Here is a 57,671-nt window from a genome sequence, read left to right on the forward strand (position 1 = left end):
TTTTACCTGAAACAAAACATCTCTACTTATTCGTCACCGATCTGATACTAACGATTGTGATGACAGCATCGCAATGCTCACATACTTTTTAAGAGCCGCGGATTATTATCCGGCTATTTTTTTACCTGAAACAAAACATCTCTACTTATTCGTCACCGATCTGATACTAACGATTGTGATGACAGCATCGCAATGCTCACATACTTTTTAAGAGCCGCGGATTATTATCCCGGCTATTTTTTACCTGAAACAAAACATCTCTACTTATTCGTCACCGATCTGATACTAACGATTGTGATGACAGCATCGCAATGCTCACATACTTTTTAAGAGCCGGGCTTAATTTGCTTCAAATAAGGCGAATCCAGTAAAATTCACTAATCGCTAATGTAAAGACTGCCAATGTATTTGTCACGTAAGCCACTGCTTGTATTTGATTAAATTTTATTTACTCAAATATTAATCACTTTTTTACATTTTGAGCTTGCAAGACCAAATGATAATGATTATTATTTACATGCGTTCCAAGAACTCGGAAATAACTTAAAGGCATCTCATCTCCTGCAAGTTAGAGTTTAATTAAGCACGACATTGCTCACACACTCTTTGTGGCCGGGATTATTATCTCGGCTATTTTTTTGCCTAAAACAAAATAACGATTAGCCTCAACGATTGATGTGGCTGCACCACATTGCCCACATACTTTTTCTTCATAGCCAGAATTATTATCTCGGCATTTTATTGCCTAAAACAAAATAACGATTAGCCTCAACGGTTGATGTGGCTGCACCACATTGCTCACATACTTTTTCTTCATAGCCAGAATTATTATCTCGGCATTTTATTGCCTAAAACAAAATAACGATTAACCTCAATGATTGATGTGGCTGCACCACATTGCTCACATACTTTTTCTTCATAGCCAGAATTATTATCTCGGCATTTTATTGCCTAAAACAAAATAACGATTAGCCTCAATGATTGATGTGGCTGCACCACATTGCTCACATACTTTTTCTTCATAGCCAGAATTATTATCTCGGCTATTTTTTTGCCTAAAACAAAATAACGATTAGCCTCAACGATTGATGTGCCTGCACCACATTGCTCACATACTATTTCTTCATAGCCAGAATTATTATCTCGGCATTTTATTGCCTAAAACAAAATAACGATTAGCCTCAACGGTTGATGTGGCGGCATCACATTGCTCACATACTTTTTCTTCATAGCCAGAATTATTATCTCGGCTATTTTTTTGCCTAAAACAAAATAACGATTAGCCTCAACGGTTGATGTGGCGGCATCACATTGCTCACATACTTTTTCTTCATAGCCAGAATTATTATCTCGGCATTTTTTGCATGAAACAAGGTGTGATAAACAAGGAAAAATAGCCGGGACGAATGCCCAGCTAATGATGAAAAACTTTATTCTCTAGACATGCCCGAGTGCTTGCCATTGAACTGTAGCCCCTCGTATGGCGCGTTGCTCTGGTCTTCAATTGCTTTATGGTACAAACCAATCGTAAATAAGCTGCCCTTACCTACCGTCGAGCTAACTTCAATGGTGCCACCAATACGTTTAATAATACCGTAACTAAGCGATAGGCCTAAGCCGGTACCATCTTTGCGTGTGGTATAAAATGGGTCAAAAATACGGTTAAGTTCCTCTTCAGGAATACCTTTACCTTCATCTTCAACTTCAATTTTTACTCCAACCGGTTCACCCTGCTGTACCCAATCATAAGTACGGATCCAGATTTGGCCCTTACCGTTCATTGCGTGAGCCGCGTTTACTACCAAGTTAATCAATACCTGCAATAACTGCGGACGGTTAACTTGAATAGGATAGCTAGCGTTAAGCTCTTGATTAAGTACTACTTGCTGCTTTTGAATTGAATGACGTACCAACACCAACATCTCTTCGATAATTGGCGTGATCTGGTGCATTTCAAGTGGCGCGTTAAACTCACCAGGACGGCTATATTGCAATAAGCTACGGATAATCGTACTAATACGACCAACCTGCTGAATAACCAGCTCAATCTCTTCTTCTACATCGTCTGCTCGATCGCCTAACTCGTACTTAAGCAGCTCCATATTGCCCAAAATCACCGCCGTTGGGTTATTTATTTCATGGGCAATACCCGCTGTTAACTCACCCAGCGCGGTTAGCTTTTCATTGATCACCAACTGCTGACGGGTCTCGTTAAGCAGTGCTACGTTAGCTTGTAGCTCCTCAGTTTTCTCTTGTAAGCTGCGAGTACGCTCTTCTACTTTAACTTCTAGTTGTTCTGCCGCCGCTTGAATTTGGCTATTGCGACGCTGCAATAGATCTAGCATTCGGTCAAACTGCTCGGCCAAGTTAGATAGTTCATTATCGCTATCTAAACCTAATGAACCGATACGTAAGTTACGTCCAGATTGCACCGCTTTCACTACATGGTGAATACGTTCAATGGGCTGTAATAAGCTGTAAGCACCACGATAAACTAACCAACCCGATACCAGTAGTACCAACATCAAAATGGTGCCAAGCTCGATAATGTTCAGCAGGTAGTTATGGATAAATGGTGACTCAGAAAAGCCAGTGTAGATCATACCAATACGCTTGCCGTTGATATCTTCAAGCGGGGAATAAGCTGAAATAAACCAATCGTTAAATACAAACGCACGATCGACCCAAAGCAGGCCTTGATTAAGTACTTTTTCACGCACCTCTGATGACACTAAGCTACCCAAGGCACGGCCTTGCTGGTCATCACCTTTAGGAAAAAAGTGCAGCGGCACGTTAGTACTAATACGGATATTATCGAGGAAAATAGTCACAGTACCGATAGAGCGTTCAGGTAATGTGCCTTTGTCGTAAACCAAGTCACGAATATGGTCAACAATACGGGTATCGCGGTTTAGCATGATCCCACCGTCGAGATACCAAGCCACATGACCATCTACACCGACGACAGGTAGTAAACTACGGCTAAGTAAACCGCGCTTCTCTTCATGTTTAATCGGCTCTTGCGCCCGCTGAGTTTTCATCACGGTCACTTTAGCTCTGTCGGCAAGTTCAGGATCAATCCGTGCCAAGCGACTAGGCTCAAGTACCATAAGTCCAGAAAAAGGCTCGGTTCCTTCAATATGCGGTAGCATCTGGCGTAAATCAGGATCGGCAGCAGCATCAGATACGTTGATAAGACGTAAGAAGTCTAAATTAAGATCTTTCTTCGCTTTATCTAATACCTGCTGCAGATTAGCCTGCTGCACACTCGAGTCTTTATTTATCTGTCTAAAGTCATTTTGAAATGGCCAAGACTCCATTACCAGCTCAAGCTGCTTTTCTTGGTTGTCTTGTACTGTTATTAGGGTGCTATTTGCCACGGTCAAATCGGCTTTGACCTTCATAAACAGCTGTTTGCCTGTGTAGCTAATATTCCAATAGATAGTAATAAAAACCAAACTCACCAGTGTTAGCAAAATAGGCAACAGGGTTAAAATCAAGATTCGATAGCGCACCTTAGCCTGCATTTGTTGCCAGCTAACACCAAACATATTGGAAAAAAACGACACCTAGACTCCCCTTAGAGTGACTTTGTAATAACTATTCTTCTTTGTCGGCGTCACCGCCAAACCACTCTTTATATTTACGATCCAACGTCTTACGTGAAACCCCTAGGTCTCGTGCTGCCGCAGATTTATTACCACCGTGCAGATCAACGACTCGGGTTACATGGTCACGCTCAACATCTTTAAGCGCCCATTGTAATGGATAACCTGACTCGACTGCCATTTCCGCTTTAGGTTGAACCTTCCAGTACTCTGCAGGCGGCTTACCTAACAAGATGCAACGTTCGATCATATTGCGTAGTTCGCGAATATTACCCGGCCATTCGTGCTGTTGCAGCTTTAATAAATCTTCATGGCTCCAAACAACTTCTTTTACGCCTAACTCTGCCGCTAATTGGCAGGTAAAGTGATGCGTTAGCTCAACAATATCTTCAGGACGTTCGCGCAGTGGCGGAATCACAATGTCGAGTACGTTCAAGCGATAATATAGATCACGTCTAAAGTTACCCGCTTCCACTTCTTCAGATAACTTGCGGTTAGTTGCCGCTAGAACGCGCACATCAATATTGATCTCTTTCTCGCTACCGACAGGGCGAATGGTACGTTGCTCCAGCACACGTAATAATGCCGTTTGCATCTTCAGCGGCATTTCACCGATTTCATCAAGGAAGATTGTACCGCCAGAAGCAAAACTAAATAGACCTTCACGATTACCCTTAGCACCAGTAAACGCACCGGCTGAGTGGCCAAATAGCTCGCTTTCGAGTAACTCTGGGGCAATCGCGCCACAGTTAACCGGTACAAACGGTCCTTGGCGACCACTAAGGATATGCAGCTGGCGAGCCACTAACTCTTTACCTGTACCCGATTCACCTTCTATCAGTACCACAGCATTGGTTGGCGCGACACGTTCAATAACGTGCTTAACCTCGGTCATGGCATCGCTTTGACCGATAATGGTTGAAGATTGATTGAATGACACTTCGCGGCGTAACATCAGGTTTTCACGCTTTAACAGACGGCGTTCAATACAGCGGTCAACCGCTTTCATCATCTGCTCAAGGTGGAATGGTTTCATAATAAAGTCTGACGCACCGGCGCGCAGCGCTTTAATAGCCACATCCATATCAGCGTAACCTGTCATAAAGATGATGTCTGAACGTCTTTCTTGATCGTTCAATGCCTCATGCCATTCAATACCAGAACGGCCTGGCAGACGAATATCGACAATTAGCAGATCAAAATGGCAACGCGAACGTAGCTGCTCAGCATCTTCAACACTCGATGCCGTTTCAACTAAGGCAAACTTCTTGGCTAACGCTTTTTTCAAAAAGCTGCGCATGCCTGGCTCATCATCAACAATCAATACAGATACAGCAGAAGGAAGTGGCTTCATATTATTCATTCTCTGTCCCACCTTGTCTGTCAGGCGGACATTTTGACTCATTATATACAGAGTCTATCATCGAACTCGTCTAAATTGGTCACTATGAACCATGTAATCGCGATCTTGGGACATAATGTCTGTGACTTTTCTGCCACCTACGGGATCTGGATCACACAAGTGATACAAGTGTGAACTCAAATAATGCAATCTAAGTATGGCATCAAACTTGCTTTTAATGGGGGTATTCGATTTTGTTCAGACCCTCAGGTATCGAGAGGTCTATTTTATTTTCCATAGGAGCTAAAATGTTAAACCTTAAACGCGCTATTGGTCTTGCGGTTACCGCAGCACTATTTGTTGGTATGCCAGTTCAAGCTAATGAAGTGATTAAGCTTGCTACAACTACCAGTACTGAAAATTCAGGCCTACTAAAGAACCTATTACCAAAGTTTGAAGCTGAATCAGGCTACAAAGTGCAAGTTATTGCAACAGGTACAGGTAAGGCGCTAAAACTTGCTCGCCAAGGCGACGTTGATGTGGTTATGACTCACGCTCCAGGCGCTGAAGCAAAATTCGTTGAAGAAGGTTACGGCCGTCTACCACGTGGCATTATGGAAAATGACTTCGTAGTTCTTGGTCCTAAGAGCGACCCAGCTAAAATTCGTTCAAGCAAAACTGCTGAAGAAGCCTTTGCTAAAATCGCTAAATCAGGTGTGCCTTTCATTTCACGTGGTGACAATTCAGGCACCAACATGAAAGAACTACTAGTATGGAAGAATGCTAAAATCACTCCTGACTTCAAAGGCTACACTTCAGTTGGTCAAGGTATGGGCAAAACGCTATTAATGGCCAGCGAATTAGAGGCTTATACGCTATCTGACCGTGGTACTTTCGTTGCTTATTCAGGTAAAATAGACCTAGCAGTTGATTTTGATGGCGGCCCAGCACTCGCTAACCCGTACCAAATCATCCTAATCAGCAAAACTAAGTACCCAACGCTAAATCACAAAGGTGCTCAAGCACTAAGTGACTGGCTGATCGGCGCTGAAGCGCAAGGCATGATCAACAATTACAAGGTTCAGGGAGAACAATTGTTCAAGGCAACATATAGCGAATGAATGAAGGCTGGTTAGCCCTTATACAGCAGGCATTAAGCCTGCTGTTTTCATTGGACCCCGAAGTGTGGTCCATTATTTCCGTTTCTTTTGCGGTATCTTTTGCGGCTTTGGCGATTACGCTTCTGCCCTCTATGGTGCTGGGCTTTCTATTGGCCTTTACCCGTTTTCCTGGCCGCTGGTTAGTCACCAACCTTATCCAAACTCTGCAGTCTATCCCCACAGTTGTTATTGGCCTTTTGGTCTACCTTCTACTGACGCGCATGGGTCCGCTAGGCGATTTAAAATGGCTATTTACCCAGCAAGGTATGATATTGGGGCAGATGATGATCTGCGCACCAGTGCTTGTTGCTATGAGCCAAGCCGCCTTTACCAGTGTTGACCGCAGAGCCTGGGAAACCTCTCGCACCCTAGGCGCACCAGCACTCAGCGCTATATGGGCTGTCTGCAGAGAGCTGAAAGTTCCACTATTATTAGCTATTGTTGCTGCCTTTAGTCGTATTCTGACTGAAATTGGTTGTTCTATGATGGTTGGTGGCAACATTGCAGGGGTGACACGAAACATTCCAACAGCTATCGCATTGGAAACCAGTAAAGGTGACTTTGCCCAAGCTATTGCACTCGGGCTAGTACTACTGGTACTTGCACTTATTTTAAACTTTGCTTTAGGTACACTAAGAGGCAAAGCTGAGCCGAGGAGTCATTAACCAATGACGACTATAATGGCAGCGAAAAAAGCCACAAACACAGCAAGAATCATTGCAAAGAATATTGATATGCGCTTTGAAGATAAGCATCTTTTTAGCGCAGAGAAATTAGTGTTTGAACAAAACCGCGTGATCCACCTGCAAGGTGATAATGGCTGCGGCAAAACCACGTTAATGAAGTTACTAGCTGGCTTTAATCAGCCCTCTAAAGGCACAATTTACGCCGAAGGTTTTGCGATGGCTCCTTGGTGGCGCAGTAAGTCTATTACAGGTAAAGCGCTGTATTTGCACCAGCACCCTTACCTGTTTGAAGGCAGTGTGTTGTATAACCTAACGTATCCACTGAGGTTTTTAACCGCAGATAAAGAGCAACTAAAAGCCCGCACAGAGCTAGCAATTGATAAAGCGCAGTTGCGCCATCTATTAAGCCAAGCCGCATCAAGCTTGTCTGGCGGTGAAAAGCAGCGTTTAGCCATTGCTAGAGCTTGGATCATCCAGCCTAAGCTATTAATGCTTGATGAACCCACCTCCAATATGGACAAGCATTCTCAGCATTTAGTGCTGCAAATGATCACCGACTTAAAACAACAAGGCACTGGTATGCTAATTAGTAGCCATCAGACTTGTATGTTAACTAAAGTATGCGATCATGCTTGGCTTGTTAGCAATAAAACCATCACCACCGACAATGTCAGTGCTTTTAACTGCGTTGATGATACTCAGGTTGAACTTTCGACAAGTTTGCACGTATCGGTAGGATAGGTTCATTAGCAATTTTTCAGTAAAAACAGCAACAAATAATTAGGTAACAGTAATGGCAGCACAAGTTGATGCAGTAATCCTTGCTGGCGGTATGGCCAGACGTATGGGTGGAAACGATAAAGGTTTAGTCGAACTGAGAGATCAGCCAATGATTAAACATGCTATTGATCGGATAAAACCTCAAGTTAAGGAGATCCTGATCAACGCAAATCGTAACCAAAACCGTTATTCTGAGTTCGGTTTTAAAGTGTTCAGTGACCAAGATAGCGGCTATTTAGGCCCATTGGCTGGCATGATCACCGCAATGAGCGAGACTAATGCAGAATATTTATTGGTCGTTCCTTGCGATTGCCCACTGTTACCAACTGATTTAGTCGCTAGAATGCTAGCGAAATTAACGGCTGAAGATGCTGAACTTGCAGTAGCAAGTGACGGCAAGCGCGAGCAACCTGTAGTTATGTTGCTAAAGCCGAGTTTACGTGCATCAATGAAAGCCTTTTTAGATGCTGGAGAACGCAAAATCGATTTTTGGTATGCCAAGCACCATTATGTCGTCGCTGAGTTTGCCGATCAGCCCAATGCGTTTGTAAACGTAAACACACCAGAACAAAAACAGCAGCTAGGCGATGCCATAGCTAATGAAGAAAATCACTAGAGGTGTAAATGAGCATACCTTTTACTAATCCGTTACCGATCCCAGTACTCGGATTCTGTGCCTACAGCGGCACAGGCAAGACCACATTATTAAAGCAATTAATCCCAGAGCTTAATCGCCGTGGTGTGCGACTCGCAGTCATTAAGCATGCTCATCATAACTTCGATGTCGATATTCCAGGCAAAGACAGCTACGAAATGCGCAAAGCTGGCGCAAAGCAGATGCTAGTTGCCTCTCATGTGCGCTGGGCGTTAATGACTGAAGATGCCAAAGACGGCGACCCTGAGTTACCGCATTTGCTAAAACAGATCGAAGCCGACAAGGTTGATATCGTCCTTGTTGAAGGTTTTAAAAAGCTCGAACTTCCTAAGATAGAACTGCATCGCGCCGCACACGGCAAGCCTTTCATCCATACTCACGACGATAACATCCAAGCGATTGCTTGCTGTGATGACACCGAATTACCGAGTGAACTGCGCCGTTTAGATATCAACAATGTAGCGCAAATTGCCGACTACGTCGGCGAATACATTGCCACGTGGCAGCCTTGCCCTGTTGATCTGCCTATGGCGCCAACTTGTGGCTGTGAACTCGATACCAGCACTACGCTGTCAGTTCGCCAAGGTATTGATAAAATTCTTTCTTACGTAAAACCAGTAACCGCTATCGAGTCAGTTGATCTCGACGAGTTAGAAAACCGCGTACTGGCAAGCGACGCCATTTCTCCTGTGGATGTGCCGCAGCACACTAACTCAGCGATGGACGGCTACGCATTTAAGCTAAGTGATACCGCAGACGCATCATACAAGATGGTTGGCGAAGTCATGGCAGGCCACGCTTATAACGGCACCATTGCTAATGGTGAAGCCGTGCGCATCATGACAGGCGCGCCACTACCGGCAGGTGCAGACACCATTCAACTACGTGAACTTGCTAACGAGCAAGACGGCGCAGTTAGCTTTGAAGGCGACATGAGCCTAGGTCAACACGTACGCCAAGCCGGTGAAGATATTGCTCAAGGTGCAACCGCCTTAGCCGCGCATTCTCGTCTGCATGCCGCCGAGCAAGGTTTACTAGCCTCATTAGGTTTTGGTGAGTTACCGGTATTTAAGCGTCCAAAAGTCGCCGTATTCTCAACCGGTGATGAAGTTTGCCAGCCAGGCGAGCCCCTAAAAGCCAACTGCATTTTTGACTCAAACCGCTACACCATTAAATCAATGGCGAAAAAGCTAGGTTGTGAAGTCATTGATTTAGGCATTATTCAAGATTCTGAAGCAGCACTGGCGCAAGCGTTAAAAGATGGCGCAGCCAAAGCTGATATCGTGATCAGTTCAGGCGGTGTATCAGTCGGCGATGCCGATTACATTAAAACCGTACTAGAACAAGTTGGGCAAATTAACTTCTGGCGCATCAATATGCGTCCGGGTCGCCCACTGGCCTTTGGTCAAATCGACGATAGCTTATTCTTCGGTTTACCGGGTAACCCAGTCGCGGTAATGGTATCGTTTTTACAGTTTGTACAGCCAGCCATTCGCAAGCTTGCCGGTGAGCAAAACTGGATCCATACCATGGTGCCAGCGATTACCGACAAACCGCTACGTAGCCGCACAGGCCGCACCGAGTTTACACGCGGCGTGTATCACTTAGCGGCAGACGGCAAGTTACATGTAACTACAACAGGTGCTCAGGGCTCAGGGATGCTTAGCTCTATGGTAAAAGGAAACTGTCTCATCGTGATAGGCGAGAAAGATGACCAGTTAAATCCAGGTGACACAGTTTATATTCAACCTTTTGCCGACCTCCTTTAAGAGGTCATGTAGGTAGCCAGTATGAGTTTGATCGTTGACACTTTTGGTCGCACGGTAGAATACCTGCGCCTTTCAGTCACTGACCGCTGTGATTTTCGCTGCGTGTATTGCATGAGCGAAGATCCGTGCTTTTTAAGCCGAGAACATGTTCTTAGTCTTGAAGAGTTAGCTTGGGTCGCACAAGCCTTTACCGAATTAGGTGTAAAGAAAATCCGCCTAACCGGTGGTGAGCCCTTAGTGCGCACCGACTGCGATCAATTGGTCAAACTACTGGGTAAACTCCCCGGACTTGAAGAGTTGTCGATGACCACCAACGGCTCGCGTTTAACCCGCTTCGCCGCAGAGATGCACGACTCAGGCTTAAATCGACTCAATATTAGTCTCGACACTCTAAAACCAGACCTGTTCACCAGCTTAACCCGCAACGGTAAAGTCGACCGCGTCATCGCCGGCATCGACGCCGCCATCGCCGCAGGTTTTAAGAAGATTAAAATCAACGCAGTGATTTTGCGTGGTCAAAACGATGATGAAGTCTTAGATCTCATTGAGTTTTGCCGCGAACGCGACCTCGACATTGCCTTTATCGAAGAGATGCCATTAGGCGTCATCGATGAGCGCAAGCGCAGCCGCCACTGCAGCAGCAAAGAAATTCAAGACATCATCAGCGAGCGTTATGAGCTTATTCAGTCAAACCGCCGCACAGGTGGCCCAGCGCGCTACTTCACCATGCCGGGCAGCGACATCCATGTAGGATTTATCTCGCCCCACAGCAACAACTTCTGCCACGAATGCAACCGCGTCCGCGTCACCGTAGAAGGCAGATTGTTATTGTGTTTAGGCAATGAAAACTCGGTAGATTTAAAAGCGATACTGCGCGAATTCCCCGGCGACATTGAAAAGCTAAAAGTGGCGATTCTAGACGGCATTCAACACAAGCCAAAAGAACACCATTTTGACCCAAATGGGGAAACACAGATCTTGCGGTTTATGAATGCAACTGGTGGTTGAGTTAACTGTTGCTTGAACAGTTTCTTCTTCGCTTGTTGGTGGTCTGGTGTTTTCTGTCACCACAGTGGTTGACTGTTAGCTTGAGCTACATACACAAAACCCGACATTTACGTCGGGTTTTGTTTTATTATAATGTACATCAGCTACTGAAGAAATTAGCTCTAAGTGGATGCGCTTGCTACATTTTACCTTCGTAGATTTTCTTGGCTTTAGTAGCTCTATCCAGCCTTCGATGCACAAGTGAAACCAAAGATAATATGTCCAAGGCATCAATTTCCTCAATACTCCACGTAATTTTGGGAGCGTGTGCGGTCGTATTTCGGAATGTTCCAAATAGGCCCTTAAGTAAATTCATAAACCCTTTCTGTTCACTTTTCTCACTTTCTGATTGCAATGAGTTTAGAGCTAAATGGGGTACACCTTTAAATGAAAAAGCTTCATCAACTAGGTTGGCCCCATCAGACTGGAGATCTGTTAGATTTCTAATTTTATCAGCGACACTTTTCGTTGCTTCAAAGACAGTATGAAAGTAGTTGTCTACTAATAACTCTTCTTTGCAGTACTTCAGAACATCAGGATGAACATTTCTAGTTACCAAATGCTCTTTTAACTTACTTGCTCTAGCTGCTGCCTCACTTATTGTATTGGATCTCTTCACATATCCAACCTTTCCATCATCACCAAGATGTAAGCCTGAAAAACTTAATATCTGATTGATTTTGTATTTAGTATCGTTAAACCATTCTAAATTGTCATAATGTCTTGCTGGATTCATAGCATTTTGTACAAAAACGATTACATTATTTGCACAGCGATCCTTTTCCTGTCTATTTGCTAAAGCTGAGTTGAGCCTTTTCCACTTTGTATTATATGAATCGATATCTTCAATATTAGATTCGTATAATACCTTTGCTATTTCTGCACCAGTAAATCCATTTTCAGTTTCACCAAGAACCTTAGATAAGGACTCGATAACACTGAAATCTAATTTCTCGATTGCTGCCATAATATCCCTTGAAAAATGTAACGGTTTATTGAACTACAGAGCAGATAATATTGTTATCGGTGATGCTTTTTTCAATATTACTAGTATATCTTGAGGGTGTCCTTATTTCGAATATAACCCATTGTTTTCAAAGTTCACATCAAATCTATTCGATTATTATTGATACATATTAATGTGTGCATGGAAGGGCAATTACAACAGCTTAACTGTTTCGATTTCAGTAACTAATATCCCCATAAATCACTGCATCCATGAGGTGCAGCTAATTGCCTGCGGCAAGCGTATGTGCAGATACTGCCGTGACACGCTGCAAGTCCATCCCTGGAGGCTCGACCATGACATCCATGTCATGGATGGTCACGGCCGCATCTACACCTGATTTGAAAAGCACAACCTTCCAACCTCTGCGTTAGACCTATAAAAAGACAAAGAAAAAGAAAAGACCAACAACTCAAAGGTTACAGAAAACACCAATTCCCCCATCGAAGTTGCCGAAGTCATTGAAGAACAATCGTGTGAGCGAGGCATGGATGCCGAGGTAGCCTTAGGTGAGCCATGGATGGCGAATATGAGGCGATAGCGATTTTCGAAAATGACTGAGGATCAACAACTTCGTTAGGGGCGGCAGGGGTGATCCAAGAGGGGATTGCTGTTGATCCCCTCTTGGCCGAGTGTGAGCTGGAAGCTCACGACCTTTATCAAGCGCAGCTTGATTGCTTAAGTTGTTAGACGAAGTCTAACTTAAAACTCAGGCGTAGCCTGATAGGCCAAAAAACTCGTTACTCGAACATTTGATGACTCTTGATCAAAGTACACGACGGATCATCTTCGCGTTTATTGATATTAACCAACTGGTAAGCAGCCTTAATCTCTTTACCAATTTGCTGGTTTACCGATTCAACACCACTAGCCTCAACAGCCTTAAGGTAAGCCTGCATCAATTCACGGTCATTCTGAATGATCAAAAAAATCTCGTTAGATAACTTCTTATTTAGCTTCTGCACAGCCAATTGAGCAATTTCTTTAGGTAACATGATTATTCTCTTCAAGTATCAGCTAGATCGCTGATTTCATAGTTATTAAGCGACTATACACCGAAAAATATGAAATGAGTTAGCAAGCTAGAAGAGCAATAACATTAACTCAGAAGCCACAGAAAACACCAACTCCCCATTGAAGTTGCCGAAGTCATTGAAGAACAATCGCGTGAGCGAGGCATGGATGCCGAGGTAGCCTTAGGTGAGCCATGGATGGCGAATATGAGGCGATAGCGATTTTCGAAAATGACTGAGGATCAACAACTTCGTTAGGGGCGGCAGGGGTGATCCAAGAGGGGATTGCTGTTGATCCCCTCTTGGCCGAGTGTGAGCTGGAAGCTCACGACCTTTATCAAGCGCAGCTTGATTGCCTTTAGCTCAGGCGCAGCCTGACGGAATTATCAAACGAAGTTTGATTGCTTAAGTTGTTAGACGAAGTCTAACTTAGAAGTCAGGCATCGCCTGATAAGAACCAATTGTTAGACAACGTCTAACCCACCACCCCAAGCGGTAGCTTGAAACCAACCATTTGTGGTTAAACCAACTTGCAGATACACTTATAAAATAACCACTCATACAAACAACCACATAAACAATGGCACTCTCACGTAAAAAGTGGAACACCATCATTATCGTCGCCTCCGTGCTGATGATCTCCGTGCTGACTGTGATTGAAAAAAACAGCCAACAAACACCACTGCATACCCAAGCCCTATTTGATAAAGCGGCGCCATTATCACAACTACAATATGCTGAGCATTGGTTGCAGAAACGCCAATCTGGCTGGCAATGCAGTAGCAATGTGCTCAACTGCTTAGAGTGGGCTAACGCTTGGCAGCAAGTACATATCTCCGCACTAACCGATAAACCAGAAACGGCAGGTGAACCGATAGAGTTAGTGATTCAAGTGGATGATCTCGATGATGCGCAGCTGTGGGTATTGTTTCAACAACAAGGTTTATTAAAGTCGCCCGCAGGCAACTGGTATCAAGTGCCACCCAGTCTACGCGAAGCACTCAAACCGATTATTCGCGCGCAAGTAAACTGATCACGCTAAATACTCGTAATGGCAGTTATCAATAGCAGCATAGAAAAATAACAACAAGAGAGAATATAAATGCCGGAACTTCCCGAAGTTGAAGTCACTCGCCAAGGTGTATCACCTTATCTAATTGATAACCAAGTCACCGACTTAATTGTGCGTAATCCGTCACTGCGTTGGCCGGTACCTGAAATTGCTAAGCAGATTGTTGGTCAAACCATACGAAATGTACGCCGCCGCGCTAAATACTTACTTATCGACACTGATGCCGGTACCACTATTGTCCATTTAGGCATGTCGGGTAGCCTGCGTATTTTGCCTGCTTCAACCCCGGTTGAAAAACACGACCATATCGATTTAGTGCTCGCTAGCGGCAAAGCACTGCGCTACAACGATCCAAGACGCTTCGGCGCCTGGCTCTGGTGCGAGTTACCGGAACAAGCACACCCATTATTAGCTAAATTAGGCCCTGAACCGCTGACTGACGCCTTTAATGCCCCATACCTATTAGAGAGTTTGGCTAACAAGAAAAAGGCCATCAAGCTGTGTTTAATGGACAATCACATTGTGGTTGGTGTAGGGAATATTTATGCCAATGAAGCGCTATTTGCGGCAGGGATTCATCCGCAAGCAGAAGCAGGCAAAGTCGATGCGGAGCGGATTGAGATTTTAGTCGCTGAAGTGAAGCAGATCCTTGCTGGTGCGATCAAACAAGGCGGCACCACCCTTAAAGACTTTACCAATGCCGATGGTAAACCGGGATACTTTGCGCAAAAGCTGCACGTTTATGGCCGTGGCGGTGAAACCTGTACTCAATGTGGCCATCTACTCAGTGAAATTAAGCTTGGCCAACGGGCGACGGTGTTCTGTAGTTTATGCCAGCAAAAATAACCCGCTAGCGCATATCAAGTTACAATGGTTAAGCGAGATTACTTCTCTTCTATGATCTCGCTTATCTGCTGCCTTAAGCGAGTTTTATACAAGTAAAAGGCGATGATTGAGGCACACACAAATAATCCCGCGCTGATTAGTAAACTGGTATTGTCTGACAGTCCAAGTCCTGCTCCAGCAAAACTAAACACCATCATTTGCGGAATAAAACCGATACCACTGCCAGTAAAAAAGCGCCAAGCACTAATGTGAGTTGAACCCGCAGCCAGATTGGTCAGAAAATTGCTGCTCAGCGGCAAAATACGGATCATAATCATCTTCAATATCGTGCGCTGAACAATTAAATTCTCTAGGCGAGTCAACTTAGATTGAAAGCGTTTTTTTAAGCTATCCCTAAACACAAATCGAGCAAAATAGAAGGTAAGAACGCAGCCTAGTAGCGCCGATAAGCTCCCCACTAGCGCGCCTTTTATCCCGCCAAGTGCAAAACCAAAAGCAAAAGCCATAAACTGCCTTGGCCCACCAACACTGGTATAAGCCGCGCCAATAAAAAATAGCACCACAAGGCCCTTATCACCCTGCTCAGCTAAATAATCGGCAATCCAATTACTATCAGCAACCGTTGCAAATGCGCCTTGTTGAAACGCGTAGATAACCAGCGATAGCACGGTAATAACTGACAATATTTTCGCAAAACGCTTCATACCCAATCCGCAATCATTGTTTAAACGCCCAAGCTGTCCAGATCTAGTATCAGCAGCAGTAAAAAAGCCAACGTATCAACGTTGGCTTTTTCAATGCTAAGAGGTTAATTAAAACTTATATTCGTATGTACCGAATACCGTTGCATTGGTGTCACTTTCTTGTACCTCAAACTCTGATTGAGATACTGTGCCACCCACACTCATCATGCCGTACCAAATAGGCATTCGATAGCTCAGCTCTAACATCAACAAGTCCTCTTTAAGAGGTTGTGGCGCCCAGCCGTGAGTAGGGCTTTTGCCGTCTTTGTTTAGCTGTGCATAACGTAGTAACGAGGTAAAACCTTTACTATTGGCAAACTGGCCTATTAACCCTAACACGTAGACATTCGCGTCACTGTCGTAAGTGCTGCCTAGTGCGCGACCGTAGTAACGTGAACCACTTCTATACGTTGAGTGCTCATAAAAACAGTTGAAGGCGTTTTCATCTTCGCCACAGAACACCATGGTATCAGTGTATTCGAGGAACAACTTATACTGCTGACCGTCGAAGTTAAAACGTGTATCAGCACCAAACATTGAGCCACAATCTACGATATCCCAAGGGGCAGAGCTCTTAGCGTCTTCACAAGTTCTTTGGTAATAAACCCCAAACGGCACGTTGTACCAAGTGTCGCTAAAGCGAATATCATAACCCGCAATTTGGTTACCATAGTTAGAACAACCGAATTCATCTACGTTATCCGCGCGACAATCGCGTTGACCCGTAATAGACTTAAACGCACTGTCCCAAGTACATTCTTGGCCTTCACCACAAAACTGTGTAGTCCATGACACGCCCATTTCTAATTGCTTAAACGGGCGGATTGAACCTCTAAAGTTCCACAGTAGTGCATTAGGAGCATAGCGCTCCTCTTCAAACATGCTGATGCCAGCACTCAAAGTCCATGGGCCTAACCACGACAACCAAGGTGTTTCAAATGCTTGCGCATTATTGCGGCTCAGCATCAATGATGGCATTGGCCTAGCGTTATTTGACTTGTGCAGTGACGAGTCAAAACCTGGGCCCCACCACTGTTCAACAGTGCCGGCGGTAAACATCCAATTACCCAGTGCCATAGCAAGATATGAATCGTCAAAACGGAATTCTTTATCGTCTAACGGATCATAGTTGGCTGATGCTGAGATCTTGTAAGCAAAACGGTCACCTAGATATTCATAAGAGGCCGTTGCTTCGCCTTGTTCGCGATAGTCTGAACCAAAATGTTGAAAACGTGCAGGGTCGCTAGCGGCAGCAAGCTTAATACTGGCATTGCCACGATTATCGATAGCATTACGGTAATAAAAGTTCACCCGCGAAAAAGCATCAACCAGCGCTGGCGTTAACGTTGATGGCTCTACCTTGGCTAAGTCACCGCCAATACCAGACCACATCAATGGATAAGTATTAACAGGTACTGTGATCACACCGGCATCGGCCAGTGCTTGAATATCGGCACGCAAATAGATATCAGAAGTATCAACCCATGGCGCTGCAGCAGCCATGCTTGAAAACATCAGTGTTGCAGCAGGTAATGTTTGCAGCGTTTTCACTTTAATAAACTTCAACATGGGTCGCTATTTGCCCTTTTTCATTAATGCATTGGCCACTTCGGCGTGAACAAATTGGCTCACATCGCCACCATGCAGCGCAACCTCTTTAACTAAGGTTGATGAAATAAATGAGTTCTCTTCTGCTGGGGTCAGAAACACACTTTCAAGATCTGGGCTTAAACGGCGGTTCATATTGGCAAGCTGAAATTCGTACTCGAAATCAGATACGGCGCGTAGGCCTCGCACTAATACGCTAGCATTTTGATCTTTTGCAAAATCAACTAATAAGCCACTAAAGCCAACGACTTCAACGTTATCAAGATGGGCGGTTACGGTTTTTAATAATTCAACGCGTTCATCAAGCGTAAATCTAGGCTGCTTAGAAGGATTGGCTGCAATACCAATAATCACGTGCTCAAATAGGTTTGCCGCACGCTCAATTAGATCGGCATGACCATTGGTCACCGGATCAAATGTTCCTGGATAAATAGCTCGCTTGTGCACGTTAAATCAGCCCTTAATCTTGTCATCAAGTGAACATGTAGTCACTCAAATTACTGTCCTGAAAGCAGGAGTTTTTAGGGGCTCTATCCTACTCGTTATGGGCTGATTTGTGAATCCAAAAGCAGATATTAGTAAGATGAATTAATACAGATTTAGCTTAGCGGTTAAAATTAGCTAACATTCAGCTTACATCTACGGCTTAGCTGGATTTTTTCAACGATGGCCAAGCTAAATCAGCAGGTTGCGACCATGTCATAAGCTGCTCTTTCACGGCGGCGGAATCAAATAGCTCACCAGATGGTGGCGCTACCGTATAGCGATAGGCTTGATCTAGGTATTGAAAATCTAAACTGTAAGCATGTAAATAACCTCTGTCAGCTGTCACGCCGCCGTATAGGGTATCGCCTAGAATTGGCGTACCTATACTCGCTAATGCCACTCTTAACTGATGCGTCTTTCCGCTATGAGGTTTTAATAGATACAGGCGCTCACCGTCTCCAATTGAGTGCGAGAAAAACTGGGTAATCGCCGGGTTGTCTGTGGTGCGTAGCAACTTATGCATGCTACGACGAGATTTAGCCATATCGCCAATCACCCAGCCTTGCTTCTTTTTAGGTTTACCTTGTGCCAATGCTAGATAATATTTTTGCACTAAATGCGCCGAAAACATCCGCGTAAACTCGGCGGCGGCCTCACTGGATTTAGCTAAAATAATCAGCCCAGAAGTTAAAGTATCAAGTCGGTGAACAGAGTAAAGCTTTATGCCAAGATCGGCTTCTGCTTGGGCGACAACGCCTGCTGTGCCATCTTGGCTATGAAAGTGAACTTCTGCCGATTTATTAATGACAATAAAATCGCGCTCATCGGCAATGACTTGGTACATATTGGGCGTTCTCAAAGATTGGCAAACAGGCGCTAAGGCCTATATTGCTGACTAAAAGGTGATGATCACTTTTAGTCCAGGCTGATTATCGGTTAAGGCTATTTTAGCATTATGGCGCGACAGAATCGCCTTCACCATAGATAAACCTAAACCTGTACCTTTATGATGGCGACTAGGGTCTAAACGCACTAAACGCTCAAACACTTTTTCCCTAGAGGCTTCGGGGATCCCTGGGCCGTTGTCTTGAATAGCAATGACGTTTCGATTTTGCGAAATGCTAATCTCTGCGCCTTCGCCAGAATACTTAATCGCATTATCGACTAAGTTAAATAGGGCTTGGAACAACAAATATTTATCACCGCTAACCTGAAAGCCTTCACCTGTAGTCAGTTTCAATGACTGACCATTAAATTCGGCCATAGCCTCTGCCATTTCAAACAAATCTTGGCTAATGGTTATTAAGCTCACGTCTTGTAATTCAAGGGTTTGTTGCCCCTCTTCAATACGCGTTAACGACAGCATGGCATCGAACGTGGCTAAGCAGTGATCCAGCTCTTCGGTAATAATCGCGCAGCTTTCTTGTAACTCTTCTTGCGGCTTACTCGGTAATTGTTCTAAACCGATACGAAGGTGTGACAAGGGGGTCCGCAAATCATGGGCAATGTTATCGGTGACGCCACGCACTGCAGCTAAGTTCTTCTCTAGTGCATCGAGTACACCATTAAATTGTTTAGCCAACATATCGAATTCGTCTTGGCGCCAACTAACAGGTAGGCGAGTTGAATATTGCCCTTGCTCTATACGCTTACTCAAACGGTTATATTGCACCAGGCGGCGTAAAATCGCTTTGGAAAACAGATAACCCAACGCCAATGTTAGCACCACGGTTAACATCAAGGCGGTTATCGCTGCGTTAGTAAATTTGTCAATTAGGCTGCCGAGCTGATCGACACGAGTTGCAATAAGCATAGGCCCGTAGCGGGTCATCACCATGCCACCGGTTAAGATATGCAGCTTTTCAGGCCCACCAGTAAACACCGGAAACTCGCGTTTTTCCGGTAACATAGGCATATCTTTAGGGATCATGCTCAACGAGCCGACAAGATCGAGCGAGTTGCGCCAAACAATAAGGGCAACTTTAGGATCGGCACTACGCACCTGAGTCGCAAAGCTGCGACGATCAAGCGTTAATGCCATTTGTTGGTAGCGGGTTTTTTCAGCGTCGAGATGCAGGTCCAGCTGATACTCTTGTTCATTGATCAGCTGGCGGTACATCCCCAGTAACAAGGTGCCAATAATGACAGTTACTAGGGCTGAGAAAATAATGGTAATGCGCCAGGCACTACTCTGATAGGGCTTAATGCCCTTGGCGTAACCGATATCCAGCACCTCGAACAGTTTCGATTAATTCGCCATGACCCAGTTCTTCAAACTTACGTCTTAGCTTGGCGATATGTACGTCGATAACATTAGTGCGTGGATCGAAATGGTAATCCCACACAGCTTCAAATAACAGCGTACGGCTAATCACTTGATTCACGTGTTCCATAAGGTATTTAAGTAGCTGAAACTCTTTCGGCTGCAGTAAAATTTCGTGGCCATCTAGGGTCACTTTACGTGTCAGTAATTCAATCGTTAATGGACCAACATTGAGGTCAGTAATCGTTGGTTGTGATTCACCACGTTGCATTAGCTTTTCGGCCCGAACCAATAGCTCAGAAAAAGCAAAAGGCTTAGTCATGTAGTCATCACCACCTGCACGTAGGCCTTTGACTCGCTCATCAACATGGCTCAGAGCTGACAAAATAAGCACCGGCGTTTGGCTGCCGGTAGCGCGCAATGCGGCCAACAGTTTTAAGCCATCAAGCTGTGGCAACATACGATCAAGAATGATCAAGTCGTACTTCATGCTCGTCGCTAACAACAAGCCTTGATGGCCGTCGGTTGCGGTTTCTATATTGTGCCCTTGCTCAACAAATCCTTTTACGACATATTCGATGGTAGTCGCGTCATCTTCAACCATGAGTATTTTCATGTTTAATCCCATTTGAGCAGTGGTAGTAATTGTTTATTTTCAATATCAAAGGCTAGCTTACGCTTACCGTCAATATCAAGGATCTCTAGTTCGATATAACTAATCCCAAGATCATTATCGACTTCGGCCTTAATAATATGGCCTTCACTTTCTTCGGCGACCAAGGTCAGCATTTCCGACAGCGATAGACCATTTTGTTGCAGCATCATCACACCGGACAATTCGTCTTTGTCATCTTTATCAAGACGCTCAACTTCACGCTCTTTTAAGCTGCCATCTATCGCACGGTATTCATATTCGGTAATGGTTTTTGCTTGTGGGTCAATCATCTTAAACTCGTAGATTAACTCCCCGTTTTCGATATCGGCCTCAAATTCAGAGATCACGCCTTCATGCTGCTGCTCAAGTTGCTGCATCATTGCAATTGGCAACGGATACTCTCCCGTTGTCATCAATGAATACAAGCCTTGTCCAGCAAACGAGCTACCAGAAACTAACAACAAACCAATTAGCCAGCGAGCCATGGCTCCTCCGAAAAATAAACGCTAAACCACTTTCAATAAAGGATTATTCAGAAATCAGACGTATGCTGTCAATTTCTATTTCAATACCTTGCCATTCATCGTCAACTTCGCCGACCAATGTCACTTTAGAGTCACTTGAAACTTCAATATCACGCCAAAGCGCATTATCTATTTCAACTTCAACGTCACCGCTATCATCGCGGAAAAGGTACTTTTCATCGCCTAAGCTTTGCACTAAATAACCGGTAAGCTCAACTGGAGTATCGTCTTTTGCTTTAGCCGCATCAGCCGCTGTTTTTACGTGATTTGCAGGGCCAGGACCATTGTAGGCAGCCATAGCTGGAAGCGTTAACACTGCAGACAACATGATTAAACCAGTTAATTTCTTAGACATAAAATAAAACTCCTCACTAATGTAGGAGCACATAGTATGACATTCTATATAACATCTAGATGGAGCAAAGATTAAACTTTGATCATATGCTTAACCTTAGCTTAATTAAGAGTTTGCCAAGCTTGAACAGCCACTAATCCAATATATAGATCAACTCTGATTGTAGAGCGACTGTGATTTCAGTACCAACTGTTAGTGTTAACTTTTTGCACTAAATACAGCTACACTAATCTAAGATATGGATCAGCTCAGATTTCAGCGCGACTGTGGTTTCAATAACAACAGCTAACTCTAGCTTCTCTGCACTAAATCCAGCAGCACTAATCTAAGATATGAATCAATTCTGACTTGAGTGCGACTGTAGTTTCTGTTCCGACTGCCAGTTCTAACTTCTGTGCTAAATGTAACGGAACTTCAGCATGGATCTTATGCTCAACCCCAACCACACTCGCTAACACTCTTACGCTTTCGCCCATCACCAGCATTGAGTCGATGGTAATGTCGAGTTTGTTAAAGCTACGACACAACCTGCCCTTTTTAATCGAATTAAAGCGTATGCCTTGATTAGGAATAACCCAGCGTACTTTGGTGCCCACATCTAAGCTGTCAAAATAAGTACTCGCAATTAAATGCTCACCAAATTTAAGCCAAGTGATCTGCCGTTCTTCTTCTTGCGCTATCACTTCAGCATCAAAGATATTACGCAGACCCATCTGTTTAGCCACAGCTTCATCTCGTGGACGAGTCAGCACTTCACGTGGTCTGCCTTGCTGCAACATCTTACCTTGGCTAATCAAAATCATGCTGTCGGCTAGCAAGAGTGCTTCATTTAAGTCATGAGTCACCATAATAACGGGAATAGCCAACTGCTCTTTAAGTCTAGCTAGCTCTAGGTATAAACGTTCGCGGGTTTCTCTATCAACCGCAGAAAAGGGTTCATCGAGTAGTAAAACCGATGGTTCACGCGCAAGCGCTCTAGCCAGCGCTACACGCTGTCGCTGACCACCTGAAAGGTGCGCTGGCAATCTATCAGGCAATCCATGCAGATTAACTCGCTCTAGCCAATCCTTTGCTCGCGCTTCGCGCTCCGCTTTAGGGATATGGTCTAACGCGGCCACCACATTTTGTAACGCAGTTAAATTAGGGAACAGACCAAAGTGTTGGGGCACATAGCCTAAATGACGTTGCTGCGGCGTGAGTTGCACTTTATCGGTATCACTAAACCATTGGCGATCACCGTAACGGATCTCACCATTTTCTGGCTGTGATAAACCAGCAATCATCCGCAGTAAGGTTGATTTCCCCCCGCCAGATGGGCCAACAACAGCCAGTACTTCACCGGCTTTGCAGCTAAACTCAGCATCCAATTTAATCGGCTTGTTTTGTTTAATCCGGCAATAAAGATCAGCGACGGTTTGCGACATGCTGGCCTCCAACACGGCGCGATAGACTGGTGGTTAATGCCAATACCGTAATCGCAAACAAGAGTAATACCAGCGACATATTACCAGCACTGGCAAAGTCGAATGCTTGTACGCTGTCATAAATAGAAATGGCAATGGTCTTGGTCTCGCCAGCAATGTTACCGCCCATCATCAGTACCACACCAAACTCACCCAACACATGCGAAAAACACAATACAATAGCGGTTAGTACGCCCGGCCACACCATAGGTAGCTCAATCTTGAATAGCACTTTTAAACGGCTCATACCGCAACAGGCCGCCGCATCACGCACGTCTTCAGGTACGGCTTCAAATGCTCGCTGAATTGGCTGAATCGCAAACGGAATATTGACTAAGATGGACGCGACCACCAGCCCAGAGAAATGAAACACCAGTTGATGACCAAGCAATTGCTCTAGCATGCGGCCAATCCAAGATTCACTGCCTAAGCCCACCAGCAAGTAATAACCGATTACTGTAGGTGGCAACACTAAAGGCACCATCACTAGGGCTTCAACCCAAGATTTACCCGGGAAATGGCGATAAGCCAAAAAACGTCCCGCTATAATAGCTAGCGGGATTAAGATAAGCACAGTCACTGTGCTGAGCTTGATTGATAGCAGTAAGGCTTGCCAATCCATTAATGAGTCGCTCTCGCAAAGCCGTAGTCGGCAAATACAGCCTGAGCAGCGTCAGATTGTAGGTAGGTATAAAAGAGTTTAGCGGTTTCACCTGCTTTCAAGGTCAACACCATACGCTGATCTAGCGGCGTATAATATTCTTGCGGGATCACCACGTAATTTGCCCGGGCCTTAAACGGTTTAGCCACCGCTAAAGACAAAGCGACTAAGCCACCTTGCGTTGCGCCGCTCACCGCAAATTGCGCTGCTTGAGAAACGTTTTCGCCAAACACTAAATTCGGCTGAATATCTTGCCAAAGCCCCAGTTTTTGCAGCACTTCTTTAGCGCGCTCGCCATAAGGTGCGTGGTCAGGATTAGCAATCGCAAAACGTTTGAGCTGCTTAGCCTCTAAAAACTGCTTCACTCCCTCTAAATTGGCATCTAGCGGTAAAGGTGAAGACTTAGGTGCGGCAATCGCTAATTGACCTACGGCGTAAATCACACCTTGATCAGGTGTTTGCTGCGCCTTAGCTAACTGAGTGATATAACGCTCGTCAGCCGATAAAAATAACTCAAAAGGCGCGCCATTACGGATTTGCGCTACAAAATTACCCGAAGAACCATAAGAGATCCGCACATTACGGCCAGTCTCATCGGCAAATTGCTTGGCGATATCATCGAGAGCAAATTTAATGCTCGACGCCGCCGCTATAGCGGGAACATCTTGCGCTGCTAAAACCACTTTACTCATTGCTAAAAAGGGCAGCAATAATGCCAGTAACATCACCCTAAACTTCATTTAGCCAATCTCCTTGCGTCCTTTAACAGCGCCAATGTAACGCTTTACTTATCCCACATTTTTGCAGCTTGCTCATCAGCGTCACGGGCTTCAACCCAGTTAGCGCCTTTGTCACCGGCCTCTAATTTCCAAAACGGCGCTTTGGTCTTTAGAAAATCGATTAAGAACTCACAGGCAGCAAATGCCGCTTTACGGTGTGCGCTAGTCACGCCAATAAATACGATTTGCTCACCCAGCGCCATAGCGCCAACACGGTGAATAATAGTGACATTGTTTAGCGGCCAACGCTCACGCGCCTCAGCTTCAATCTGATTAAGCACCGCTTCTGTCATGCCTGGGTAATGCTCAAGCGTTAAATCAGTTACCGCACTACCATCATTAAAATCACGCACTTTGCCAACAAAAGTGACGACTGCGCCATCGCTGTTATCTTGGCTGATTAAGTGATATTCCTCTGGAACATTAAAGTCCTGAGTTTGTACACGGATCATCTTAGCCTCCAGTTACTGGTGGGAAGAATGCCACTTCATCACCATCTACAATAGCGCTGTCCCACTGGCTGATAGTTTGGTTTACCGCAACTAACAGTTTGTCTGATGCCAGTACTTTAGCCCACTTGTCATCTGTTGCAGCTAAAGTGGCACGTAGGCCTTCAGCTGTTTGGGTGTGTTCACCGGCTTCAACTTTAACGCTTGCGGTGCCTAGGAGCTCTCTAACTTGTGCAAAAAATAATACGTTAATCATAATCTTCTCTATACCTTAAAGTGCCCAGACTTACCGCCACGCTTCTCAGTTAAACGTACCTGAGAAATCACCATATCTTTTTGAACTGCTTTACACATATCGTAAATGGTCAAGGCGGCTGTAGAAGCTGCTGTTAATGCTTCCATTTCTACACCCGTTTTGCCAGAAAGTTTACATAAGCTACGGATCCACACACGGTTGTGCTCAGGCTGCGCTTCCAGCTCAACTTCCACCTTGGTCAACATAAGAGGATGACATAGCGGGATCAAATCAGAGGTTTTCTTTGCCGCTTGAATACCAGCGATACGAGCTGTAGCAAATACATCACCTTTGTGGTGGCTGCCACTCATTATCATCTCTAGGGTTTCGCTCGCCATTTCAATGTAGGCTTCTGCACGCGCTTCACGCTCTGTTACAGACTTATCGGTCACATCTACCATGTGAGCATTGCCATCTGCATTAATATGGGTAAAAGCATTGGTCATTAGAGTTACGCCTTTTTCTAAAAATATGGTCAAAGTACCGCAATATAGAGCTCTAACAAGGTCTATTCGGTGATTTTTTTCACGTGCATCACAAAGTTACAAGGGCGATGTGTTGCATCAAGTTGTTCTTTAATCAGCTTATTCCAACCAGTCTTACACGCCCCCGTTGAACCTGGTAAGCAGAAGATTGCCGTTTTATTAGCAAAACCACCCAGCGCGCGCGATTGCACTGTTGAAGTGCCAAGTTCGGTGTAAGTAATATGGCGAAACAACTCACCAAAGCCTTCAATCTCGCGATCAAATAACGGCTTAACTGCTTCAGGTGTGTTATCTCTATCGGTAAAGCCTGTGCCACCAGTGGTAATAATCACTTGCACTTCATTCGATGCTATCCATTGAGATAACACTGAGCGGATCTGGTATTTGTCATCTTTAATAATCTGGCGGTCAGCCAAAGTATGACCCGCTTCTAGCAATGCACTTTCAAGGAAAGCACCAGAAGTATCAGATTCAAAGTTACGGGTGTCAGATAAGGTTAAAACAGCAATGTTTAGCGCAGTAAACTTGCTTTGAGTGCAGTGTCCCATAATGGTCTCTTATTTTACCGAGTCATATTTTACTGAGTCTTGGTGACAATTATACCTAGTTTTTGACGCAACTTACGTTGCGTCAGATCAGAGTTTAATTAGCCGCCAATAGATGCCAAGTGCTGTGTTACACCTGTAATGCCGTCATGTAAGAAGTGAGTTTCTTTTTTCTGGGCAAGTTGGCCATGCAAACGCTCAATCAACTCAGCTTGCTGATCTGGTGTCTGCAGTAAGTCACGTAGATCCACACCATTTTCGGTAAACAGGCAAAGGTGCAATTTACCTTTGGCAGATACTCGCAAACGATTACAGCTAGCACAGAAGTTTTTCGCGTACGGCATAATCAAGCCGATACGACCTTGGTAATCTTGATGACTGAAGTTTTGCGCTGGACCATCGTCAACCGCAGGGGTGTCAAACTGCCAACCCGCATCTTCTAGCTGCAACTTGATATCATTACCGGCTAAGTGATGCGCCTTAAAGTAATCATGGCCTAAGCCCGTTTCCATTAACTCAATAAAACGTAAGTCAATTGGGGTACTTTTAATCCAGTGTAAAAAGCGTGGCAGATCTTTATCGTTCAAGCCTTTTAGCAGCACAGCATTGATTTTTACTCGCTCAAAACCCGCTTCTAATGCCGCATCAACACCACGCATCACTTCATCAAACTTATTCTCACCCGTGATCTGGTAGAACATTTTTGGGTCGAGACTATCGACCGAAATATTGATGCGTCTTAAGCCTGCGTCATACCACTCTTGGGCATGTTTAGCTAAGCGATAGCCGTTAGTGGTCGTCGCAATGGTATTGATCTTATCGTTATCTTTTACGATACGGATAATGTCAGTGAAGTCTTTTCGCAAAGACGGCTCACCACCAGTAATACGGATTTTTTGAGTGCCGACCTGTGAGAAAGCCGAAACTAGATGCTCGATTTCATTGAGATCGAGAAACTTTGGCTTACCATCAGGGCGGTAGCCATCGGGGAGGCAATACGTGCATTTAAAGTTACATACGTCAGTTACCGACATACGTAAATAATGAAACCGTCGACCAAAATTGTCTTGTAGTTGGGACATGATCACCTTTCCAAGTAAGGGGAGGTGAGATCATTTCTTTTCTCACCCCGGTGGCGTTATTGCCACGGCTAAAAACCCGTATCTGTCTCGACGTAGGGTAAGAAGCTCGGAGAACCGTCAACCTTGATTATAGGCGTATTTGTGTGACAAACCATACCCTTTAGGCCACATTTCTCGTCAAAAACCATCACATATAAAGTTTTTGTGACAGTAATCACGCCAAAAAACGCTTAAAATATCTGCATTACAAGCATGGAAACGCTGTGACCTTGCGCGATTTTCAGGTAAGGTGAAACAAAACATTAAAACACCCGTTTATAGTGTGGTTGATTCAATTTGCACTATTGTCATCGGGGGAAAGAAGGAAAGGTGATCTGATGGAACGCGAATCGATGGAATTCGATGTAGTAATCGTGGGTGCAGGCCCCTCAGGATTAGCTGCTGCATGTCGTTTAATGCAAATATCTAAAGACAGTGGCCAAGAGCTGACTGTTTGTGTTGTCGAAAAAGGCTCTGAAGTGGGTGCACACATTTTGTCTGGTGCAGTATTTGAACCCAAAGTACTCGATGAGTTATTTGACGATTGGCGCGATAAAAACGCGCCTTTAAACACCGCTGTGACTGACGATGAAATCTATATGCTTAGCTCAGCAAGCGATGCCCGAGCGATGCCCAACTCGCTTGTTCCTAAGACTATGCACAACCATGGCAACTACATTATCAGTGTCGGTAACCTTTGCCGCTGGCTAGCTGAGCGCGCCGAAGAATTAGGCGTTGAAGTATTTCCTGGATTCCCTGCCAGTGACCTGCTGTTTAACGAAGATGGCAGTGTTAAGGGCATTCAAATTGGCGATATGGGCGTAGGTGAAGATGGCCAGCCTAAAGATGGTTATGAACCAGGTATGGAGCTACACGCTAAATACACAGTATTTGGCGAAGGTTGTCGCGGCCACCTAGGCAAGCAACTGATTGAGAAGTTCCACCTCGATAACGGCAAAACACCGCAGCATTACGGCTTAGGCTTTAAAGAAATTTGGACAGTGCCGAGCGAGCAACATCAACTTGGTAAAGTGGTCCACACCGGCGGCTGGCCATTAACGGAAGGCGCTTCGGGTGGTGGCTTTATGTATCACCTAGAAAACAATCAAATAGCTGTAGGTTTAATTGTTGACCTTAACTATAAAAACCCACATCTAAGCCCGTTTGATGAGTTCCAGCGTTTTAAAACGCATCCAGTGATTGCTAAAACCTTAACTGGCGGCGAGCGCATTGCCTACGGCGCGCGCGCAATCACCAAAGGCGGACTCAACTCTCTACCTAAGCTCACCTTCCCTGGCGGCATGATTATTGGCTGTGATGCAGGCACACTGAACTTTGCCAAAATTAAAGGTACTCATACCGCGATGAAGAGCGGTATGTTAGCCGCAGAAACACTAGCCCAAGCTATGATGGCCGGTGTTGAAGCCGGTAAAGATCTTGATTGTTTGCAAGACCGTTTTGATAAAAGTTGGCTCAAAGAGGAGCTCTATTGCTCTCGCAACTTTGGCCCTGCAATGCATAAATTCGGTACCTATTTAGGCGGTGCATTTAACTTTATCGACCAAAACTGGTTCGGCGGTAAATTTCCTGTCACCCTCCGTGATGAAAAACCGGATTACGCCCAAATGGCAGAGTCCAGTGCTTACAATAAAATTGATTACCCTAAACCCGATGGCAAATTAAGCTTCGATAAGCTGTCATCGGTTTATCTTTCAAATACCTTTCATGAAGAAGATCAACTGTGCCATTTGCGATTAAAGGATGCCCGTATCCCGATTGATGTTAATTTGGTTAAGTTTGATGAGCCAGCGCAGCGCTATTGCCCTGCTGGCGTATATGAAATTGTAGAGGAAGCCGGTGAGAAAACCTTCGTCATCAATGGCCAAAACTGTATCCACTGTAAAACTTGTGACATTAAAGACCCTAGCCAGAATATTACCTGGGTAACACCTGAGGGTGGCGGTGGTCCAAACTACCCGAATATGTAACTTGATATAAACCAAAACTCTGTATTTAAATAATGTAAACGCACACCAAAAGGTGTGCGTTTTGGGTTGCAGAGCAAACAAAAACTCGACATAATCCGCCGCTCTAATAAAAGCGTACAAATTTCAGACTGAAATTCAGATACCTACCTTTAAATCCTACAGTTTATATCCATTTACTCGTCATCGACTTCATGGGCTACATTTAGCTTGTGTGCTTGCTGACAACTCTGCAATTAACAACTTCCGGTCATGTACTTGGCTGTATAGGCAATCACATTTTTATGAAATTGAATATGCTCACCATCAAACAGAAAATTCTGCTTACCGTCGCTCTAGCAGTATTACTCTCGACAGCTCTTGTCGGTATTCTGAGTCAACAAAGCGCTAAACAAGTTATTGAACAGCGCATGCTAACATCTGAAATGCCTAATATCATGGCGCAGATCCGCAATAAGCTTGAGTTGAATATCTCCAGCTTAATGCATGCTGCCGAGCAGTTAGCCAATAACAGAATGCTATTACAGTGGCTCGAAGAAGATCGCCCGCAAAGTCATGAAGCACTGGTAGTCGATCTGCTGGGTGATTTAACTCGTCAATATGGTTTAGCACAAGCCTCTTTTGCTGATAGAGAAACTGCAGCTTATTACACCCAAGATGGCTTCTTACGCATTTTGTCACCAAACCAAGACAACTGGTTTTTTGACTACAAAAATAGCGGCCAAGAAAAGATGCTCAATGTGTTCACTGAAAGCAACGGTGAAGTAAAACTCTTTATCAACTACCAGCAGCCACATGGTCGCGGTTTGGTAGGCCTTGGCAAGTCACTTGATGATATGGTGCAATTACTACGTTCATTTAAAATTGAACAATCGGGTTTTGTTTATCTAGTGGATGCCAAGGGCCAAGTAAAGCTGCATCAAGATACCCGCCAAATTGGCCAAGCTAGCATCAACAGTCTGTATCCGGGACTTAATACTGCCGACTTAATGCAGAAAAACGATTTTAGTCTTATGAAAGCAGAGCTAAATGGCGAATCAATGCTGATCGCCAGTAGCTATATTCCATCAATGGACTGGTACTTGATCGCGCAGGTTCCTGAAGCGGAAATTTTCTCGTTACTTGAAGACTCAGCGTACAAAATCTTAATTTGGACTGCGATTATTGCTGCCACTTTCATCGCGATCGCAAGTTTAGTGGCAAGCTCTGTAAGCCGCCCTATCGCTAACGTCGCCAATATGCTCGACAATATTGGTGATGGTGAAGGCGATCTACGCCAACGCTTACCGGTTGAGGGTAACGATGAGCTGGCGCAATTAGCTAAAGGCTTCAACAGCTTTATCAGCAAAATTCAGGCATCAGTGATAGAAGTCGGTGAGGCTAGCGCTCAGCTGACAGCATCAGCTAACGATGTCTCACGTCAAGCGCAGCGCACATTAGCAGACAGCCAACTGCAAAAAGACCAAACCATTATGGTGGCGACTGCGATTAATGAGATGGGCGCAACAGTTAATGAAATAGCTAGCAATGCCGCCCAAGCAGCAGATACTGCTAGAGCCGCAGATATAGACTCAAATAACGGCCAAGTAGTAGTAACCCGTGCCCGCGAGACGATAAATCAGTTATCTGATGATGTAGAGCAAGTGGGTGAAGTGGTTGAGTCTTTAGCAACACATACCAAGTCTATCGAGTCTATTTTGGATGTGATCCGCGCTGTATCAGAGCAAACCAATTTACTCGCACTGAACGCTGCAATTGAAGCTGCGCGTGCAGGTGAGGCTGGTCGTGGCTTTGCTGTAGTAGCCGATGAAGTGCGTAACTTAGCCTCACGTACAGCAACGTCGACCAACGAAGTACAAGTGATGATCAATAAGCTACAAGCTGAAGCCACCCGCGCAGTAGAGGCAATGGAGCAAAGCCGTGCCCGCTCAGTCGCGGGGGTAACTGCGGTCGATGAAGCTAGCCAATCGCTAACTGGAATTAGTGACCGTATCGGCTCTATCAGCGATATGAACACTCAGGTAGCCGCCGCAACAGAAGAGCAATCAACCGTGGTTGAAGATATCAATCGCAATGTCAGTGATATTAATGATATTACTCAACGCACAGCTGAAACTGCTGAAGATGCAGCACAAGCAAGCCAGACACTTATTCAATTAGCCCGTAGGCTCGACTCACTCGTCGCCAGCTTTAAAGTGTAATTCAAATAAAAAACCGCCTAATGAAAGCTCAATAGGCGGTTTATTTAATGCTGATAACTCGCTTACACTTTATTCAGCTCTTGGCTTAATAAAATTAATCGTCAGCGGATATTTATAGCTTTCGCCTTCGCTGGCTTTAATCGCTGCAATAATGGTAAACACTATGTCAGCTATGGCTAATATTGCTAATAGGATAAAACCGATACCTACCAACATTAAAATCGCGCTAATAGTGACATAGATAAATAGACTAATTTTAAAATTTAGACAGTTACGGCCACATGATTCCACAAATGGAAACTCATCACGCTTCATCAACCACACGATCAATGGTCCCAAAATACTGCCAAATGGCACTAGATACCCAGAAAAGCTTGCTACTTGTACGATGATCCCCATATTTTTTTCATCTTGGGTCATGCATTTCACTCCTTTGAATTATAATATTTAAATCTGTTGAATAACGTTTACCGCAGCCTACTTTGGGCCATATAAGCGCATCTGCCAATCTTCGATTGCTTGATTCTCAATACGGCGTTGTAAGCTATTTACCCATGCCACAGCTAGCCCATCGCAGTCAGCTAAACGCTGATACTCCAGTGCATCAAACTCAGGTAAGAAATAGATATGCATCGCTTCTGCAATGCTGATATCCGTCAAGCGCTTAACTAACACAACCGAGTCATATGCAGATATGGTCCCTGGTGTTAATACACGGTAGAACCAACCGCAGCGTCCACTTTGCTGCATCGCTAGCGCAAACTCTTGATGGCCAAATTGGCGATTAAGCTTAAAGCAGGGGGAGCGCGGCTGAGTCACCTGTAATTCAACATCACCAATTTTGATGATATCGCCAATATGCACTTGGGTTTCATCTAGGCCAACGGTACTAATATTTTCGCCCATAGCTGGTGCATCTTTAAAGCTTGCCATCATATCCCAGCGACGATACTGACCGTAGTGTTCTCTAGGAAAATGATGTAATACCCGGTCAGCGCCACCATGATGCTTAGGATCCGCTTGCACGTCGCCCACGACACCTAACGCCCCAACAGTTAATGCTGTTACTGCGTTTTTATTATTTATTCCTGAGGTAACACCACCAAGATCGACTATCACTTCGCCTTGATATAGGCCTGAGATCTGTTCAGCTAAAGTTTGCACCGGCATCAATTCCACTCTATTGAAAAACTTAAACTATCCTAACATTGCTGGCATAAATTAATGCAGCTACTTTATCAAGATAAATACCAATCAAACTAATACGACAGGACCACTCTATTTCGTCCCTGCTCTTTGGCTTGGTAAAGTGCGATGTCGACTCGGTTAATTAACTCTTCAGCTTTTTCTGCGTGACGATATTCAGCAACGCCACAACTAATCGTCACATTAATCTGACTACCATTAACGCTCAGCTCTCGCTCAGCGACTAATCCCCTAATCCTTTCGGCCAATTCACCACCTTGGCTTAAACTGCACTTAGGTAGCAAAATTAAAAACTCTTCACCTCCCCACCGGCACAATAGCTCTTCTTCACCCAATTGGCCCTTAAGCAGGTGACTTAATGTTTGGATAACTAAATCTCCGACATTATGACCATGACTATCGTTAACCTTTTTAAAGTGGTCAATATCCATCAACAATATCGAGATCGGCGAGCCATCGAGTACCGATTGCGTCAAGACTTTAGCAAAGTGCTCTTCAAAGGCCTGGCGATTTGCCGCGCCGGTAAGCTTATCTGTTGATGCCATCACTTCCAGTTTGCGCTGATACTTTCCAAGGGTCATATTAGCTATGATTAACACACCGATGGTAACTAGCAGGCTCAAACCGATATTAACCCAAAAGGTGGTCAGTAACTTTTGTTCACTTTGGGCATCGTCCTGTTCTACCACCAAATGCCACTTAAACTCTGATACCAAACGACTATTTAGATAAACCGTTTGCCCTTCTTTTTGATAAGCAAAAGAACTGCTTGGGCTGGTAAGAATGCGTGTCGCTAACTTCTCAAGCCCCGGGCTGTCCTGTAAGTTCGAAGCTCCTTGGTACAGCTCACTGTGAAGGGTGATATTACCTTGCCTATCAGTGAAATAAACATTGCGATTATAGCGCTGCTGATATAACTCAATCAGGCGCTTTACACTTTCAACGGCTAAACCAACGCCGGTAACCCCGATAAAATTACCGTCAAAGTCGAATACTTTATAATTCACATAAATCACGGTGCGATTTTGATCAGCACTATCAGGATCGATATTCACTTCATAGTGCTCTGACTTAGGTAGTGATCGCACCCGAAAATACCAAGCATCATCAGGGTTAATATCTTCAATTCGTTTAAGTACGCCGCTGGAGTGGTAATAATTACGACTAGACTCAGACACAAAGAAGCTGGTCACTGTTTCATATTTTTCTTGGATCTCTTTCAGATAACGGATCAAATCATCGGGAGTTTGCTCTTGATTAATCGCCCAATCTCGAACGAAAGTATCTTGAGCCATGAGTGAGGAAATAAAAATCGGCCGTAATAAATCTTGTTGGATTTCAGAGTAAATATTATCGCTGGTTAACGGCAGATTATTATCTTTAATTTGTTTACTTAATGAGTCATGAGCAACTTGATAGCTTATGCCACTGGTCACCGCAAAGGCGGTTAATAATAATAACGACAAAATCCAAATAAAACGTTTCTTATCGCTAAAAACTCTATTGCCCATATAACGGCCCTCACTCAACTACAGTGATCTAACTTAGTGAAACACAATGATTGTTAAACTTTTGTGAATAATAACCAAAAAAGATAGCGCTCGCACGACTTTCGATGCAATCGCCTTAGAAACTAAAAAAAATGCCCTGTTAGGGCAACAGGGCATAAATAGACAAATTGGAAGTATTACAGTCAGAGATTATCTGCTTACTATATTAAGCAGCAAAAATGACTGTCATATGACGCCAAGATGACAGAACTAAGTCAGCGTTGAACTTGGAGTCAGCCAAATTAAGGTGTTTCTGTCAGGTAATGCTTTAAACCTTTACCGGGGATTGAGCTATTGCAAGCCACAGCAAAACCGGACCAAACAGCAGCTTCTTGCATAGATCCTAAAATGCTTTGCTGACGAACTAAACCATGAATAAGCCCTGCTGCATAAGCATCGCCCGCGCCTGTGGTATCGATCACATCACTTGGTATGGCAGCAACCCGCTTGGTTTCTTTTTCGCTATAAAGCGTCGCACCATTTTCGCCGTCAGTGACGACAAAATACTTAAGTTTATCGCCAGCTATCGATTGTGCGAATAACCAAGGTTCCCCATCACAGCGCCCCTCCATATCACTGAGCGACGCTATTAATATATGGCAAGGTCGAGAACGCTGATCTTTGGCTAATTGTGCAACTACCCAGCAGTGATTCATCGCCGTTTTCGCCCAGCTAGCCGCACCTTCAGTCGACGAGTTGATATATAGTGCATCGACATCTTGCCAGTTTGGCGGCAATGGCAACTCAAATTTGGGTCGCTCAGGTCTGATAATGGTGCGCTCACCGTCAGGTGTCATCATCAATAACATTTCGCAAGTATTGCCTGCACGCCTTTGGATCAAACTGCAATTGATCCCTTGGGTACTCGCCTCAGCAAGCAACCAGTCTCCGACGTCATCTCGGCCCACTTCTGTTACCAGCGATACCTGATGTCCAGCCCAGACGAGGCCTATGCCCGTATTGGCACCACCACCACCTAAACGCTGACCACCATCTTGATAATGGAATCGTCCACCTGTTTTAAGAGGTTGGTTGAGGTTGAAAATACGATCGCAGTTGAGGTTTGCTACCAACAAGATATTCGCCATAACAGCTCGATATAAACAAGAGTTCATTCGATAGTAAGAGATTTTATTCAGGGTTCCAAGCTCTGCCCTGAAGTAACGACAGGGATAAGGCTTTTATCGTTAACCCTGTAAGCGATCTCTTAAGCTAGTGTAAGAGCTAATACCCAGCGATTAACACCTTGTTTTTGCACTTTATTGGTAACTTATTGAAAATAATATTATCAAAGCAGAGCAATTCGCTAGAAATCAACTACTATTAGCATACACAAGCCGATACAGCGCTACGCAAATAAAAATTTGCGATATAAGATATTGGCAAGCCTACTTACAGGATAGTTGAATGGACTCAATTATTGGCATCCACGACCAAATGGAATTTGGCACGACACCAGAAGCACAATTGGCTCGCTACCAGGCGTGTTTGTTTGAATTTGAGCAACTGCAATACACAGATGACTATGTGTTGCAGATCAAAGAAGACATCAAGAAATTACAGCGCCTAATAGAAACAAAAGGGTGAAGCTTGTTAGCTTCACCCTTTTTTGTATCTAATAACCGCCAACGGTAACTGGCGGCAAATTACGAGTCTTACATATCGCAAGCTTTAAGTGGCTTACGTAGCTGAGCGCGGACGTTATCCATGCCAGAATAGAACTCTTTCATCATCAACAATCCCATCATTTTACCGTTATCGGTGATAATCAGGTTGTCTGGATCAGTTGGGTCATTCTTAATTGCGCCGATGGCTTTCATCGAAGTCATCTCTTTAAATAGCGCAGTGTCTAAGTTAACCCCAAATGTTTCGCGGAAATACTTACGTGATAGGCGACCCGAGAACATGCCTAATAGGAAGCGATACTGCATCACTTCTTTACGACCATAGCGCTTCTGTTGGTCCACACCCATTTTGCCATTCGCAATACGCTCTTGGTAATTACGCAATGAGAAGGTGTTTACATAAAGCGTGTCATTTAAGAAGCTAAATGAGCCCGAGCCTACGCCTAAGTATTCATCAAAATCAATCACATACTCGTCAAACCCTTCATCATTTGCTTTACCGAACGCCCATGCCGATAGCTGGTTATATTGACCGTTAAGGCTGTTTAGGATTTGACGATACTGACGCGCCATATCACCTTGAGGAGCCGCGAGCTTACCTTTAACACTCTTACGAGTTTGGTGAGTGATCATTAATGGGTAAGTGGTGATTTGGCGAGGATCAAGCTTAGATGCCATATCCAAATCATGCTGGATCACTTCGTCAGTTTGACCACGGAAACCAAAGATAAGATCGACATTGATGATTGGAAACAGCTCTTTGGCCGCCATGATCTTATCAAACGTCTGCTGGCCAGTACCGAACTTTTCAATACGGTCTGTCATCGCCAAGATGTCGTCATTAAAGCTTTGTACGCCGATAGACATACGGTCGACTAGGCCTTCAAGCTGCTTAAAGCCTTCGCTATCTAAGTGCTGCGGATCTGACTCACATGAGACTTCTTTAATACTTGGGAACAGCTTTTTAGCATGCTCAATAGTTCGTGCAAGCTCATCTTCTAATACCGTGGTTGTACCGCCACCGATATACATAGATTCAAAGTCATAACCTAAAGCTTTAACCATATCCATCTCTTTACGCAAAGAGATGAAGTAAGCGCGAGCCTTGTCTTCTTTAAATAGGAAGCGATGGAAAGTACAGTACGAGCATAAGGTATGGCAAAACGGTACATGTGCATACAACATATACTTCTTACCTTCGATTGGGTTTGGCATCATTTCAGCCGAAACCGTATCGAGTCGTAAATTACGATCCACGTAAAACTGCATGACTTTTTCCATACCGCTAATCATCCAGTCAGGCGTAGTGATGTTGGCGTTATAAGGTTGAACTGAATCAGGCAGAATAATTGACGACATATAAATTCCTATAAAAGAATGCTAATGGCAAAAGAATCGGAAACATTGGAATGCACTAGCGATGAGCAAAATTAGCACTTTAAATGAGCTTAAAACGTGATTAGGTTACGATTTAGCGTTTCCTATCAATGAAATGTAAGTTTTTTTGTTAAGTAAGTCATACTTTAGCGTTTGCGCATAAAACGTACAATGCTTCACAGATAAAAAAACACCCCAGCTACGAATAGCTGAGGTGTCTAGATGTTAAGTGCTAAAGAGGATTACTCTTTATACTTAAGCGTACCGTTTTCTTTGATCTCATCGAACCAAAGATTGTGGTGCTGGCTTGCCCATGTTTCGTCACAGTAACCAGAAACCATACACTCCATACCACCTTCAGACATAACCGTTGCCATAAAGATATGCACGATTGAGAAAGCAGTAATGATAATAGCACTGACTGAATGAAGAATTAGCGCGATTAAGCTTAGTGTGCGGCTAGGCTCGAACAAGTTCGGGAATAGTAGCAACATACCAGATGCAGAAATTACTAGGCCGAAAGCAGCGAATGCCCAGAACCATAATTTCTCACCCGCGTTAGCGAAACCAGCGTCTGGGTGCTTACCTTTGAATGGACCGAAGTTGATGTAACCACCAACAACCATCATCCACTTAAGGTCATACATCTTAGGCATCTGGTTCTTAGCCCATAACGTCACCATTAGCGCCCAACCTAACATGAACGGAATCGCCATGATGTCGTGGATCTGCTTAGAAGCGTTAACTAGACTAGCCCATAGGCCTTCACCGATGTAAGGCTGAACGAAGTATCGGCCAGCAATTAGCATTAAGCCTGTTAGGATCAATAGCAGACAAGGAATCGCACCTAGCCAGTGAATTGATACGTCAAACTTAGACCAACGGTAAACCAGCTTGCCTGAGTAACCACCGTGAAGCTTAGAAATGCCATTCACTTTGATAAACAGGACAAAAATAATGATCATGCCGAACAAGGCAGCCATTAATGCTGGAGCAAGAATATCACTACGCAATTCAAGTACACGTAAGTCATACGTGTTGATTGCTTGCGTGTGGAATTCACTTGTTGAAGTTGTACGACCTTCTTCGCCCGCTTTTAGCTGAGCCCAGATTTGGCCGTTGTTCACTTCAATAGTGTCACCCACTTTATCAGTAGCGTTAGCAAATACAGACACACTGAAAAACAGTGCAATTGCTACGCCTATGTGTTTTAACCATTTGTTCATAATACGTCCTCTATTACCACTGGGCGGCTCACGTTAATGAGCCACTCAGGGTACGCCAGAAGTTAGTCAACCTAAGTTGATTAACCCCAAGCTGCGTTTTTAGAACCACGGTATGCAACACGCTCACGGAAGATTGAAGAAACAACTTCTGCATCACCCGCTAGTAGCGCTTTAGTCGCACACAACTCAGCACACATAGGTAGCTTGCCTTCAGCGATACGGTTTGCACCGTACTTCTGATGCTCTGCCTCAGAGAAGTTCTCTTCTGGGCCACCCGCACAGAAAGTACACTTATCCATCTTACCGCGAGCACCGAAAGCACCTGATTTAGGGAACTGTGGCGCGCCAAATGGGCAAGCGTATAGGCAGTAACCACAACCGATACACGTATCTTTGTCGTGAAGCACGATGCCGTCTTCTGTCTTGTAGAAACAGTTTGCAGGACAAACTGCCATACAAGGTGCATCATCACAGTGCATACAAGCAACAGAGATAGAGGCTTCGCCTTTAACACCGTCATTGATAGTCACTACGCGACGACGTTGAATTCCCCACTCTAGAGCAGAGTCGTTTTCGTTCTTACATGCTGTGACACAACCGTTACACTCGATGCAGCGCTTGGTATCACATAAAAATTTCATTGTAGCCATTCTGGCAATTCTCCTAGCTAATACAGCAATTAAGCTTTAGCAATCTGACAAAGTGTGGCTTTAGTTTCTTGCATCTGAGTCACAGGGTCATAACCGTAAGTCATTACCGTGTTACAAGATTCACCCACTACGTAAGGCTTAGTGCTAATTCCACCAGATTCTGGATATTGCAGATCTTCACCGTGCATTACACCCGCGAAGTGATAAGGCATCCAAGTGACACCAGCACCAACACGTGGAGTTACCATCGCCTTGATCTTGATGCGTCCGCCTTCTGCGCCTTCAACCCAAACGTCATCACCGTCACGAATGCCGCGATCTGCCGCATCAGCTGGGTTAATTTCGATGAACATTTCTTGTTGAAGTTCAGCCAACCATGGGCAAGAACGAGACTCTTCACCACCACCTTCGTACTCAACCAAACGGCCAGAAGTAGAGATTAGTGGGTACTTCTTGTCTAGATCATCGCTAATAACCTTGTCTTGTAACGTTTTGTACAAGGTTGGTAGACGGTGAACTTGCATGTCGTTATGAGTTGGGTATTTCTCAATTAGATCACGACGTGCTGTGTAGATTGGCTCACGGTGAACAGGCACTTCGTCTGGGAAAGTCCAAACGCGACAACGTGCTTTGGCATTACCGTATGGCACCATGTTGTGTGCTAGCGCAACACGTACGATACCGCCGCCTAAGTCAGTAGCCCAAGTACGGTTTTCAGCTAGTGCTTTCTCTTCAGCAGTTAGCTCATCCCACCAGCCAAGTTGCTTCAGCATCTTGTCATCAAATTGTGGGTAACCGTCTTGAATATCAGCATCAACAGAAGCTGAATCTTCAGCTAGGATGCTCACGCCTTCATGCTCAACACCAAAGCGAGCACGGAAGTTACCACCACCTTGGTTAACGTTCATACCTGTACGGTATAGAATCTGTGTACCAGGGTGCTTCTGCTCTGGAGTACCCCAACATGGCCAAGGTAGACCGTAAGTCTCGCCCTTGTTCACGCCGCCAGCAGCTTCTAGCGTTTCAGAAGAGAAATCGCCCCAGTTCATGGTGTGAGCACGGATACGCTCTGGGCTCCAACCTGTGTAACCCACTGAACGCATACCTTTAGTGTATTCGCGCATGATGTCATCAGGATCAGGCATGTTGCCATTAACCTTGATGTGCTTAGTCCATGTGTCAGCAATGCCTACATGCTTCGCTAAGCGGTACATGATTTCTAGGTCATTCTTAGACTCGAATAACGGCTCAACAACCTGTTGGCGCCACTGTGCACTACGGCCAGAGTTGTTTACAGAACCTTCGCCTTCGTACTGAGTAGCAGCAGGTAGGATGTAAACGCCATCTTGACGACGGTGCATAACACCCGCCATTGTTGGATACGGATCAACAACAACTACAGTTTCTAGCTTGTCCAATGCGTCACGCACTTCCATCTGACGCGTTTCAGTGTTAACTGATTGACCCCAGAAGAATGCTAGACGTAGGTTATCTTTTTGAGCAAGAGTGTCTTTAGCATCTAACACACCATCTTGCCAGCGAGAACATGGCATACCAGGAGTAGTCATAGGGCTACGACCTAAGTAAGACTTTTGGTCGAAACGTGCTTTAACTGAATCGAATGGTAGATCCCATACGCGAGACCAGTGGTGCCATGCGCCTTCACCAACGCCGTAGTAGCCTGGTAAGTTATCGAATAGCAGACCCATATCCGTTGCGCCCTGAACGTTGTCGTGGCCACGGAAAATGTTAGTACCACCACCAGACACACCCATGTTACCTAGCACTAGCTGCAGGATAGAGTACATACGCGTGTTAGCGTTACCAACGTGATGCTGAGTACCACCCATACACCAAATTACAGTACCTGGACGGTTAGTCGCCATTTGTTTAGCAGCAGCATAAACAGCTTCGCGAGATACGCCAGTTACGTTTTCAACTTCTTCAGGAGTCCAACGCGCAGCTTCTTCACGGATCTTGTCCATGCCGTAAGCACGTGTGCGGATAAACTCTTTATCTTCCCAACCATTTTCAAAAATGTGCCACATTAGACCGTAAACCAAAGGAATATCGGTACCTGGACGTAATGGTAGGTGGATATCAGAATGCGCCATAGTGCGAGAGAAACGTGGGTCAGCAACAGTCATTGTTGCGCCGCGCTCTTTGGCGATTAAAATGTGCTGCATCGCTACTGGATGCGCCTCTGCTGGGTTTGCCCCAATCAGGAAGATATTTTTTGCGTTACGAATATCGTTGAAAGAGTTGGTTTGTGCACCGTAACCCCAAGTGTTCGCAACACCAGCAACTGTAGTTGAGTGACAAATACGCGCTGAATGGTCAACGTTGTTTGTTCCCCACATTGCCGCTAACTTACGGTACATGTATGCACCTTCGTTAGAGAACTTCGCACTACCCATGAAGTAAACTGAGTCAGGACCTGATGTTTGATTGATCTCAAGCATCTTATCGCCGATTTCAGAAATAGCTTGTTCCCATGAAAGCTTCTTCCACTTGCCGCCTTCAAGCTTCATTGGGTACTTAACACGCTTATTTGAATGCGTGTGGTAACGTAAGCTCGCGCCTTTAGCACAGTGGCCGCCAGAGTTGAATGGGTGGTCAAATGCAGGCTCTTGACCTGTCCAAACACCATTTTGAACTTCTGCGTATAAACCACAACCTACCGCACAAGCACTACATACAGTACGCTTGATTTCAGTTGGTGCGTCATGAGCAACAGTTTGCACTTTAGCTTCTGCTTTACGCATCATGCCAGTGCCTAATAAAGAAGCTGCTGCGATACCACCAGATGTGATACCTGCTTGCTTCATAAACTGACGACGGCTAATACCTAGAGTCTTTTTCTCTACGGTAGGTGCCGCGTTAGATTGGCGAGTTAACTTCATCGCTGTACTTCTCCTAAACTAGCCGCGTAAGCTATTGTAATAACTGCGAATGTGTGCAGTTTCATGATAGCCATCTACATTTTTGGTGCTAACTTTCGTTTCATTTGCTTGAGCAACACTTACGCCAGTTGCGGCGATAGCAACACTTGCAGTGCCGCCGATAGTTAGTGCTTTCAGCAAAGATCTGCGATTCAGATCAGGCTGTTGCTTTTTCATTTTCACTCCTAGTAGGAAGGAATAGTTTTGTTTATAAACACTTAAGATAGATCCAATAACGCTACGACTTGCAACGCAGGTTAACCGCCTGTTAATCAGTCGGTTAACATTGTAAAAAGTGTATATTTACTAGAGTTATCCCCAATATAGCCGGCGTAATATAAATAATTTCAATGGCCGAAAAGTTGATCTAAATCTGATTAAATATTCGATTTTAGCCAAATCAGAACAAAAGTGTTAAGTAGAGCATGTTTTAATAAGACAACTTAAGCTCAGTAGCAAAATAATCCACAACAAACTATGAAACCAAACCTTGAAAATAACTTAAAGTCATAAACTTAAAGCCCAAAACACCAACAACACCAATAGTTAACACGTGTTTCCTCCAAAGCCGCATTAACTAGCATCTAAAGCTACATTTAGTGTTTTTTAGCATTAGTTTGTTGGTTAACTGTAATACCAAGCAGTGTAATAAGTTGAGCGGTACCAAGAGTTCTGGGCAAACGAATTTAAGACGCAGATAGGCAGGAAATGTGGCTCTGTTAGTAAGCGAGCCTCCGAAGCAGACTGCCTAATGTAACTATGGCTGACGAACTTTCTAGATACTGATGCTCTGCGTGCTAAATACAGCGCTCAGAGAGCACACTCCATGACTAGCAAGTAAGATTTGAGGAAGGCAGAATGACCAAGCGCACATTAGGCGTCGCTATGAGATACATGGATAAGGACTAACAAGCCTTATAGTGGCTTGGTATGTGCAATCGCAGTAAAGCTGGTAGACACTTGGTAGGAATTGCTAATAGCGTTTATAAGTAAGAGCTGTAAGCAAAAAAATGCCCCGACTCAGTCAGGGCATTTAACGACAATATTCAGCGAATACTATTCTTTGTACTTAAGCGTACCGTTTTCTTTGATCTCATCGAACCAAAGGTTATGGTGCTGGCTTGCCCATGTTTCGTCACAGTAACCAGAAACCATACACTCCATACCACCTTCAGACATAACCGTTGCCATAAAGATATGCACGATTGAGAAAGCAGTAATGATAATAGCGCTCACTGAGTGAAGCACTAATGCAATTAGGCTTAGAGTGCGGCTAGGCTCGAATAAGTTCGGGAATAGCAACAACATGCCAGAAGCAGAAATGAGTAGGCCAAAAGCAGCGAATGCCCAGAACCATAATTTCTCACCCGCGTTAGCGAAACCGGCGTCAGGATGCTTACCTTTGAATGGACCGAAGTTGATATAACCACCAACAACCATCATCCACTTAAGGTCATACATCTTAGGCATCTGGTTCTTAGCCCATAACGTCACCATTAGCGCCCAACCTAACATGAACGGAATTGCCATGATGTCGTGGACTTGCTTAGCACCGTTGACTAGACCGGCCCAAAGGCCTTCACCTATGTACGGCTGGAAGAAGAAACGCCCTGCAAGCAAGGTTAAGCCAGTTAAGATCAATAACAGACAAGGAATCGCACCTAGCCAGTGAATTGATACATCAAACTTAGACCAACGATAAACCAGCTTACCTGAATATCCGCCGTGCAGCTTAGAAATGCCGTTCACTTTGATAAACAGCACAAAAATAATGATCATCCCAAAAAGGGCTGCCATTAATGCTGGCGCAAGAATGTCACTGCGCAATTCAAGTACACGTAAGTCATACGTGTTAATTGCTTGGCCGTGGAACTCACTCGTTGAAGTGGTATAGCCTTCTTCGCCCGCTTTTAGCTGAGCCCAGATTTGACCATTATTTACTTCATTAGTGTCACCCACTTTAGGGCCATCGTGGGCAAATACCGACACACTAAATAACAGTGCAATTGCCACGCCTATGTGTTTGAACCATTTGTTCATGTCACCTCCTGATTGCTGCAAGCGATCTCAATGAGATAGCTTGCAGCGATTATGGACTAACTCAATATTTAAGGCTTAGCCCCAAACATTTTTGTTAGAACCACGGTATGCAACACGCTCACGGAAGATGGCAGAAACAACTTCTGCGTCACCCGCTAATAGCGCTTTAGTTGCACACAACTCAGCACACATAGGTAGCTTGCCTTCAGCGATACGGTTTGCACCGTACTTCTGGCGCTCTGCTTCAGAGAAGTTCTCTTCTGGGCCGCCGGCACAGAAAGTACACTTGTCCATCTTGCCGCGAGCACCGAAAGCACCTGATTTAGGGAACTGTGGCGCGCCAAATGGGCAAGCGTATAGGCAGTAACCACAACCGATACAGGTATCTTTGTCGTGAAGTACGATGCCGTCTTCTGTCTTGTAGAAACAGTTTGCAGGGCAAACTGCCATACAAGGTGCATCACTACAGTGCATACATGCTACTGAGATAGATGCTTCGCCTTTAACACCGTCGTTGATTGTCACAACGCGACGACGTTGAATTCCCCACTCTAGAGCAGAGTCGTTTTCGTTCTTACATGCTGTGACACAACCGTTACACTCGATGCAGCGCTTGGTATCACATAAAAATTTCATTGTAGCCATTCTGGCAATTCTCCTAGCTAATTCTGCACTTAGGCTTTAGTGATCTGACAAAGCGATGCTTTGGTTTCCTGCATCTGAGTCACAGGGTCATAACCATAAGTCAATGCAGTGTTAGCTGATTCACCAATAACGTAAGGAACCGTACCTTCTGGGTAGTTAGGCGCTAAGCTTTCGCCGTGCATCTCACCCGCGAAGTGGTAAGGCATCCAAGTAACACCAGGCTTAACGCGTGGAGTGACCATTGCCTTAATCTTAATACGACCACCTTCAGCACCTTCTAGCCATACTGTGTCGCCGTCACGAATGCTGCGATCTGCCGCATCAGCTGGGTTAATCTCAACAAACATCTCTTGTTGAAGTTCTGCCAACCATGGGTTTGAACGCGATTCTTCACCACCACCTTCGTACTCAACTAAACGACCAGAAGTCAGACCTAGCGGATACTTAGCTGCTGAGTCTATATCTTGAATAGTCTTGTACAGTGTTGGTAGACGGTGTACTTGCATGTCAGCATATGTTGGGTACTTAGACACAAGATCACGACGTGGCGTATATAGCGGCTCACGGTGAACAGGTACTTCGTCTGGGAATGTCCAAACAATACAGCGTGCTTTAGCGTTACCGAATGGAATACAACCGTGCTTCATTGCCACACGTTGGATACCACCAGAAATATCGGTCTTCCAGTTCTTACCTTCAGCTTCAGCTTTTTCAGCCGCAGTTAGGTCGTCCCACCAGCCAAGTTGCTTAAGCATGTCAGCTGTGAACTCTGGGTAACCGTCTTGGATTTCAGCGCCTTTAGAGTAGCTACCTTCAGCAAGTAGGTTCTTACCTTTATACTCAACACCGTAACGAGCACGGAAGTTACCGCCACCCTCAAGTACGTGTTTGTTTGTGTTGTAAAGGATCTGGGTACCAGGGTGCTTCTGCTCTGGTGTACCCCAACATGGCCAAGGTAGACCGTAGGTGTCACCCTTAGCAGGGCCGCCAGCAGCTTCAAGCGTCTTGTTGCTGAATGTACCCCAGTTTTGGGTATGTAGTTTCAAGCGCTCAGGGCTTTGACCTGACATACCAATAGTCCACATACCGCGGTTAATTTCGCGGGTAATGTCCTCAATAACTAATACGTCATTTGCATCTTTAGCAATACGCTTAGTGTACTCATCTGCAAAACCAAGCTTTTGCGATAGACGGTACATGATCTCAAGGTCAGTTTTAGATTCGAATAAAGGCTCAATAACCTGCTCACGCCACTGTTGTGAACGGCCAGAGTTAGACACAGAACCTTGGGTTTCGAACTGAGTTGCAGCTGGTAGCAGATAAACACCATTCTTACGACGGTGCATAACACCCGCCATAGTTGGGAATGGATCCACAACCACTACGGTGTCCATTTGGTCAAGTGCATCACGCACATCACGCTGACGGGTTTCAGTGTTAACCGATTGACCCCAGAAGAACGCCATACGCACGCGGTCTTTCTGCGCTAGCTTTTCAGGTGTTTCTAACACACCATCATGCCAACGAGAACAAGGGATACCTGGGGTGTTCATTGGGATGCGACCTAGGTATGAGTTTTGGTCAAAACGATCCTTAACCCAACCGTAATCTAGGTCCCAAACGTTACACCAGTGCTTCCAAGAACCCGTCTTAAGACCGTAGTAACCTGGTAGCGTATCGAACAATAGACCTAAGTCAGTTGCACCCTGTACGTTATCGTGACCACGGAAGATGTTAGTACCACCACCAGACACGCCCATGTTACCTAGCGCTAGCTGCAGGATACAGTAAGCACGAGTGTTAGCATTACCGACGTGATGCTGAGTACCACCCATACACCAAACAACCGTACCAGGACGGTTATCAGCCATCATTTTAGCCGCTTGGTAAACTTCTTCTTCTGTGCAGCCTGTGATGTTCTCAACTTCTTTAGGTGGGAACTTCTTCACTTCTTCACGAATTGTGTCCATTTCGAAGACACGTTGCTCGATAAATGTCTTATCTTCCCAACCGTTTTCGAAGATGTGCCAAAGCATACCGTAGATAAATGGAATATCTGTACCTGGACGTAAACCACAGTGCAGATCGGCGTGAGCAGCTGTACGAGAGAAACGTGGGTCAACCACGATAATCTTAGCGTTATTCTTCTCTTTCGCGATCAAGATATGCTGCATAGCAACAGGATGCGCTTCAGCCGGGTTTGAGCCGATGAAGAAAATTGCGTTTGCATTCTGGATGTCGTTGAAAGAGTTAGTTTGCGCACCGTAACCCCAAGTGTTGGCAACACCGGCTACAGTGGTAGAGTGACAAATACGTGCAGAGTGGTCGACGTTGTTCGTGCCCCACATTGCCGCAAATTTACGGTACATGTAGCAGCCTTCGTTCGAGAACTTAGCACTACCCATAAAGTAAACAGAGTCTGGACCAGATTCTTTACGAATGGTCTGCATTTGGTCGCCAACTTCGTTGTAAGCTTGCTCCCAAGATAGTTTCTTCCACTTGCCATCAACAAGCTTCATTGGGTACTTAAGACGCTTTTCACCGTGACCATGTTCACGCAGTGCAGCACCTTTAGCACAGTGACCGCCGGCGTTGAATGGGTGATCGAAAGCTGGCTCTTGACCTGTCCACACACCGTTTTGTACTTCTGCGTATAAACCACAACCTACCGCACACGCACTACATACAGTACGCTTAATTTCAGTTGGTGCATCATATGGCACGTCTTTGGCTTCTGCACGACGCATCATGCCGGTGCCCAACAAAGAAGCTGCTGCGATACCACCAGATGTAATACCTGCATGCTTCATAAATTGACGACGACTAAGACCTAGAGTTTTTTTCTCTGTGGTTGGTGCCGCATTGGATTTGCGAGTTAACTTCATCGCTTAAATTCTCCTAAACTATCCGCGTAAGCTGTTGTAATAACTACGGATATGCGCAGTTTCATGATAGCCATTGTCATTCTTTGCACTGACTTTAGTTTCACTTGCTTGGGCAACACTGACGCCTGTCGCGGCGATAGCGACACTTGCGGTGCCACCAATGGTCAGTGCTTTCAGCAAAGATCTGCGGTTCAGATCAGGCTGTTGCTTGTTCATTTTTACTCCTGGAAGATAAGGAATACTCTCATTATAAAAATTAAGATAAGTCTAATAATGCTACCGTTTACAGCGACAACCATGCGGTTGTTAAACCAATGTTCCGCATTGTAAAATTTGTTTACTTATTAGAGGTATCCAACAAAATTGCAGGGCTAATATAAAGAAAATTAGCTTAAGAAAAATTGATCTGAGATAGGTTAGATTTCGACTATTAGGAGGGGTAAGGCAAAAGTGTTAACTGGCGCATATTTAAAAGCGAAAAAACTGTGTAGTAAATCAAAATAGCACAAGTGATTAGACGGTTGAGCCTCATTTTGAATTTAACAAATACAGAACATCACAGGATTTGCTTATATAAATGCTAATTATTAACATTTGAAATTAGGCGGGGATATTTTTTATACAAAACCCTATTTAAACTCGCCATGACAGTTCACCCCTTCAGATCCAGCTAACACTTATTTATCACCAATAAGCAACAATTTGAAAAGTGATTAATACGACCTAAGAGATCCTAATGGAGATAGGTCTAATATAAACTACTGATAACCCTGTTTTTATATAAATAGGATAACGTCGGCTCTACGTAATTGACTGGCTTAGTGCGGGTAATCTAACTAATACCAATTACTTGGTTATTGAGCTGCCTCTGAATAGAGCTGAAGGACAATCTGAATGAGAAGAAAACAAAAATGCCCCGACAAAGTCGAGGCATTTTTAGATGAAAGCAAAACTAACGCTAGTCTCTATAAACTATGCTGTTATTTTCTTTAATTTCATCGTACCAAACGTTGTGATGTTGAACAGCCCAGTTTTCATCACAGTAGCCTGATACCATACACTCCATACCACCTTCGCTGAGTACTGTCGCCATCCAAATATGAACGATAGTAAATGCGATAATAATAATGGCACTAATCGAGTGAATTAACAGTGCTGCCATTGACGCTTCACGCGGCAAATCAAGCCCAGGTAACACCAACATTAACCCCGAAGCTGCGATAAATAAGCCAAACAATGCAAGGCTCCAGAACCACAATTTCTCACCGGCGTTAGCAAAACCACTATCAGGGTGCTTGCCTTTAAATGGACCAAAGTTGACGTAACCACCAACTACTAAGAACCATTTTAAGTCATACATCTTAAAGGTCTGCATTGGCATCCACTTAACGATACACAATATCCATGACACGATAAAAATAGGACTGACCCAATCGTGCACAGTTTTGCTACCGTAAATCAGTGCAGCCCAAAGGCCTTCACCTATGTATGGTTGCAATACATACCGACCTAACATGATGTTAAGTCCCGTGAATATTAGCGCTAAACAAGAAGCCGCCATTATCCAGTGGATCCACAAGTCAGCTTTAGACCAACGTAGTACCATCTTGCCTGAAAAGCCCTTACTTAACTTTGAAGGACCATTTACTAGGTAGAAGAATAGGAACGCTGCAAATACGCCAACAACCGTAATCCCCATAACAGGAGTTAAATACTGATTGCGAACGTTTTTACCTTCGTTACCCACTACGTTAATTAATACACCTGGCTCAACACCTTCTGCCACGGTGTAACCTGACTCACCTGCTTTTACTGCACGCCAAAGATCAGCGTCACTGGTTTTAGCCGCCTGCTGTTGACTCGATTGTTCATCTGCAGCCATTGCGGAGGTGCTAAGCCCCAACCCCATTGAAAAAACCAAAGGGATAACTAGCAAAGCAAAAAGGCTGCGCAGTGATTTCATAAACATACTCACTCCTTTATTGGGCTAAAAACCAACGCTTTTAGCCCACTCAGCCCTGCTAACCAGTAGTTGGGGTGTAACCCCAAATAGTACCTGGTGCGCGTCGTGCAGCAGAACGTTCACGGAAGATATCAGATACGACACCTGCATCACCCGCCAACAGTGCTTTAGTTGCACAAAGCTCTGCACACATTGGTAGTTTGCCTTCAGCAATACGGTTTGCACCGTAAAGCTTACGCTCAGCTTCAGAGAAGTCTGGCTCAGGACCACCGGCACAGAAAGTACATTTATCCATCTTACCGCGGCTACCGAACGCATCCTTTTGTGGAAACTGTGGCGCGCCGAAAGGACAAGCATAGAAACAATAACCACAACCAATACAGGTTTCTTTATTGTGTAATACGATGCCATCTTCAGTACGGTAGAAACAATCTGCCGGACAAACTGCCATACAAGGTGCATCCGTACAGTGCATACACGCGACTGAGATTGATGCTTCACCTGGCTCACCGTCATGTAGAGTAACTACGCGACGACGTTGGATCCCCCAGCCAATGGCTGAGGCGTTTTCGTTTTTACATGCTGTGACGCAACCGTTACACTCGATGCAGCGCTTGGTGTCACATAAGAATTTCATGACTGCCATAATGGCTTATCTCCTCATCAAGTTAATTAGGCTTTGCTGACCTGACACAAGCTCGCTTTCGTCTCTTGCATCTGAGTCACAACATCATAACCATAGGTCATTACGGTGTTGGCGGCTTCGCCAATCACGTAAGGAACCGTTCCTTCTGGATAGTTCTTCTCTAGGCTCTTGCCTTCGAATACACCCGCGAAGTGATATGGCATGAAACATTCACCTGGCACAACTCGTGGAATGACCATAGCCTTAACAGTGATCTTGGCACCTTCTGGACTATGAACGAACACATCATCACCATCACGAATACCGCGATCAGCAGCATCTGCTGGGTTGATCTCGATAAACATCTCCTGCTGAAGCTCAGCAAGCCATGGGTTAGAACGTGTTTCTTCACCACCACCTTCGTACTCAACCAAACGGCCAGTAGTAATTACTAATGGGAAGCCTTTAGTGAAATCCTGCTCCTGAATTGTTTTATACAGGGTAGGAAGTCTTGCAACCATACGGTCTTCGTAAGTTGGGTACTTAGCAACCAAGTCACGACGAGGCGTATATAGCGGCTCACGGTGTAGTGGAATATCATCAGGGAAGTTCCAAACAATACAACGCGCTTTCGCGTTACCGTAAGGAATACAACCGTGCTTAATCGCTACACGCTGAATACCACCAGAAATATCGGTCTTCCAGTTCTTACCTTCTGCATGGACTTTCTCTTCTGCAGTAAGGTCGTCCCACCAACCAAGCTGCTTAAGCATCTTGTCGGTAAACTCTGGATAGCCATCTTTGATTTCACTGCCCTTAGAATAAGAACCTTCAGCCAAAATGTTTACGCCATTATGTTCAACACCATAACGGGCACGGAAGTTACCACCACCATTTATGACTTCACGACCAGTGCGATACAAGATCTGTGAACCTGGGTGCTTCATCTCTGGCGTACCCCAACATGGCCAAGGTAGACCATAAGTCTCACCTTTAGCTGGGCCACCTGGTGCCTCAAGCGATTTAATATCGAACGTGCCCCAGTTTTCTTGGTGCATCTTCAAACGCTCAGGGCTTTGACCTGTGTAACCAATGGTCCACATACCTTTGTTAAATTCACGAGTCATATCTTCAATCAACGGCTCATCGCCATTAACCTTGATATGCTTACAGAATTCTTTCTCGATGCCCCACTTCTTGGCTAGCTTGTACATGATCACATGGTCAGGCTTAGACTCGAATAGTGGTTCAATGACTTGAGAACGCCACTGCAGTGAACGGTTTGAAGCCGATACTGAACCATAAGTTTCAAACTGTGTTGCAGCAGGTAGTAAGTAAACGCCATCGGTACGTTCGTGCATAACACCAGCCATTGTTGGGAATGGATCCACAACTACAACTGTCTTCATTTTGTTTAATGCTTCACGCACTTCACGGCCACGGGTTTCAGTGTTAACCGACTGACCCCAGAAGAATGCCATGTGAATATTGTCTTTCTGAGCAATCTTAGACTTGTCTTCAAGTACACCATCGTGCCAACGAGAACACGGAATACCTGTTGATGTCATAGGATCTTGGCCAAGGTGTGGCTGTTGATCAAAGCGGCTCTTAACCCACTCATAATCTAAGTCCCACACATTACACCAGTGCTTCCAAGAACCGGTCTTAAGACCGTAGTAGCCCGGTAGCGTATCGAACAATAAACCGAAGTCCGTTGCACCCTGTACGTTATCGTGACCACGGAAGATGTTAGTACCACCACCAGACACACCCATGTTACCAAGGGCAAGCTGTAGGATGCAGTAAGCACGAGTATTAGCATTACCCACGTGATGCTGAGTACCACCCATACACCAAACAACAGTCCCCGGCTTAGTTTCAGCCAGTAACTTAGCAACGCGGTACATCTGCTCTTCAGTCGCACCAACAATGTTAGCCACTTCAGCTGGAGGATATTTCTTCACCTCTTCGCGGATACGTTCCATACCGTAAACACGCTGGTCGATAAAGGTTTGATCTTCCCAACCGTTTTCGAAGATGTGCCATAACAAACCATAAATGAAAGGAATATCCGTACCTGGACGAATATGCACGAACTCGTCAGACTTAGCTGCAGTTCGGGTGAAACGAGGGTCGACAACGATAATTTTCGCGCCGCGCTCTTTACCTTCCAAGATATGTTGCATCGCAACAGGGTGAGCTTCACAAGGGTTAGAACCAATAAACATCATCGCTTTAGCGTTACGAATATCGTTAAACGAGTTAGTTTGCGCACCATAGCCCCAAGTGTTTGCAACACCGGCTACAGTGGTAGAGTGACAAATACGTGCAGAGTGGTCGACATTGTTGGTGCCCCACATTGCCGCAAACTTGCGGTACATATAAGCTTGTTCGTTAGAGAACTTGGCACTACCCATGAAGAATACTGAGTCAGGACCCGATTCTTTACGAATATCTAGTGCTTGCTGACCAACTTCTTCAATCGCTTGCTCCCATGAAAGACGCTTCCACTTGCCGCCTTCTAACTTCATTGGATACTTAAGACGCTTCTCACCGTGACCGTGTTCACGCAGCGCAGCACCTTTTGCACAGTGTCCACCAGCGTTAAACGGGTGATCGAATGCAGGTTCCTGACCTGTCCATACGCCGTTTTGAACTTCGGCATAAACGCCACAGCCAACAGAGCAATGAGAACAGATAGTACGTTTAGTTTCGGTGGGGGTGTCGTGGGGAATATCTTTTGCTTCAGCTTTGCGCATCATTCCTGCGCCTAGCATTGATGCCGCTGCAATACCGCCTGTCGCGAGGCTCGCGGACTTGAGGAATTGGCGACGGTTTAAACCTAAAACTGCTTTGTTGCTTGCTGCAGCTTGGTCTGTTTTGCGGGTTAATCGCATCACACTCTCCTTTAATTATTTACTGCGCAGTGTGTCGTAATAACTACGAACATGGTCAGACTCTTGGTAGCCGCTGCCTTTTTTAGCAACTGGCGTTGCTTCAGGTTCTGCGGCAAGAGCTTGTCCACTTGCAGTTGCAACTGCGCCAGCCGCACCGCCGATTGCCAATGCTTTAAGCAATTGACGACGGCCCATGTCGGAAGCTTGCTTCTTCATAGTGTCTCCTTAGATTTCCTAAAATTAAGATAAAATGCTTATCACTAAACTCTCTATCCAGTTCTTGTTGGGCTCTTATCAAATAAGACTCCCATTTTTTGTCTATGTCAGCTCAGATCTATCGATTAACAAACTCTGAACTGACATAAATCTAAACCTCTACCTGCGCTTAAGACGCTAACTCATTGGTAGATGGCTCAATCTTTTCTATACTTTCCGCTTCGCTGCCTGGGCAGTTAACCGGAATGTTTAGACTTAACTGTTCAAACTCTTTCGCTTCAATCACGAAGAATGCTTTAGCAAGCTGAGCCACTGTTGCATAGAAAGCAGCACTTGGTGCCTTTGCTAAGCTATCGCAGAAGCGCTCAATCCAGCTACCCATGTGGCGCTGGTAGAAAGCAAGCTGACGGTAGCCAGGAGCTTCTAAAATCAAGGTGCCCATCACTTCGCAAAGTGCAGCAACATGGTCTTCTGGTTCTTTAACTTCTTCTTCACGCTCAAAACCTAATTGCATTAGATCATTACGCAATAAAGCCAATGGCTTATCCATCAATGAGCCAGTCATAAACCAGCTACCGTAAGGCAGGATTTCGCCACAACCTACACCAAGGAACACGTTAAAGTACTCATCTTCAAGTTGTTCATCACTGAATTGCTGTGCGGCCAATTTAAGTCCAACCCAAGCTTTAGTCATGTCGCTGTCGTCGTCAGCGTCAATTTCTAAGCCCGATAAGAACGCAAGCAACTCAGGGCTTGGTTGGCGACGTAATAACGCTGCAAGCAACTGATAAATATCGGCTCTTAGCTCATCGTTTTCTGAAACTTCTCTTACTAATTCGGTCATGGTTAAACTCTTATCGCAGTTGCTTTTCAGGATCTTGAAGAATGTCTTCAAACATGTCTTTAACTCGACAGTCACCACACATCTTTAAACGGTCTGTGTTGGCACTGAAGGCACTGTGGGTTCCAACCACATCTAACATCCGTTTCACCATGGATTGCGTTGCGAACGGTGTGCCGCAAGTAATACATTCGAACGGGGCTTCCTCATGCAGGGTTTGACGCTCCTGACGCGCAGCTTTATCGAGATTAACCTGAGGCGTTAAGCTGATAACTTTCTCAGGACAAGCTGCTTCACATAAACCACACTGTACACAGTCTTGCTCTACAAAGTGTAATGCCGGGCGATCGCCACCATCGGTCAATGCCCAAGTAGGACAAGTCGCCACACAAGACATACACAAGGTACAGTTCTCAGTGTTTACGCTAACTTGGCCGTATGGAATATTGCTTTGAGATAAGCAGGTATCAACCGATGCAGCTTGTTCATTTAGATGATCGATGGCGTTGTAAATAGTTTCACGCTTAGTGGTTGCAGCAAATTCAGCAGGCACTATCACTGGCCAGCTTGCACTGGTATTAAGCAGCTCAGACAACTCACTCGCACCCGCTTCAGTCAAATGCGCTTCATTGATTAAGCTAATGCGTTGTGGCTGACCCATTTCATCAAGAATATCGTTCGCTAATGAAAGCTCACCATTAAGCATCTGCGTCAATGTTGGTGCAGTCACATCTGTTTGCAGAACCAAAATTTGGCGTGCGCCCCATGCTAGAGCAGACAACCAATGATCCATGCTCGCAACCGTGATCTCTTCCATTTCAATTGGAATGATTTCACCAGCAAGTGCGTCAGTCACTAACTGTGCGCCTTTACCCATATCATGGAAAAGAATAACCGGTGCAACCTGCGCTTCTGCGCGGAACTTAGTCACTAGCTTTTGCAAGTAAGTATGCATAGCTTGCGGTGTTGGCAAGTCATAACTAATCGCGCCTGTTGGACAAGCATTAGTACAACTACCAGCGCCATGACAAAGGTATGGGTCTATTTCAATCTTCTTGGCAACGCTAGAAATAGCATCCGCTGGGCAGAAGTTTAAACAACGCGTACAGCCTTCATTACCATTACGGTTATGAGCACAAATATCGCTGTTAATTTTCACGTAACGTGGCTTATCAAATGAACCGATAAGATCTGGTAACTGTTCAAGTGCATCAGCCAGCTTAGCTTCATCCTGACCGACATAGAAATAGCCTGGCGGCAGCATTTCTAGGTTGATGCATGGGCTCATGCTCAAATCAAGGATCAAGTCGAAGTGGGCTTTACGAATAGCCACAGTGCTTAGTTCTGCACTGCCGTTATCGTGCTCAACCTTAACTTGGAACTGGCCTAAGAAACCTTTAATTTCGATTAGCTTGTTATAGTAACTTTCTACGTTTTCAGCAGCATTCATTACTTTTTCAAGGTGATCTTCATCTTGGCTAGTAATTGGCTCGTTGGCTAAAATCGCGCACTGCCCCATGCTGGACAATTTGTCTGCCGCTAGGCGCGCCAAATCTTCCGGGCCGATCACCAAGACGTTGCCTTCGGTGGTGTAGCTAACGGTCGGTGGGATCAGATTTTGAATCACCTGAGTCCCTGCAAGGACCTTTTGACGAACCTCTTTGAGTCCGACTTGCGTTTCACTATTGCTCACATTGCGTTCCTGAACAGTTCTTTGGCTGCTTCCGTATACGAGTATCGCTGTTCTCATCATGCCTATTATTGGCATCAGCTTTTTATTACTCACTAATACAGCAAATCACATACCAAATTTGTGGAATTAAAAACACTCTATAGTGACGTTAAACAACTTTTCCAGTTGGCACATCGCTGCTTTTTGGTTCATTTTGGGACAAGCTATCTTGCTGAGCGTCCAAAATGTCCGATACTGCGTCAGTATCACTTAAAGATTTATTTTCAACAGAATTTTCAGCCGCAATCATCTCATCTGATACGTCTAATTCGTCTTGTTCTAACTTTTCTTCATCTTTGTCTTTAACCATATGACGGAAGACTTTTTTAGCGATTTCTGCCGATACATCTGGTGTTAGAAGAGGCTGATTACTGTAATCAAGAGCGTACTCAAGCAGTCCATCAATCTCATTATAGTGGGGCTGCTTCCAAAGGGCTTTTAGTGCTGCAGACTTAGTCGCTGGATCAACATTGGCGCCCATAAAGCTAGCAAAGCTGCCACCGACTTCGATTTTCTCAGGATCGGGTAGGTCCTCAGCAGTTAGAATTTTGTCAGGATCTGCTTCTACTCGTGTTTCATCAGTCGATTGTTGCAGAGCGTTTTCTGCAACTTGCTCTGATTCAGCTTGCTCTTGTGCTGCTAACGCCTGCTCTTCAGCCAACTTCTGCGCAGCCTCCTCTGCCGCAGCAACTTCTGCTTCTCCCTCAGCTTCTACCTGTTGCTTACGCAGGTTCCAGCGAGATAAAAAGCCGCTCATAGTCTATCTTCCGTATGATTTGTGCTTGGGCCTTCGTTCTTACGGCGGTTAACATGTTTGCGACGGTGTGCGCAAATTTCAACCTCGCCATGACGAGTAATAAAGGCTTCAATCCAGCAAGCAATAGCCTTCGGCATAGGAATGTTTAACACTGGTGTGTCTGCTTCTAAACAACCGGCCGCAACATTCTGATCGGCTGAAATTGCTACAGGCTTCCACTCGCCTTCTTCGTTTTCATCACAAACGATGTAAAGCATAGCGTTATCCATATCAATATTGATACGGTAACTACCGCGCTCATCTTTATGTAGCTCAAGTAGGACTAAGTTGGCACCCTCAGGTGCAGCGTGGGTAGCAGGAAGCATCTGATCGACTTCCCACTGTACTGAGGTCCATCTTCCGACTTGCTTCTCTGTCTTTTTAAGAGAAACGTACATTGGCCATTGGCTTTCGGTATGTTGCATTCAGTCTCCGTCTTGCCTGAGGTGGCTGCCGACATAGCAGTCCCACTAAATAAATTCTCCCTTAAGTTAAAGCAATATATGTGCCATACAATATCAATTAAATAGTTTGAACTAGATCAACTATTCCATCCAAAGACTAGGACATTTTGTCTAAATAGCAATTATAGGTAGGACATAAAAGGGCGACCCTAGCAGTAAAAATGTGATCAACCACTAACTTTAACTCCCTATACATTTAGGTATAGATATTGCTTAGTACTAGGCGCAATTATTTTCTTTATCAGATGATGGGTCATATGACAGCACATAAAAGCAATCCAAAGTTAATTAAAACCGATACTAACGTCCCTCTGACTATTGCGGTAACCGCAGTCAATGAGAATGGCGAAACCGTGGATAAATTCATTGCTTGTGAACGCCCGCTTACT

General features: G+C 44.8%; 53 protein-coding genes and 1 riboswitch (1 of these 54 running past the window's edge). Of the genes, 12 read left to right on the top strand and 41 right to left on the bottom strand.

What is annotated here, in order from left to right; genetic code table 11:
- Positions 1-1,430 precede the first annotated feature (1,430 nt).
- Together L2747_RS14100 and L2747_RS14105 are read right to left on the bottom strand one after the other, a co-directional pair.
- Positions 1,431-3,569: a sensor histidine kinase gene (locus L2747_RS14100; RefSeq protein WP_248999658.1), complete on the bottom strand. Its 2,139-nt coding sequence runs from the start codon at positions 3,567-3,569 to the stop codon at positions 1,431-1,433.
- A gap of 31 nt (positions 3,570-3,600) precedes the next feature.
- Positions 3,601-4,983 carry a sigma-54-dependent transcriptional regulator gene (locus tag L2747_RS14105; RefSeq protein ID WP_346347789.1) on the bottom strand — a complete coding sequence of 461 codons (1,383 nt, stop codon included), beginning with the start codon at positions 4,981-4,983 and terminating at the stop codon, positions 3,601-3,603.
- A 275-nt stretch (positions 4,984-5,258) separates the two neighbouring features.
- On the opposite strand from L2747_RS14105, the gene L2747_RS14110 reads away from it, so the two are divergent.
- From L2747_RS14110 to moaA (L2747_RS14135), 6 genes are read left to right on the top strand one after another with little or no spacing between them, the layout of a single operon-like run.
- Complete coding sequence (locus tag L2747_RS14110; protein ID WP_248999660.1) at positions 5,259-6,071, top strand: ABC transporter substrate-binding protein; 813 nt, start codon at positions 5,259-5,261, stop codon at positions 6,069-6,071.
- A complete protein-coding gene (locus tag L2747_RS14115) occupies positions 6,068-6,775 on the top strand; it encodes an ABC transporter permease (RefSeq protein WP_220779850.1) in 708 nt (235 codons plus the stop codon). Before L2747_RS14110 ends, L2747_RS14115 begins: the two co-directional genes overlap by 4 nt.
- Before the next feature lie 3 nt (positions 6,776-6,778).
- Positions 6,779-7,537 (top strand): ABC transporter ATP-binding protein, encoded by a 759-nt coding sequence (locus tag L2747_RS14120; protein ID WP_248999661.1) that lies wholly within the window; start codon positions 6,779-6,781, stop codon positions 7,535-7,537.
- 52 nt (positions 7,538-7,589) lie between these two features.
- Positions 7,590-8,192, top strand: a complete 603-nt coding sequence (gene mobA / locus L2747_RS14125; RefSeq protein ID WP_248999662.1) for a molybdenum cofactor guanylyltransferase MobA — start codon at positions 7,590-7,592, stop codon at positions 8,190-8,192.
- Between the two features lie 8 nt (positions 8,193-8,200).
- Positions 8,201-10,000: a bifunctional molybdopterin-guanine dinucleotide biosynthesis adaptor protein MobB/molybdopterin molybdotransferase MoeA gene (locus L2747_RS14130; RefSeq protein WP_248999663.1), complete on the top strand. Its 1,800-nt coding sequence runs from the start codon at positions 8,201-8,203 to the stop codon at positions 9,998-10,000.
- Between the two features lie 21 nt (positions 10,001-10,021).
- Positions 10,022-11,008, top strand: coding sequence for a GTP 3',8-cyclase MoaA (gene moaA, locus L2747_RS14135; protein WP_248999664.1), 987 nt, complete (start codon positions 10,022-10,024; stop codon positions 11,006-11,008).
- Between the two features lie 178 nt (positions 11,009-11,186).
- On the opposite strand, the gene L2747_RS14140 is transcribed toward moaA (L2747_RS14135), so the two are convergent.
- Together L2747_RS14140 and L2747_RS14145 are read right to left on the bottom strand one after the other, a co-directional pair.
- Positions 11,187-12,014 (bottom strand): TIGR02391 family protein, encoded by an 828-nt coding sequence (locus L2747_RS14140; protein WP_248999665.1) that lies wholly within the window; start codon positions 12,012-12,014, stop codon positions 11,187-11,189.
- Positions 12,015-12,793: 779 nt separating this feature from the next.
- Entirely contained in the window at positions 12,794-13,048 is a 255-nt protein-coding gene (locus tag L2747_RS14145) for a hypothetical protein (RefSeq protein WP_220779837.1), read from the bottom strand.
- A 598-nt stretch (positions 13,049-13,646) separates the two neighbouring features.
- Between L2747_RS14145 and L2747_RS14150 the strand changes: the two genes are divergently transcribed.
- Together L2747_RS14150 and mutM are read left to right on the top strand one after the other, a co-directional pair.
- A complete protein-coding gene (locus L2747_RS14150; RefSeq protein ID WP_248999666.1) occupies positions 13,647-14,099 on the top strand; it encodes a hypothetical protein in 453 nt (150 codons plus the stop codon).
- A gap of 69 nt (positions 14,100-14,168) precedes the next feature.
- On the top strand, positions 14,169-14,984 hold the full coding sequence (gene mutM, locus L2747_RS14155) for a bifunctional DNA-formamidopyrimidine glycosylase/DNA-(apurinic or apyrimidinic site) lyase (RefSeq protein WP_248999667.1): 816 nt from the start codon (positions 14,169-14,171) through the stop codon (positions 14,982-14,984).
- 38 nt (positions 14,985-15,022) lie between these two features.
- Here the strand turns inward: mutM and L2747_RS14160 are convergent, their stop codons facing one another.
- The 16 genes from L2747_RS14160 to moaA (L2747_RS14235) form a co-directional block, all read right to left on the bottom strand.
- Positions 15,023-15,688, bottom strand: coding sequence for a TVP38/TMEM64 family protein (locus tag L2747_RS14160; RefSeq protein ID WP_248999668.1), 666 nt, complete (start codon positions 15,686-15,688; stop codon positions 15,023-15,025).
- Between the two features lie 108 nt (positions 15,689-15,796).
- Complete coding sequence (locus L2747_RS14165; protein WP_248999669.1) at positions 15,797-17,296, bottom strand: capsule assembly Wzi family protein; 1,500 nt, start codon at positions 17,294-17,296, stop codon at positions 15,797-15,799.
- 6 nt (positions 17,297-17,302) lie between these two features.
- On the bottom strand, positions 17,303-17,782 hold the full coding sequence (gene coaD, locus L2747_RS14170) for a pantetheine-phosphate adenylyltransferase (RefSeq protein ID WP_248999670.1): 480 nt from the start codon (positions 17,780-17,782) through the stop codon (positions 17,303-17,305).
- A gap of 199 nt (positions 17,783-17,981) precedes the next feature.
- On the bottom strand, positions 17,982-18,665 hold the full coding sequence (locus L2747_RS14175) for a TIGR01621 family pseudouridine synthase (RefSeq protein ID WP_248999671.1): 684 nt from the start codon (positions 18,663-18,665) through the stop codon (positions 17,982-17,984).
- 51 nt (positions 18,666-18,716) lie between these two features.
- Positions 18,717-19,940, bottom strand: coding sequence for a sensor histidine kinase (locus L2747_RS14180; protein ID WP_248999769.1), 1,224 nt, complete (start codon positions 19,938-19,940; stop codon positions 18,717-18,719).
- 82 nt (positions 19,941-20,022) lie between these two features.
- Entirely contained in the window at positions 20,023-20,700 is a 678-nt protein-coding gene (locus L2747_RS14185; protein WP_248999672.1) for a response regulator transcription factor, read from the bottom strand.
- Positions 20,701-20,702: 2 nt separating this feature from the next.
- Positions 20,703-21,224 (bottom strand): hypothetical protein, encoded by a 522-nt coding sequence (locus tag L2747_RS14190; RefSeq protein WP_248999673.1) that lies wholly within the window; start codon positions 21,222-21,224, stop codon positions 20,703-20,705.
- Between the two features lie 43 nt (positions 21,225-21,267).
- Positions 21,268-21,618 (bottom strand): YgiW/YdeI family stress tolerance OB fold protein, encoded by a 351-nt coding sequence (locus L2747_RS14195; RefSeq protein ID WP_248999674.1) that lies wholly within the window; start codon positions 21,616-21,618, stop codon positions 21,268-21,270.
- Between the two features lie 320 nt (positions 21,619-21,938).
- The gene (locus L2747_RS14200; protein ID WP_248999675.1) at positions 21,939-23,042 is read right to left on the bottom strand and encodes an ABC transporter ATP-binding protein; all 1,104 of its coding nucleotides are present in this window, start codon (positions 23,040-23,042) and stop codon (positions 21,939-21,941) included.
- Complete coding sequence (gene modB / locus L2747_RS14205) at positions 23,023-23,703, bottom strand: molybdate ABC transporter permease subunit (protein ID WP_248999676.1); 681 nt, start codon at positions 23,701-23,703, stop codon at positions 23,023-23,025. Before modB ends, L2747_RS14200 begins: the two co-directional genes overlap by 20 nt.
- A complete protein-coding gene (modA, locus tag L2747_RS14210; protein ID WP_248999677.1) occupies positions 23,703-24,482 on the bottom strand; it encodes a molybdate ABC transporter substrate-binding protein in 780 nt (259 codons plus the stop codon). Before modA ends, modB begins: the two co-directional genes overlap by 1 nt.
- Before the next feature lie 44 nt (positions 24,483-24,526).
- The gene (gene moaE / locus L2747_RS14215) at positions 24,527-24,973 is read right to left on the bottom strand and encodes a molybdopterin synthase catalytic subunit MoaE (protein ID WP_248999678.1); all 447 of its coding nucleotides are present in this window, start codon (positions 24,971-24,973) and stop codon (positions 24,527-24,529) included.
- Position 24,974: 1 nt separating this feature from the next.
- A complete protein-coding gene (moaD, locus tag L2747_RS14220; protein ID WP_248999679.1) occupies positions 24,975-25,226 on the bottom strand; it encodes a molybdopterin synthase sulfur carrier subunit in 252 nt (83 codons plus the stop codon).
- A gap of 8 nt (positions 25,227-25,234) precedes the next feature.
- On the bottom strand, positions 25,235-25,711 hold the full coding sequence (gene moaC / locus L2747_RS14225; RefSeq protein ID WP_041411171.1) for a cyclic pyranopterin monophosphate synthase MoaC: 477 nt from the start codon (positions 25,709-25,711) through the stop codon (positions 25,235-25,237).
- Between the two features lie 62 nt (positions 25,712-25,773).
- Entirely contained in the window at positions 25,774-26,298 is a 525-nt protein-coding gene (gene moaB, locus L2747_RS14230; RefSeq protein WP_248999680.1) for a molybdenum cofactor biosynthesis protein B, read from the bottom strand.
- Between the two features lie 98 nt (positions 26,299-26,396).
- The gene (moaA, locus tag L2747_RS14235) at positions 26,397-27,377 is read right to left on the bottom strand and encodes a GTP 3',8-cyclase MoaA (protein ID WP_248999681.1); all 981 of its coding nucleotides are present in this window, start codon (positions 27,375-27,377) and stop codon (positions 26,397-26,399) included.
- A riboswitch (molybdenum cofactor riboswitch) is annotated at positions 27,365-27,501 on the bottom strand. It overlaps the preceding gene by 13 nt.
- Before the next feature lie 253 nt (positions 27,502-27,754).
- Here moaA (L2747_RS14235) and L2747_RS14240 point away from each other — a divergent pair.
- Both L2747_RS14240 and L2747_RS14245 read left to right on the top strand, forming a co-directional pair.
- Positions 27,755-29,404, top strand: coding sequence for an electron transfer flavoprotein-ubiquinone oxidoreductase (locus tag L2747_RS14240; RefSeq protein WP_248999682.1), 1,650 nt, complete (start codon positions 27,755-27,757; stop codon positions 29,402-29,404).
- Positions 29,405-29,685: 281 nt separating this feature from the next.
- A complete protein-coding gene (locus L2747_RS14245) occupies positions 29,686-31,602 on the top strand; it encodes a methyl-accepting chemotaxis protein (RefSeq protein WP_248999683.1) in 1,917 nt (638 codons plus the stop codon).
- A 69-nt stretch (positions 31,603-31,671) separates the two neighbouring features.
- Here L2747_RS14245 and L2747_RS14250 read toward each other — a convergent pair whose 3' ends face one another.
- The 4 genes from L2747_RS14250 to L2747_RS14265 all read right to left on the bottom strand — a co-directional run bounded on the left by L2747_RS14250 (position 31,672) and on the right by L2747_RS14265 (position 35,446).
- A complete protein-coding gene (locus tag L2747_RS14250) occupies positions 31,672-32,022 on the bottom strand; it encodes a DUF4870 domain-containing protein (RefSeq protein WP_248999684.1) in 351 nt (116 codons plus the stop codon).
- Between the two features lie 57 nt (positions 32,023-32,079).
- On the bottom strand, positions 32,080-32,772 hold the full coding sequence (locus tag L2747_RS14255; protein WP_248999685.1) for an MOSC domain-containing protein: 693 nt from the start codon (positions 32,770-32,772) through the stop codon (positions 32,080-32,082).
- Between the two features lie 89 nt (positions 32,773-32,861).
- Positions 32,862-34,319: a sensor domain-containing diguanylate cyclase gene (locus L2747_RS14260; protein ID WP_248999686.1), complete on the bottom strand. Its 1,458-nt coding sequence runs from the start codon at positions 34,317-34,319 to the stop codon at positions 32,862-32,864.
- Positions 34,320-34,600: 281 nt separating this feature from the next.
- Positions 34,601-35,446 (bottom strand): PfkB family carbohydrate kinase, encoded by an 846-nt coding sequence (locus L2747_RS14265; protein ID WP_248999687.1) that lies wholly within the window; start codon positions 35,444-35,446, stop codon positions 34,601-34,603.
- Between the two features lie 319 nt (positions 35,447-35,765).
- Here L2747_RS14265 and L2747_RS14270 point away from each other — a divergent pair, with 319 nt between their 5' ends.
- Positions 35,766-35,945 carry a hypothetical protein gene (locus L2747_RS14270; protein WP_248999688.1) on the top strand — a complete coding sequence of 60 codons (180 nt, stop codon included), beginning with the start codon at positions 35,766-35,768 and terminating at the stop codon, positions 35,943-35,945.
- Positions 35,946-36,013: 68 nt separating this feature from the next.
- Here the strand turns inward: L2747_RS14270 and L2747_RS14275 are convergent, their stop codons facing one another.
- The 17 genes from L2747_RS14275 to L2747_RS14355 all read right to left on the bottom strand — a co-directional run bounded on the left by L2747_RS14275 (position 36,014) and on the right by L2747_RS14355 (position 57,243).
- Positions 36,014-37,342 carry a coproporphyrinogen III oxidase family protein gene (locus tag L2747_RS14275; protein ID WP_248999689.1) on the bottom strand — a complete coding sequence of 443 codons (1,329 nt, stop codon included), beginning with the start codon at positions 37,340-37,342 and terminating at the stop codon, positions 36,014-36,016.
- Positions 37,343-37,602: 260 nt separating this feature from the next.
- Positions 37,603-38,586, bottom strand: coding sequence for a formate dehydrogenase subunit gamma (locus L2747_RS14280; RefSeq protein WP_248999690.1), 984 nt, complete (start codon positions 38,584-38,586; stop codon positions 37,603-37,605).
- 80 nt (positions 38,587-38,666) lie between these two features.
- The gene (gene fdh3B / locus L2747_RS14285) at positions 38,667-39,236 is read right to left on the bottom strand and encodes a formate dehydrogenase FDH3 subunit beta (RefSeq protein ID WP_248470346.1); all 570 of its coding nucleotides are present in this window, start codon (positions 39,234-39,236) and stop codon (positions 38,667-38,669) included.
- Between the two features lie 29 nt (positions 39,237-39,265).
- Entirely contained in the window at positions 39,266-42,139 is a 2,874-nt protein-coding gene (locus L2747_RS14290; RefSeq protein ID WP_248999691.1) for a formate dehydrogenase subunit alpha, read from the bottom strand.
- Between the two features lie 18 nt (positions 42,140-42,157).
- A complete protein-coding gene (locus L2747_RS14295) occupies positions 42,158-42,355 on the bottom strand; it encodes a twin-arginine translocation signal domain-containing protein (protein WP_248999692.1) in 198 nt (65 codons plus the stop codon).
- Positions 42,356-43,234: 879 nt separating this feature from the next.
- Positions 43,235-44,218: a formate dehydrogenase subunit gamma gene (locus L2747_RS14300; RefSeq protein ID WP_248999693.1), complete on the bottom strand. Its 984-nt coding sequence runs from the start codon at positions 44,216-44,218 to the stop codon at positions 43,235-43,237.
- 75 nt (positions 44,219-44,293) lie between these two features.
- A complete protein-coding gene (fdh3B, locus tag L2747_RS14305) occupies positions 44,294-44,863 on the bottom strand; it encodes a formate dehydrogenase FDH3 subunit beta (protein ID WP_248999694.1) in 570 nt (189 codons plus the stop codon).
- 29 nt (positions 44,864-44,892) lie between these two features.
- Positions 44,893-47,748, bottom strand: a complete 2,856-nt coding sequence (locus L2747_RS14310; RefSeq protein ID WP_248999695.1) for a formate dehydrogenase subunit alpha — start codon at positions 47,746-47,748, stop codon at positions 44,893-44,895.
- Between the two features lie 18 nt (positions 47,749-47,766).
- Positions 47,767-47,964 (bottom strand): twin-arginine translocation signal domain-containing protein, encoded by a 198-nt coding sequence (locus L2747_RS14315; RefSeq protein WP_248999696.1) that lies wholly within the window; start codon positions 47,962-47,964, stop codon positions 47,767-47,769.
- A gap of 742 nt (positions 47,965-48,706) precedes the next feature.
- Positions 48,707-49,717 (bottom strand): formate dehydrogenase subunit gamma, encoded by a 1,011-nt coding sequence (locus L2747_RS14320; protein WP_248999697.1) that lies wholly within the window; start codon positions 49,715-49,717, stop codon positions 48,707-48,709.
- A 52-nt stretch (positions 49,718-49,769) separates the two neighbouring features.
- Complete coding sequence (gene fdh3B, locus L2747_RS14325; protein ID WP_220779766.1) at positions 49,770-50,357, bottom strand: formate dehydrogenase FDH3 subunit beta; 588 nt, start codon at positions 50,355-50,357, stop codon at positions 49,770-49,772.
- 26 nt (positions 50,358-50,383) lie between these two features.
- Positions 50,384-53,233, bottom strand: coding sequence for a formate dehydrogenase subunit alpha (locus tag L2747_RS14330; protein WP_248999698.1), 2,850 nt, complete (start codon positions 53,231-53,233; stop codon positions 50,384-50,386).
- A 15-nt stretch (positions 53,234-53,248) separates the two neighbouring features.
- Positions 53,249-53,449, bottom strand: a complete 201-nt coding sequence (locus tag L2747_RS14335) for a twin-arginine translocation signal domain-containing protein (RefSeq protein WP_248999699.1) — start codon at positions 53,447-53,449, stop codon at positions 53,249-53,251.
- A gap of 169 nt (positions 53,450-53,618) precedes the next feature.
- Positions 53,619-54,293, bottom strand: a complete 675-nt coding sequence (locus L2747_RS14340) for a TorD/DmsD family molecular chaperone (protein WP_248999700.1) — start codon at positions 54,291-54,293, stop codon at positions 53,619-53,621.
- Positions 54,294-54,303: 10 nt separating this feature from the next.
- Positions 54,304-55,983, bottom strand: coding sequence for a 4Fe-4S binding protein (locus tag L2747_RS14345; RefSeq protein ID WP_248999701.1), 1,680 nt, complete (start codon positions 55,981-55,983; stop codon positions 54,304-54,306).
- A 148-nt stretch (positions 55,984-56,131) separates the two neighbouring features.
- Positions 56,132-56,779 (bottom strand): DUF3306 domain-containing protein, encoded by a 648-nt coding sequence (locus L2747_RS14350; RefSeq protein ID WP_248999702.1) that lies wholly within the window; start codon positions 56,777-56,779, stop codon positions 56,132-56,134.
- On the bottom strand, positions 56,776-57,243 hold the full coding sequence (locus L2747_RS14355) for a DUF3305 domain-containing protein (protein ID WP_248999703.1): 468 nt from the start codon (positions 57,241-57,243) through the stop codon (positions 56,776-56,778). The genes L2747_RS14350 and L2747_RS14355 overlap by 4 nt, the downstream gene beginning before the upstream one ends.
- Before the next feature lie 284 nt (positions 57,244-57,527).
- Here L2747_RS14355 and L2747_RS14360 point away from each other — a divergent pair, with 284 nt between their 5' ends.
- On the top strand, positions 57,528-57,671 hold the 5' portion of the coding sequence (locus L2747_RS14360) for a formate dehydrogenase accessory sulfurtransferase FdhD (RefSeq protein WP_371985927.1). 699 nt of this gene lie beyond the right edge of the window; only the first 144 of its 843 coding nucleotides appear in the window; the start codon lies at positions 57,528-57,530; its stop codon lies off the right edge, out of view.

The organism is Shewanella marinintestina, from assembly GCF_023283845.1.
GTDB lineage: Bacteria > Pseudomonadota > Gammaproteobacteria > Enterobacterales > Shewanellaceae > Shewanella > Shewanella marinintestina.

Excerpts from the sequence above, each read along its gene's own strand:
- L2747_RS14300 (WP_248999693.1), bottom strand. The coding sequence starts at position 44,218 with ATGAACAAATGGTTCAAACACATAGGCGTGGCAATTGCACTGTTATTT.
- moaA (WP_248999681.1), bottom strand. The coding sequence starts at position 27,377 with ATGTCCCAACTACAAGACAATTTTGGTCGACGGTTTCATTATTTACGT.
- modB (WP_248999676.1), bottom strand. The coding sequence starts at position 23,703 with ATGGATTGGCAAGCCTTACTGCTATCAATCAAGCTCAGCACAGTGACT.
- L2747_RS14150 (WP_248999666.1), top strand. The coding sequence starts at position 13,647 with ATGGCACTCTCACGTAAAAAGTGGAACACCATCATTATCGTCGCCTCC.
- L2747_RS14330 (WP_248999698.1), bottom strand. The coding sequence starts at position 53,233 with ATGCGATTAACCCGCAAAACAGACCAAGCTGCAGCAAGCAACAAAGCA.
- moaC (WP_041411171.1), bottom strand. The coding sequence starts at position 25,711 with ATGACCAATGCTTTTACCCATATTAATGCAGATGGCAATGCTCACATG.
- L2747_RS14140 (WP_248999665.1), bottom strand. The coding sequence starts at position 12,014 with ATGGCAGCAATCGAGAAATTAGATTTCAGTGTTATCGAGTCCTTATCT.
- fdh3B (WP_220779766.1), bottom strand. The coding sequence starts at position 50,357 with ATGGCAGTCATGAAATTCTTATGTGACACCAAGCGCTGCATCGAGTGT.
- L2747_RS14185 (WP_248999672.1), bottom strand. The coding sequence starts at position 20,700 with ATGAAAATACTCATGGTTGAAGATGACGCGACTACCATCGAATATGTC.
- moaE (WP_248999678.1), bottom strand. The coding sequence starts at position 24,973 with ATGATCCGTGTACAAACTCAGGACTTTAATGTTCCAGAGGAATATCAC.
- mutM (WP_248999667.1), top strand. The coding sequence starts at position 14,169 with ATGCCGGAACTTCCCGAAGTTGAAGTCACTCGCCAAGGTGTATCACCT.
- fdh3B (WP_248999694.1), bottom strand. The coding sequence starts at position 44,863 with ATGGCTACAATGAAATTTTTATGTGATACCAAGCGCTGCATCGAGTGT.
- L2747_RS14165 (WP_248999669.1), bottom strand. The coding sequence starts at position 17,296 with ATGTTGAAGTTTATTAAAGTGAAAACGCTGCAAACATTACCTGCTGCA.
- moaD (WP_248999679.1), bottom strand. The coding sequence starts at position 25,226 with ATGATTAACGTATTATTTTTTGCACAAGTTAGAGAGCTCCTAGGCACC.
- L2747_RS14340 (WP_248999700.1), bottom strand. The coding sequence starts at position 54,293 with ATGACCGAATTAGTAAGAGAAGTTTCAGAAAACGATGAGCTAAGAGCC.
- moaB (WP_248999680.1), bottom strand. The coding sequence starts at position 26,298 with ATGGGACACTGCACTCAAAGCAAGTTTACTGCGCTAAACATTGCTGTT.
- L2747_RS14315 (WP_248999696.1), bottom strand. The coding sequence starts at position 47,964 with ATGAACAAGCAACAGCCTGATCTGAACCGCAGATCTTTGCTGAAAGCA.
- fdh3B (WP_248470346.1), bottom strand. The coding sequence starts at position 39,236 with ATGGCTACAATGAAATTTTTATGTGATACCAAGCGCTGCATCGAGTGT.
- L2747_RS14175 (WP_248999671.1), bottom strand. The coding sequence starts at position 18,665 with ATGTACCAAGTCATTGCCGATGAGCGCGATTTTATTGTCATTAATAAA.
- L2747_RS14195 (WP_248999674.1), bottom strand. The coding sequence starts at position 21,618 with ATGTCTAAGAAATTAACTGGTTTAATCATGTTGTCTGCAGTGTTAACG.
- L2747_RS14320 (WP_248999697.1), bottom strand. The coding sequence starts at position 49,717 with ATGTTTATGAAATCACTGCGCAGCCTTTTTGCTTTGCTAGTTATCCCT.
- L2747_RS14200 (WP_248999675.1), bottom strand. The coding sequence starts at position 23,042 with ATGTCGCAAACCGTCGCTGATCTTTATTGCCGGATTAAACAAAACAAG.
- L2747_RS14160 (WP_248999668.1), bottom strand. The coding sequence starts at position 15,688 with ATGAAGCGTTTTGCGAAAATATTGTCAGTTATTACCGTGCTATCGCTG.
- L2747_RS14335 (WP_248999699.1), bottom strand. The coding sequence starts at position 53,449 with ATGAAGAAGCAAGCTTCCGACATGGGCCGTCGTCAATTGCTTAAAGCA.
- moaA (WP_248999664.1), top strand. The coding sequence starts at position 10,022 with ATGAGTTTGATCGTTGACACTTTTGGTCGCACGGTAGAATACCTGCGC.
- L2747_RS14245 (WP_248999683.1), top strand. The coding sequence starts at position 29,686 with ATGAAATTGAATATGCTCACCATCAAACAGAAAATTCTGCTTACCGTC.
- L2747_RS14275 (WP_248999689.1), bottom strand. The coding sequence starts at position 37,342 with ATGTCGTCAATTATTCTGCCTGATTCAGTTCAACCTTATAACGCCAAC.
- L2747_RS14115 (WP_220779850.1), top strand. The coding sequence starts at position 6,068 with ATGAATGAAGGCTGGTTAGCCCTTATACAGCAGGCATTAAGCCTGCTG.
- L2747_RS14280 (WP_248999690.1), bottom strand. The coding sequence starts at position 38,586 with ATGAACAAATGGTTAAAACACATAGGCGTAGCAATTGCACTGTTTTTC.
- mobA (WP_248999662.1), top strand. The coding sequence starts at position 7,590 with ATGGCAGCACAAGTTGATGCAGTAATCCTTGCTGGCGGTATGGCCAGA.
- L2747_RS14290 (WP_248999691.1), bottom strand. The coding sequence starts at position 42,139 with ATGAAGTTAACTCGCCAATCTAACGCGGCACCTACCGTAGAGAAAAAG.
- L2747_RS14130 (WP_248999663.1), top strand. The coding sequence starts at position 8,201 with ATGAGCATACCTTTTACTAATCCGTTACCGATCCCAGTACTCGGATTC.
- L2747_RS14240 (WP_248999682.1), top strand. The coding sequence starts at position 27,755 with ATGGAACGCGAATCGATGGAATTCGATGTAGTAATCGTGGGTGCAGGC.
- L2747_RS14270 (WP_248999688.1), top strand. The coding sequence starts at position 35,766 with ATGGACTCAATTATTGGCATCCACGACCAAATGGAATTTGGCACGACA.
- L2747_RS14145 (WP_220779837.1), bottom strand. The coding sequence starts at position 13,048 with ATGTTACCTAAAGAAATTGCTCAATTGGCTGTGCAGAAGCTAAATAAG.
- L2747_RS14120 (WP_248999661.1), top strand. The coding sequence starts at position 6,779 with ATGACGACTATAATGGCAGCGAAAAAAGCCACAAACACAGCAAGAATC.
- L2747_RS14350 (WP_248999702.1), bottom strand. The coding sequence starts at position 56,779 with ATGAGCGGCTTTTTATCTCGCTGGAACCTGCGTAAGCAACAGGTAGAA.
- L2747_RS14180 (WP_248999769.1), bottom strand. The coding sequence starts at position 19,940 with ATGTACCGCCAGCTGATCAATGAACAAGAGTATCAGCTGGACCTGCAT.
- modA (WP_248999677.1), bottom strand. The coding sequence starts at position 24,482 with ATGAAGTTTAGGGTGATGTTACTGGCATTATTGCTGCCCTTTTTAGCA.
- L2747_RS14110 (WP_248999660.1), top strand. The coding sequence starts at position 5,259 with ATGTTAAACCTTAAACGCGCTATTGGTCTTGCGGTTACCGCAGCACTA.
- L2747_RS14265 (WP_248999687.1), bottom strand. The coding sequence starts at position 35,446 with ATGGCGAATATCTTGTTGGTAGCAAACCTCAACTGCGATCGTATTTTC.
- L2747_RS14255 (WP_248999685.1), bottom strand. The coding sequence starts at position 32,772 with ATGCCGGTGCAAACTTTAGCTGAACAGATCTCAGGCCTATATCAAGGC.
- L2747_RS14190 (WP_248999673.1), bottom strand. The coding sequence starts at position 21,224 with ATGGCTCGCTGGCTAATTGGTTTGTTGTTAGTTTCTGGTAGCTCGTTT.
- L2747_RS14310 (WP_248999695.1), bottom strand. The coding sequence starts at position 47,748 with ATGAAGTTAACTCGCAAATCCAATGCGGCACCAACCACAGAGAAAAAA.
- L2747_RS14250 (WP_248999684.1), bottom strand. The coding sequence starts at position 32,022 with ATGACCCAAGATGAAAAAAATATGGGGATCATCGTACAAGTAGCAAGC.
- L2747_RS14295 (WP_248999692.1), bottom strand. The coding sequence starts at position 42,355 with ATGAAAAAGCAACAGCCTGATCTGAATCGCAGATCTTTGCTGAAAGCA.
- L2747_RS14260 (WP_248999686.1), bottom strand. The coding sequence starts at position 34,319 with ATGGGCAATAGAGTTTTTAGCGATAAGAAACGTTTTATTTGGATTTTG.
- L2747_RS14355 (WP_248999703.1), bottom strand. The coding sequence starts at position 57,243 with ATGCAACATACCGAAAGCCAATGGCCAATGTACGTTTCTCTTAAAAAG.